Below are 56,754 nucleotides of genomic sequence, written 5' to 3'. Positions count from 1 at the left end.
GGTCGCCCTTCCGCAGGTGCCGCGCGAGCCGGTACGCGGCTTCGCGGTGCCCCTGTTCCGCGGCGGCGCGGAACCACCGCTCGACGCCCTTGTCCCCCCGGTGTTCCAGCAGGTCGGCCAGCCCGTACGCGCCCAGGGCGTGGCCGGATTCCGCCGCCTGGCGGAGCCAGTACTCGGCGGCGGGCTCGTCCCCGCGCTCGCGGAAGTGGCGGCCCAGGGCGTGCGCGGCCGGCGCGGATCCGGCCACGGCGGCGACCCGCCACCAGCCGGCCGCCTCCTCGGGGTAGCCCCGCTGGTGGAGCAGTACGCCCAGGTTGTTCGCGGCGGCGCGGTCCCCTTCCCCGGTGGCGCCGCGCAGGTACGGCTCGGCGCCGGCGAGGTCGCCGCGGCGCAGCAGCAGCGCCCCGAGCACGCTCATGGCACCCGGGTCGCCCTTGTCGGCGGCCACCCGGTGCCGGGCTTCCAGCTCGGCGTCGCTCGCCGTATCGGTCTCGGCGAACACTTCCTCCGCGCTGTGCTTGTCCAAGAATTCCGCATCGGTCAGCGCGGTCTGCGCGTTGGCAACGGGAGCCGACTCACCGGCTCCCGTACCCGGCTCGGCCTCCGCCCTCACAAACCGCCCTGTCTCCAGCAGAGTTGACCTGTCCCCCATAAATCCCATCGTCGCATCACCTGCTACCCGCGTACACCTGGTATGTCGCAGCCAGTGAGGTCACTACAGCGTTTTGTCGACATGCCCATAGAGAGTCAAGTCAAACACGCTCCCGCCCCAACTCACCCTTGTTGGCTACCGCGTGTCCGTCCCTGGGCATGACGAAGGCCCGGATCCCATGGATCCGGGCCTTCATCTTCAGTAGCGGGGACAGGATTTGAACCTGCGACCTCTGGGTTATGAGCCCAGCGAGCTACCGAGCTGCTCCACCCCGCGTCGGTGAAACCACAGTATCACGACGCGGGACGGAACCATTACCGATTTATCGCTAGCTGCCCGGCTTGGGCGCGGTCAGCTTCGCCTCCGCGTCGATCGCCCGCTGCAGCGCCGCCTTGATCTCGTCCTGCGCCTTGCCGAAGGCCGCCCAGTCACCGGACTGCCTGGCCTTCTCGGCGTCCTCGATGGCCTTCTGGGCGTCGGTGAGCGCCGCCTTCACCGTCGGGTCCGTTGCGGCCGGCGGCGTCGTGCCGTCGCCCGGCGGCTGCGTCGGAGGCACCGGCGTGGTCGGGGCCTCGGCCCCGAAGACCACGTTCAGCGCCTTCTCCAGCGTGTCCTCGAACGCGGTCTGGCCGCCGTAGGTCACGAGCACCTTGCGCAGCAGCGGGTACTTCAGGCCCGAACTGCGCACGTACACCGGCTCCACGTAGAGCATTCCGCCGTCGAGCGGGACCGTGAGCAGGTTTCCGTACTCGACCTCCGAGTCGCCACCGCGCAGCAGGCGGATCGACTCGGCGATCTTCGGTTCGGACTGGAACTTGCTCTGGACCTGCTTGGGGCCGTCGACCGGCTTGCTCGTCGGCAGCTTCAGGACGCTGATCTTGCCGTAGTCCGGGGTGCCCGGATCGGCGTTGACCGCCATGAAGGCGCTCAGGTTGTCCCGCTCGTTCGGCGTGAACGTCGTCGTGAGCGAGAAGACCTGGTCCTTCTCCGTCTGGCCCGGCAGCTTCATCGACAGGTAGTACGGCGGGACCGCCGTGCCGGCCTTGGTCGTCGGGTCGTCCGGGACGGCCCAGGCCTCACTGCCGCTGAGGAAGGTCTGCGGGTCGGTGACGTGGTAGCGGGTCAGCAGCTCGCGCTGGACCTTGAACAGGTCCTGCGGGTAGCGCAGGTGGTCCATGAGCGGCTTGGAGATCTCGCTCTTGGGCTTCACCGTGCCCGGGAACGCCTTCATCCAGGTCTTCAGGACCGGGTCCTGGGTGTCCCACTGGTACAGGCTGACCGTGCCGTCGTACGCGTCGACGGTGGCCTTCACCGAGTTGCGGATGTAGTTGACCTGGTTCTCCTGCGCCACCACCGCGCGCTGGCTGTTGGTCAGCGAGTCCGCGGTGCTCTGGCCCAGCGTGGTGCGCGAGGCGTAGGGGTAGCCGTTGGTCGTCGTGTAGGCGTCGACGATCCACTTGATCCGGCCGTCCACGACCGCCGGGTACGGGGCGCCGTCGATGGTCAGCCACGGCGCGACGGCCTCGACGCGCTCCTTGGGCGTGCGGTTGTACAGGATCCGCGAGCCGTCGCCGATGGCCCCGGAGTACAGGATCTGCGGCTCGCTGAAGGTCAGCGCGTAGGCCGCCCGGTTGATCGGGTTGTCGAGGCTGACGCCGGACTTCCCGGTGTAGCTCGTCTCCTTCTCGCCCTTGTCGTCCGAGTAGTCGAGCTCCTTCTGCGGTCCGCCGACGATCGAGTACTGCTTCGTCTGCTCGCCGTAGTAGACGCGCTGCTCGAAGTCCGTGCCGAACATCCCCTTGGAGGGCAGGTCGGACTGGGTGAAGTCGGGCGCGCCCTGGTCGCCGACCGTGGTGCCCTTGGCCGCGACCACTCCGTAGCCGTGCGTGTACTTGAAGTGGTCGTTGATCCAGTTGTTCTTCGGGATGCCGCCGATGTTCAGCTCGCGCAGCCCGATGACGGTGTCCTGGCCGCTGTACCGGTCCACGGCGAGGGTGGACGGGAAGGCGTAGTAGCCCTTGACCTGCTGGAGTTGCTGGAAGGCCGGCGAGACGATGTTCGGGTCGAGGAGGCGGACGCTGGCGGTCGTGTCGGCCGCCTTGCGCAGCTGGCCCTTGTCCGTCCCCGCGGCGGGAACGCCCGGGTAGTCCTTGACCTGGGAGCCTGCGATCCCGTAGGCGTCGCGCGTCGCCTTGATGTTCTTCTCGACGTACGGGGATTCCTTGGCCTGCTCGTTGGGCTGGACCTGGAACTTCTGCACGATCGCCGGATACAGGCCGCCGATCAGGATCGCCGAGAGCACCATCAGACCGAAGCCGATGACCGGCAGCTGCCAGGTGCGTCGCCAGAGCGTCGCGAAGAACAGCGCGGCGCAGATCGCGGCGATGGCCACGAGGATCGTCTTCGCCGGGAGGTACGCGTTCGCGTCGACGTAGCGCAGACCGGTCCAGTTGTCGGCGGCCTTGAAGTCACTGGACTTCACGGCGAGGCCGTACCGGTCGAGCCAGTACGCGACCGCCTTCAGCGTGACGAAGAGGCCGAGCAGCACCGACAGGTGGCCGGTCGCCGCCGCGGTGGCCCGGGCGCCGGGGCTGGTTACGCGCAGTCCGCCGTACAGGTAGTGCACGACGGCCGCGGCGATCACGGACAGCACGACCGCGGCGAAGCCGAAGCCGAGCAGGAAGCGGTACCAGGGCAGGTCGAAGGTGTAGAACGACACGTCGAGGTGGAACTCGGGGTCCTTCTGCCCGAAGGGCACCCCGTTCACGTACATCAGCCAGGTCTTCCACTGGCCGGCCGCCGAGGCGCCGGCGATGAGGCCGACGATCACGGCGATGCCCAGGAGCAGCCACTTCTTGTACGGGGCGATGCTCATCCGGTAGCGGTCGAGGCTCTGCTGCTCCATCGACATCGCGCTGAGCGGCGGCCGCAGCCGGTGCGCCAGCCAGATGTTGAACCCGACGGCACCCGCCATCAGCAGACCGAAGACGGAGAAGAGGCCGATCTTCGTCCAGAGCGTGGTGGTGAAGACCGTGGAGTACTTCACCGAGCGGAACCAGAGCCAGTCCGTCCAGAAGCCCGCGAACATGATGAAGAGCATGGCCAGGACGGCCAGTACGCCCAAGGTCATGAGGAGAGTGCGGGCTCGCCGGGACGGGCGGCCGACTCTCATCCGTGGCCCCGAAGGGCCTCCGCCGCGGTCCGGCATCTGGAAAGCCAAGGTGCGCACCTCGAAAGTCGCTGAGTCTGGTATTGAACGGGCACCCGATCCTAGAGCCCTACTCATCCAACTTTCCGAGGCCTTGGTCAGTTCCCGGTATCCGGTGGAAAGGAGGCAGGATGTTGTCCATGTCCAACCTTTCCCCTTCCCCCGGCACGCCCATGGCGGCCAGCCCGCTGACCCGTGCCTGCCTCGAAATCGACGAGTACGCGGCCGGCCTCGGCTGGGACAAGCCCGCCCGCCTGTTCGCACTCGTCGACACCGCCCGGCTCAAGAAGCAGGAGCCGCGCCTCGCGAGCCAGCTCGGTCTCGACCAGGACGACGCCGGCAAGTCCTCCCTCACCCCGGTCGAGCAGGACGAGGTCCCGGCGGGGACCCCGCTCGACAAGTTCCTGGGCACCATCGCCTGGCCCGATTCCGTCGTCGGCTGCGCGCTGACGGTGGAGCGGCTGATGCTGCCGCCGTCCGCGGAGGCCTCCGTACCGGAGGGGCTGAGCGACAAGCAGCTGGCGAAGTGGGTCGCCGGACACCCGGAGCGGCAGGAGGTCCGCCTGACGGTGGCCGTGCTGCGCGACGGCTCGCGCGAATCGGCCGTACGGCTGCGCGAGAAGGACTCCTCGACCGAGGTCCTCACCGGTGGGAACCTGGTGCCCGGACTGGCCGAGGCACTGGCGGCGACCTTCTCGTAGCAGGGGCCCGGGGCCGGTCAGGGCTTGGCGCTGCACTGCGGCAGCCCGGCCGTGTCCCCCTTGCTGATCTTCTCCAGCGACTGCGTGGCGTCGCCGATGGTGGAGACCTTGACCAGGGTCAGCCCGTCGGGCACGTGGGCGGCGGCGGTGGCGCAGTTCTCGGCCGGGGTCAGGAAGTACTCGGCGCCGGCCTGGCGGGCGCCGATGGTCTTCATCTGGATGCCGCCGATGGGCCCGACCTTGCCCGCGTCGTCGATGGTGCCGGTGCCCGCGACGAACTTGCCGCCGGTCAGGTCCTCCGGGGTGAGCTTGTCGACGATGCCGAGGGCGAACATCAGCCCGGCGCTGGGGCCGCCGACGTCGGCGAGCTTGATGTCGATCGTGAACGGGAAGGTGTGGTCGGTCCCGGCGCGGATGCCGACGATGGCGTGCCCGTCGCCCTCCGCCTTGCCCGCGGTGATGGTGACCTTGGTGGTGCCGACGGGTTCGCGGTTCGCCTTCGCCGCCTCGGCCGCCTCCGCGGCGGGCACGATGGTGAACTCGACCGGCTCCCCGGGCTTGTGCTTGGTGACGAGCTTGGCCACGTCCTCCGGGGCGTTGACGGGGGCGCCGTCCACGGCCTTGATGACGTCACCGGCGTGCAGCGTGCCGTCGGCGGGGCTGGCCTTGACCACGGAGGCGACGATGACGCGGGCGGAGACCGGGACGCCGAGCTGCTTGAGAGCGGCCACCTTGGCGCTCTGCTGCGACTGGCTGAACTCCTCGGCGTTCTCCTGGGTGGACTCCGCGTCCGTCTTGCCGTTCGGGTAGAGGTTCTCGTGCGGCACGACGATGTTGTCGCCGGCCAGCCACCCGTACACCGCTTCCACCAGGTTCATGTCGTAGTCCGCGCCGGTGACGCGGACCGTCGTCATGTTGAGGTGCCCGCTCGTCGGGTACGTCTTGCGCCCCGAGATGTTGAGGACGGGCTCGCCGTGCGAGTCCCCGAGCGTGTTCACGGTCGGACCGGGGCTCATCTCGGAGTACGGGACCTTGATGAACACCCCTGCGCAGAGCAGCGCGAACAGCATGAGGGTGGAGGCGAGCATCGTCGCAGTGCGGCGTGGCATGCATCCGACAGTACGGGACGGCCATGGCGAGCGGCCCGTGGGGCCGGTCCGTACGGGGCCGTGCGCGGAGCCCTCAGGCTCTCGGTGATCTCGGGGCCCCTCACGGGACGCGTCAGACGGCGTCGGAACCGGAGTGAGCCTCTGCCTTTTGCCTGGCCTGTTCGGCCTTTCCCATGGCTTCGCGGAAGCGTGCGTAGCCGGCGAGCTCGGATATGTCGCCTTGCGTGCGGTCGCGTGCCGCCCAGCTGCCCCATATCGCCGCTCCGATCGCGGCGAACAGCGGAATCAGCAACCACGCCAGTGACGCCATGGGCGTGCCTCCCTACCCCGAAGTACGTGTCGTTGGTGGCTTCAACGCTGCTGCCCGGGAAGGGGTTACGCAAATCGAGGGCGTGTTGCGCGGCCGAACGGGTGCGAGGCTACCCCCTTCGGGAGGCAGCTCCACGACCGGGGGGTTCACAGCATGCGCCGATCCACCCCTCGGTGCCGTCAGCAGGCGCCGACCCGCTCCTCCGTGCCGTCGGCGAAGGCCCCTTCCTCCCCGGCCGCCCTCGCACTGCTCGGCGCCAGGGCGCCTCACAGGCTTCGGCCGCCTGCGCCGGACTCCGTCCGTCGGCTCGCCCGGGCCGGCTTCAGCAGGCGCCGACCCACTCCTCCGTACCGTCGGCGAAGGTCTGGTGCTTCCAGATCGGGACCTCGTGCTTGAGGTCGTCGATCAGCATCCGGCAGGCTTCGAAGGCCTCGCCGCGGTGCGGGCAGGACACGGCGACGACGACCGCCAGGTCACCCACGGCCAGGTCGCCCACGCGGTGCACGGCGGCCAGGGCGCGGACCGGGTACTTGGCCACGACGCGCTCGGCGACCCGGCGCATCTCGGCCTCGGCCGTCGGGTGGCAGGAGTAGCCGAGCGAGTCGACGTCCGCCCCGCTGTCGTGGTTGCGCACCGTACCGACGAAGAGCGTCGTACCGCCCGTCGCGTCGTCGCCGACGGCCTGGAAGACCTCGTCGATCGAGAGCGGGGTGTCACGGATCGCGAGCAGCCGGATCGGGTCCTGCGCGGCCTGCTCGCCGGGGTGATCGAAGTGCGGTGCCATGCCTTCATCGTGCCCTAGCCGCTGACAAGGCGAAATAGCTGATTCGCCCGGGCCGCGCCCGCCTGCTTGGGAGCCTCCTACAGAAACCCACTGGTGGCGGCCGCATCCGCCCCCGGCGCGAAGCCATCTCCAGCCCCGCCGGCGTTTGAGGCGCGGGGCCCAGCCATCTCCAGCCCCGCCGACGCTTGAGGCACGGGGCCCAGCCATCTCCAGCCCCGCCGACGCTTGAGCCGCGGAGCCCAGCCATCTCCAGCCCCGCCGACGCTTGAAGCACGGGGCCCAGCCATCTCCAGCCCCGCCGACGCTTGAGGCACGGGGCCCAGCCATCTCCAGCCCCGCCGGCGTTTGAGGCGCGGGGTCCGGGGCGGAGCCCCGGAAAGCCCGGGCGCAGCCCGGGGCCGCTTGCGCGGCGGCGCCGCAGGGGCCCGGACCCGGCCCGGCCGGGCAGCGGGCCGGGCAGCGGGCCGGGTCAGAGCCCCCGGCGCCGACGGGCCGCACGGACCACCGCGGCGGCACCCAGCAGCGCGACCGTCGCACCCGCCGCACCCGCGGCGGTGGCGTCCTTGCGCCCCAGCCGCCGCCCCGCGACCGTGTGCCGCCCCGCGACCTCCTGGAGCAGCTCGGCCAGCACCTCCTCGTTGGTCCACCGCGGCCGCCAGCCCGCCGCGTGCAGCCCGCTGACGCTGACCACCCACGGGTGCATGGTGTACGCCAGGTCCCCGGCCGGGGAGGGCGTCAGCCCGATCCGGTGCAGCCGGGCCGCGGCGCCCAGGGCGACCGCCGAGGGCAGCTCCATGCGGCGGATCCCGCTCAGCTCCTCGACCTCCTCCTGCTCCAGCCAGCCCTCGCAGCCCACCGCGAGCTCGCCCTCGACCTTCTCCAGCGCCGCGTACTCCAGCGCACTGACCAGGTCCTCGACGTGGCAGAACTGCCAGGTGGGACGGGATCCGGCGACCACGAGCAGGCGCGGGGACTCGAAGTACCGGGTCAGGGCGGTGTCCGTGCCGCCGACCAGGACCGCGGGGCGGATCACCGTGACGTTCAGGCCGGGGTGCGCCCGCGGTGCCCGGCGGCCCAGCCGTTCGATCTCCAGCAGGTCCCCGACCCCGGTCGCCTCCGCCGTGGCCCGCAGCTCGGAGTCCTCGGAGAGCGGGATGTCGTTGTCGGGCAGGGCCCCGTAGACCATCGCGGAGGTGCACAGCACGACCCGGTGCACCCCGGCCGCCGCGGCGGCCGTGAGCACGGTCTGGGTCCCGCGCACGTTGTACGCCGTACGGGCCGCCGGGTCCGTCTCCAGATCCAGGTCCAGCGCCAGGTGCACGACGACGTCGGCGCCGCGCAGCTTCTCGGCGATCGCGGGGTCCCGTACGTCCAGGACGTGCCACTGCGCGGCCGCGCAGTCCCCGCGCCGCTCGTCGATCGCCACGACCTGCTTGACCTCGTCGGAGGCGGCCAGGCGGCTCACCAGGGCCGCGCCGACGCCCGACGCGGCGCCGGTCACGGCGATCACGGGGCCTCGCACGGCCGGGTTTCGCGGCTGGCGAACGTCGTGCGCGTTGTCACGCTCTGGGCGGTTTTCGGGGTCGGGCGTCACGCGGCTGTCCTTATCCGAGCTGTGCTTGTCCAAAGGGTGCGGATCTGGGGAACTCACCGGGCGTCTCCAGCGGTTGTCTTCAGTAGGGACGCGCCGTGACGCGTACCCACCAGGTGATGTCCATCCTGCCGCAGCCCAGGAGTCGGCGGAGCACCGAGCCCGTAAGCGGCTCTGGTGTCTACGCTGGGTGGTGTTGTCGGACCATTGCCCGTCGGCACCCGCCGGCGGCCCTACGAGCCGAGGAAACCCGTGAGCGACACCCCATTCGGATTCGGCCTTCCGCCGGAGGAGCCGGAGGACGGCGACGAGGGCAAGAAGAAGGGCAATCAGGGCGGCCAGGGCGGCCCGGCGAATCCGTTCGGGTTCCCCGGCATGGGCCTGCCGGGCCCGGGCGGCGCGGGCGGTCCCGGCGGCGCGGACAATCCGTTCGCGGCGATGTTCGGCTCGATGAACCCGAACGACCTCGGCGCGGCCTTCCAGCAGCTCGGCCAGATGCTCAGCTACGAGGGCGGTCCCGTGAACTGGGACATGGCCAAGGACATCGCCCGCCAGACGGTCGCGCAGGGCACGGCGGACGGCGTGAAGGACGCCAGCGTCGGCGTCGCCGAGAAATCCGCCGTCGAGGAGGCCATGCGCCTCGCCGACCACTGGCTGGACGGCGTGACCTCGCTGCCCGCGGGCGCCGCCACGGCCGTCGCGTGGAGCCGCGCCGAGTGGGTCGAGGCGACCCTCCCGGTGTGGAAGGAACTCGTGGACCCGGTCGCCGAGCGGGTCGGCGCGGCCATGGGCAGCGTGCTGCCCGAGGAGATGCAGGCCATGGCGGGCCCGCTGCTCGGGATGATGCGCTCCATGGGCGGGGCCATGTTCGGCCAGCAGATCGGCCAGGCCGTGGGCGTGCTCGCGGGCGAGGTCGTCGGCTCGACCGACATCGGGCTGCCGCTGGGCCCGGCCGGCAAGGCCGCGCTGCTGCCGCTGAACATCGAGAGCTTCGGCAAGGACCTGGGCGTCCCGGCGGACGAGGTGCGGCTGTACCTGGCCCTGCGCGAGGCGGCCCACGCCCGGCTCTTCGCCCACGTGCCGTGGCTGCGCTCGCACCTGTTCGGCGCGATCGAGGGCTACGCCCGCGGTATCAAGGTCGACACCTCGAAGCTGGAGGACGTGGTCGGCCAGCTGGACCCGTCGAACCCGGAGCAGCTGCAGGAAGCGCTGCAGGGCGGCATGTTCCAGCCGCAGGACACCCCCGAGCAGAAGGCCGCGCTGGCCCGCCTGGAGACGGCGCTCGCGCTGGTCGAGGGCTGGGTCGACGCGGTGGTGCACGAGGCCGCGAAGCCGCGTCTGACCTCGGCGGACGCGATGCGCGAGACCATGCGTCGGCGGCGTGCCTCGGGCGGCCCGGCGGAGCAGACCTTCGCGACGCTGATCGGCCTGGAGCTGCGCCCGCGCCGGCTGCGCGACGCCTCGCGGCTGTGGGCCTCGCTCACCGACGCGCGGGGTGTGGACGGCCGCGACGGGCTGTGGGAGCACCCGGACATGCTGCCGACGGCCTCCGACCTGGACGACCCGGACGGCTTCGTGCACCGCGAGCAGCTCGACTTCTCCGAGATCGACAAGATGCTCGGCGAGGCCGCCCGCAAGCGCGACGAGGACGGCGACGAGAAGAAGTGAGCCTGCACGAAGACGCGGTCCTCGTCCTCAAGGGCTACGAGGACCAGCCCGAGCTGCGCGATGTCTACCTGGGGCACCTGGCCGCCCATCCGGACGGGGTCTACAAGCCCTGCGGGGCCGGGCACATCACCGGCAGCGCGCTGGTGATCGACCCGGAGCGGGAGCGCGTCCTGCTGACTCTGCACAAGAAGCTGGGCATGTGGCTGCAGATGGGCGGCCACTGCGAGCCCGGCGACGCCACCCTCGCCGAGGTGGCGCTGCGCGAGGCCCGCGAGGAGTCGGGCATCGCGTCCGGGCTGAGCCTGCTGCCCGGCGGGCCGGTGCGCCTCGACCGGCATCCGATCCCGGCGCCCTGCAACTGGCACCTGGACGTGCAGTACGCGGCGCTGGCGCCGGCCGGCGCGGAGGCGGAGATCAGCGAGGAGTCCCTGGACCTGCGCTGGTTCCAGTACGAGGAGGTGGCGGCGGTGGCCGACACCTCGGTCGTACGGCTGCTGGAGGCGACCTTGGCGCGGCTCGGCGCGTGACGTCACGCGCGACACCGTGACATGAGGAAGGGGCGGTCCCGGATGCCCGGGGCCGCCCCTTCCTCGTGCCTTCGCCGTATCGCTAGTTCCAGGCGTTGTTCTGGTTCTGCGCGTGCGAACCCTGCTGGCCCATGCCGAACTGCGCCGCGGCGCCCTGGCCGAGCTGGGCGTTCTGCGGCGGCAGCACCTCGCTGGGCTGCACGAGGGCGAAACCGGTGCCGAGGAAACTCAGCTCCCAGCCCTCGCCGGTGTTGCCGCGCCGGCGCCAGACTCCGGTGGAGTGCGTCTGGGCCTGCATCTGCACCCGCAGCGAGGTGGACCAGGCGACGATCGCGTCCGCGTCGGCGTTGACGTACTTGTCGGGCGTGACCTGCATCATCAGCGGCTGCCCGGAGGTCATCAGCGCGACCTTGCCGCGGCCGGTGATGTTGAGCTGGTACTTGCCGGACCCGGAGATTCCGTACTGGCTGTCCACCGCGATGACCTCGGTGTGCAGGGTGGAGTCCAGGGCCAGGACATAGCTGCTGTCGACGGTGAGGCCGTCCTGGTCCACGTCCACGACGTGCACGTACTGGGCCAGGTTGGCGAGGTAGACCGTGCCCTGCCCGGAGCAGCGCATGAGGTCCAGGCCCTCGCCGGTGCGACGGCGGGCGCCCCGCTGGTTGGCGCTCTGGTACTCGCCGTCGAAGTCGATGATCCCCTGGTAGGCGACCATCGCGCCCTTGCGGGCGAGCACGTCGTCGTGGCCGGTCAGCGAGACCCGTAGCAGCTGCGGGTTCTGGACGGCGTACCGCTCCTGGGACTGCGCCTCGGCGTGGGCGAAAAGTGCGCTCTGCATGATGTGTCCGCTCCCCCTCAGCCCCGGGCCCGGAGCCGGTCGGTGCTGTCCTCGCTGGGCTGTACGACGACGATTCCCTGGCCGGAGAAGGCCATCTGGTAGGCCTCCCCGCTGCCCCGGCCGATCATCGACGAGGCTTTGAAGCTGCGCTTCCCCTTGACCTTGAGATTCGGCGACCAGGCGACGAGCGCGTCCGGGTCGACGTAGGTCTCGTCCTCGCCGCGGCCGCAGTCGACCACGATCGGGGTGCCGCGGGAGGTGATCGCGACCCAGCCGGTGCCGGCGACCTGCACGTTGAAGAGGCCCTGACCGGCGAACTTCGCCATGCCCTTGACCCGCTCGACGCCCCACTGGAGGTGGGCGTCGAAGGCGAGCAGGTTGGTGCCGTTGACGGAGAGGGCGTCGTTGTTGAGGTTGATGACGACCACGTCGGCGCCGTAGTCGGCGAGGTAGAGCAGGCCGTCGCCGGTGCACTTCATCAGCGGGGCGCCCTCGCCGGTGAGCCACTGCGAGGCCATCTGGCGGACGGCCGGCGGGTTGGGCTCGTACTGCACGAAGCCTTCGTACGCGACCATCGAGCCGGTGCGGGCGAAGAGGTCCTGGCCGCTCTGCATGGCGACCTTGAGCATGGCCCGGCCGTGGTTCTCCATGCGGGCCGTGACGGGGGTCGGGGCGTAGCCCGCGAGCTGCTGGTTCATTGCGTTCATGTCGGGCTCCCTCAGACCTCGTACGGCTGGACGACGATGAAGTTGCCGGGAGCGCCGCGGAACTGGAGGTTCACGGTCTCCCCGCTGTGGCCGGGGTAGGCGTTGCGCCGGAGCCGGACCTGACTGGAGATGATCACCTGTGAGGCGGCCGACCACGCCACGATGGCGTTGCTGTCCGCGAAGGTGGTCGGGGTGACGGGGAGGACGACCGGGACGCCGTGCGTCTTGACGATCACGGTGCCGGTCCCCTGGAACTGCATGGTGAACAGGGCGCCGCCGGGGATGCCGTGGCCCTCGATGCGGCGGACCTCGTGCTGGAGCGACTCGTCGAAGGCGAGGACGCTCTCGGCGGAGACGCAGATTCCGTCGCCCTGGAGCTCGATGGCGTGCAGGTGCGCGCCGTTCTCGGCGAGGAAGACCTGGCCGCGGCCGGTGCAGCGCATCAGCTGCATCTCCTGGCCGGTGGCGTTGCCGACGATGCGGCCGGCGAAGCCCGCGCCCTTGTAGCTGAAGTCGACCTTGCCCTGGTAGAGGACCATGCTGCCCTGGCGGGCGAGGACGGCCTGGCCGCCCATCGACAGGTCGACGCGCATGAGCTGCTGGTTCTGCGGGGTCCAACGGGCGCCCGTGGGGGCTTCCTTGTACGGCTGGAGCGCGGCGGCGAGACCGGCTGCGACGGGGGCGGCGCCCTGCGGGGCGTAGCCGGGCTGCTGGCCGCCGGGCGGGTACTGGCCGGGAGCCTGCCCGGGGAACTGGCCCGGGACCTGGCCGTACGAGGGCTGCTGCCCGTAGGGGGCGGGGGCCGGAGCGGGCGGGGGGACCTGGCCGTACGAGGGCTGCTGCGGCGGCTGGCCGTACGGCGCGGGGGCGGGCGGCGCGATCGGCGCGGCCATGGTGGGCGCACTGTGCTGCGGGTAGGCCTGCGGCTGCGGGGCGGGCGCGGGAGCGGGCGGCGCACCGAAGGAGGGCGCGGGAGCCGGGGCCTGCGGTGCCGGTGCCTGGGCGGGGGCGCCGAAGGACGGTGCCTGAGCCTGCGGGGCGGGCGCGGCCGCCTGCGGCGGCGGGGCGAACCCGGGCGCGGCGCCCGTCTGCGCCGGGGCCTGCTGCGGCTGCTCCTCCTCGGCGACCTCGCCGCCGAAGTTCTTGAGCAGCGCGGCGAGTCCTCCGTCGAAGCCCTGGCCGACGGCGGCGAAGCGCCATACGTCCTTGAGGTAGAAGTCGCCGAGCATCACGGCCCGCTCGGTGGTGAACTCCGCACCGGTGAACGAATACCGGACGACTTCCTCGCCGCCCGCGACGATCCGGATGTAGCCCGGGCCGATCTGCGACATCTGGCCGGCGCCGTCGATGGTGGCGGTGAAGGACAGCTTGTGGATGGACGCCGGCACGCGGTCCAGCGTCACCCGGAAGGATTCGGTGTCTCCGGCCTGAGCGCCGAGCTGCTGGATGGACTCCTCGGGCGACTTCGGCTGGTTGAAGAAGACGAAGTAACGGTCGTCGGACAGCTGCTCGTTCACGTCGAGGCCGAAACAGCTGATGTCGAAGGTGAGTCCGGGCCCGGCGATCTGGACGCCCACGTACAGATCGGTGCCCGCCGTCAGATCACTGATCTTGGCCTTGTGGCCCCGTTGGAATTCCCTGCCCATACGTAACGACCGTCCCCCATCCCGACTGTGATTGCGTGCCGCTCAGGCTAACGGCAACTGCCGACATCCGGCCAAGTCGGTACCGACCCGGTACATATCACCGTGCGTGACAGTCCGGTGGGAGCCGGGCTATTCGTCGCGGGCGGCGGGGACCTTCGGGAGGCGCTCGGCGGCGACGATTCCCTCCAGATATCCGCGGGCGCGCTCGGTCCGGGGGTACGCCTCCAGCAGCTCCCAGAAGCGGGGACCGTGGCCGGGCACGAGCAGGTGGGCCAGTTCGTGCAGGAGTACGTAGTCGACGACGTACTCCGGCATCCCCTGGAGGCGGTGGGAGAGCCGGATGCTGCCTTCGGCCGGGGTGCAGGAACCCCAGCGGGTGTTCTGGTTGGTGACCCAGCGGACCGATCGGGGGCGGGCGCGGCTGCTGAAGTACTGCTCGGACAAACGCTCGGCACGCTCGGTCAGTTCCGCGTCGCCGAGGGTGCGCTTGCTCTCCTGCGCGGCCAGCTTGTCGAGCATGACGCCCACCCAGCGCTGCTCCTCGGCCTCGGACATCCGGGCAGGGATGAGGACGACCGTACGGTCACCCTCGCGATAGGCGGATACGGTCCTGCGGCGGCGCGCGCTCCGGCGGACTTCGACGGCGCGCTGCGGTGGGTCGGCGGACACGCCACGACGGTACCCGGTAGCCGTGGCGGAAGTCCCGCCCGTCCGGGGGTCGAACACGATCGATTCACAGCCGCTATCCGGAACACCCCATTTCTCCATCTCATATGCCTAATACGCCTCGCCTGTGGACAAATTCCTGCACGGAATGCGGCGGACGGGCAGTGTTGCGGGAGAGCGGAAATGAGGCGGCGCGGTTGCGCACGTGAAATCGAGGGGGGACGGCCGTGTATCCGAAGGTGAAGCCGGCACTGGCGCGGGCTTGGCGGGATCTGCAGACGGTTCAGTTCGGGGTGACGCCCGCCCACGCGGTGGTGCTCGGTCCCGTCGACACGGCGACGGGCGCGCTCATCGACCGGATCGACGGGACGCGGCGGATGGAGTTGTTGCGGGCCGAGGCCTCGGGGATGGGGCTGCCGGACGGCCAGGCCGACGAACTGGTCCGGCGGCTGGCGGGGGCCGGGCTGCTCGACGACGCCACGGCGGGCGGTCCGCGCGCGCAGGCCGTGCGCAAGCGGCCGGAGACCTTGGAGCGGCTGGCGCCCGACCTGGGCTCCCTCTCCCTGGTCCGCCGGGAGCCGGGCGGGGACTTGCGGGGGATCGCCGCACGCCGGGCGATACGGGTCCAGGTGCGCGGGAGCGGCCGGGTGGGGGCGTTGATCGCCTCGGTCCTGTCCGGAGCCGGCGTGGGCGGGGTCGAGGTGCTCGACGGTGGCCGGGTGGAGCTGGGGGACGTGGCACCGGGCGGGCTCGGGCCCGGGAGCGTGGGCAGGCTGCGGGCCGAGGCCGCGGGCAGGCTGGTGCGCGAGTCGGCTCCGGGCCGCGCGCCGCGGGCCGGGGAGAGCGAGGGCCCGGAGCCCGGGCTCGCCCTGGTGGTGGTCGCGCCCCGAGACGGACTGCAGGCCTGGGCCCCCGATCCGGACACCGCGGCCGGCTGGGTGGCGACGGGCATTCCGCACCTGTACGCGGGGGTGTTGGAGGGCACCGGGATGGTGGGGCCCCTGGTGCTGCCGGGTGCGACGGCGTGCGCGGGGTGCATGGAGCGCGAGCGCGTGGACCTGGATCCGGCCTGGCCGAGGATGCTGGTGCAGTGGCGGTCGGCCCACCGCCGCCGGGCGGGCGCCGCCTGTGATCTGGGCCTGTCCACGGCGGTGGCCGGCCTGGCCGCGGCGCACGCGCTGTCCTTCCTCGACGGCGAACTGCCCGCTTCCACCGCCTCCCGCTGGGAGGCCGCTCTCCCGGCCCTGCACTGGCAGCGCGACCCGGTCGGTCCGCACCCCGACTGCCCCTGCGGCGCGAGTGCCGGTCGTCCAGCTCTGCTCCAGCGAGCAGGAGGAGGATCGGGCGGGGATCCCCCGGAGGGGCCATGACAGGATGCGTGGAGTCGGAGGGGTCTTCCCGAACCGCCGCTTGCGGCGCAGCTGTCTGGGAAATGGAGGGGCGCATGTCTGATCTTCCCCGGAAGGCAGTCACCCGTACCGTCAAGCTGGCCGCGCTGCCGCTCGGCATAGCGGGTCGGGCAACCTGGGGTCTGGGCAAGCGGATCGGCGGCAAGTCGGCGGAGATAGTGGCGCGCGAGCTCCAGCAGCGCACCGCCGAGCAGCTGTTCCGGACGCTCGGGGAACTGAAGGGCGGTGCCATGAAGTTCGGGCAGGCCCTGTCGGTCTTCGAGTCGGCCCTGCCCGAGGAGGTCGCGGGCCCCTACCGGGCGGCGCTGACCAAGCTTCAGGAGGCGGCCCCGCCGCTGCCCGCGGCCACGGTGCACCAGGTGCTGGCGGACCGGCTGGGCGCGGACTGGCGGGACCTGTTCGAGGAGTTCGAGGACAAGCCGGCCGCGGCGGCCTCGATCGGGCAGGTGCACCGGGCGGTGTGGCACGACGGCCGGCAGGTGGCGGTCAAGGTCCAGTACCCGGGGGCCGGCGAGGCGCTGCTGTCGGACCTGAAGCAGCTGGGCCGGTTCGCTGGTCTGCTGGGCCCGCTGGTACCGGGCATGGACATCAAGCCGCTGATCAAGGAGTTGCGCGACCGGGTCTCGGAGGAGCTCGACTACGAGCTGGAGGCCGAGGCGCAGCGGACGCACGCGGACGCGTTCGAGGGCGACCCGGACGTCGTCGTCCCGGACGTCGTGCACCAGGGCGACCAGGTGCTGGTGACCGAGTGGATGGAGGGGACTCCGCTGTCGGAGGTGATAGCCGACGGCACTCAGGAGGAGCGCGACCGCGCCGGGCAGTTGCTGGCCCGGTTCCTCTTCTCCGGTCCCGCGCGCACCGGGCTGCTGCACGCGGATCCGCACCCGGGCAACTTCCGGCTGATATCGGGGCCGGAGGGCCGCATGCGGCTGGGCGTCCTGGACTTCGGCACGGTCGACCGGCTGCCCGGCGGCTGGCCCAAGCCCATCGGCAGGTCCCTGCGGATGACGCTGGACGGTGATGCCGAGGGGGTCTACGGGCACCTGTGTGCCGAGGGGTTCGTGAAGGAGTCCATCGAACTGGACCCCGACGCGGTACTGGACTACCTGAAGCCGATCATCGAGCCCGCGGAGGCCGAGGAGTTCACCTTCACGCGGGCGTGGCTGCGCGGCCAGGCGGCGCGGATCGCCGATCCGCGGTCTCCCGCACACCAGTTGGGACGGCAGATCAACCTGCCGCCCTCGTACCTGCTGATCCACCGGGTCACGCTGAGCACCATCGGGGTGCTGTGCCAGCTGGGCTCGACGGTGCGGCTGCGGGACGAACTGGACTCCTGGCTGCCGGGGTTCCCGTCCGCGGAGTGACGTAGGGGCGGGCGGGCCGGCTCCGGGTCACCACCAGGAGGAGTCGAGCCTGCCCTCGATCGCACGGATGTTGGCCCGGGCGCAGTCGTGGCAGAAGTAGTGCCTGCTGCCGTTTTCCATGGAGCAGGTCCAGGTGATCGGGGCGCCGTCCGGAGACCGGGCACCGCAGCGCGCGCAGACGACGGGCTGGGCCTCGGATCCCGGCTTGGCGGGGTGGGGGGTCGGCTGGTCCACCTCCAGACGATATCCCCGTACGGGGTGGACGCCCTGCGCAACGCACCGGGGGGACCGGTCCGTTCGGACCGGTCCCCCCGGGAGGCTCTGTCTCTGCTCTTCGGAGCTTCAGGGCTCTTAGTGCATGACGGCCATGGCCAGTGCGCGCCGGGCGCGCAGCGAGACGCGCTCGGCTCGCCGCTGCATGCGGCGGGCGGCGACCAGGCGCAGGGCGTGACGCTCGGCGTCCACCTCACGCATGCGGTCGTCCATATGGGCACGGGCCAGGGCTTCTGGGATGAGTTGCATTTCGCGGGTCCTGTTCTGACGCGAGGTGATCGCGCCGGCGGTGATGAAGTCTGCGGTGGCGGAGCCGTGCGGCTGCTCGCTCGTGGAGTGGGCGGTCATGAGGGCCTGCTTCAGGGGGTCGTGCGTGAGGGGGCGGTCGATGGTTCCGTGGGCGGTCATGCCGCGACAACCGGGTTCTTGCGCGGACGGCCACGCGGCCGCTTGCGGGCGACGACGACACCCTGGACGAAGAGCTCGCCACCCCAGACACCCCAGGGCTCGCGGCGCTCGGTCGCCCCGGCGAGGCAGGCCTCGACCAGCGGGCAGGTGCGGCAGAGGGACTTGGCGTACTCGACGTCCGCCGGGGACTCGGCGAAGAAGACCTCGGGGTCGAAGGTGCGGCACGGAACGGGTACGCCGAGGTTCTCGATGGCGTCGTCGAGCGCGGTCAGCGCGGTGAGCGGGGTCAAGGTGTGGTCCTCCGGGACTGCGGGCGGGGAGATCGTTTGGGTCTGCGGTACGGACGGGGCGTGCGCTTCGAGTTGCACGGTGGTTTCTTCCTCGTCTTGGTCGGCTAGTCGTTCCGGCCGGTCGGCCGGGTTCGGCTGGGCTGCGTTTCAGTCCCGAGGCCCCTTCGCTGCGTCGCCCCCGTTCGGGGACAAACAGAAGGGCCGCGGATCCCGGGTGGGGTTCCGCGGCCCTGAAGGCGCCGGCCTGATCATGCGATCAGACTGGATCACTCCAGGGTTCGAGCCCACGGAAGGCCCACATCAGGTGGTGCTGCTGCTTCGTCGTCTGCTTGGTCTGGCGCTTAAATCCGGCACTGGCGGCACCGGCTGCGGCGGCGAAGCCATAGGCGCCATGCGCCTGAGCTTCTGCTGCCAGTACTGCCACCGGTGCCTGGGTCGGTCGCTCATTGCGCTCGCGGACCGGACGGGTCGCCAGCAGGGCGGGGCTGTCAGCGGAAATCGCGGACACACCGGTACCCAGGAGGGAGACGGAACCGAGCAGGCAGGAAGCGTCGACCGAGCGATCGGTCATTTTGGTGAAGGTCATGAAGCTGGTCACTGGTCTCGCCTCCTCTCGGCGTCTCGGGGACGGGGCCGGGGGCCTGTCCCATGCGTATTCGGATAAGTACAGCACGGATCCAGGGCTTCGGAGAAGCCACCGTTTCCGTTGCTAAGAACCTATGGGGATTCGCTGGGCATGTGCAAACTATTTTTCCGACGAGTTTCTACGCGTCGTCAGAATCCTCGGACCCGGGCTCCTGACCAGCGCAGATGGCCAGGACGTCGGCTCCGTACCGCTCGAGCTTGCGTCCACCCACGCCGGAGATCATCGAGAGCTCGCCCTCCTCGGACGGCGCGGCCTCCGCGATCGCCATCAGCGTCTTGTCCGTGAAGACGCAGTAGGGGGGCAGGCCCTGCTCCTTCGACTGGGCCCGGCGCCACTCCCGCAGCCGCTCGTAGAGCCCTTCGTCCATGTCGGACGGGCAGTCCTCGCAGCGCATCAGTTTCAGCTCGCCGGCGTCGGTCAGGGTCTTGCCGCAGACCCGGCAGAGCACCGGTCCGCGGCGCCCGCGCTTGCGGGCCGCGCGCTCGGCCGCGCCGCCCGGCCCCGTTCCCGGGGCCGCGGAGCCCGGCCGCAGGCCGTTCAGGAAGCGGCTGGGGCGACGGGAGGCCCGGCCGCCCGGGGCCCGGGAGAGCGCCCAGGAGAGGTTCAGGTGCAACCGCGCCCGGGTGACGCCGACATAGAGCAGCCGGCGCTCCTCCTCGACCTGCTCGTCGGTCTTGGCATAGGTGATCGGCATCATGCCGTCGGTGAGGCCGACGAGGAACACGGCGTCCCACTCCAGGCCCTTGGCCGCGTGCAGCGAGGCCAGGGTGACGCCCTGCACGGTCGGGGCGTGCTGGGCGGCCTTGCGCTCGTCGAGCTCGATGGTGAGGTCCGCCAGGGTGACTCCGGGCCGGGTCCGGGCGAAGTCCTCGGCGAGCCGGACCAGGGCGGCCAGCGATTCCCACTGGTCGCGCACCGCGCCGGAGCCGGCGGGCGGCTCGCTGGTCCAGCCGGTGGAGCTGAGCACGGCGCGGACCTGGGAGCCGAGCTCGACGACGTCGTCGAGCAGCGGGTCGTTCCCGCCGGACCGGGCGGCTCCGCGCAGCGCGAGGATCGCCTTCTGGACCTCGTTCCGCTCGAAGAAGCGCTCGGCTCCGCGCAGCTGGTACGGGACCCCGGCGTCGGCGAGGGCCTGCTCGTACACCTCGGACTGGGCGTTGATGCGGTACAGGACGGCGATCTCTCCGGCCGGTACGCCCGCCGCGATCAGGTCCCGGATCCGCGCGGCGACGCCCTCGGCCTCGGCGGGCTCGTCCGAATACTCGGCGTAGACCGGGTCGGGGCCGGTCTCGCGCTGCGAGATCAGCTCCAGGCGGTGCTCGGCGGCCCGGCCCTTCGCCTGGTTCAGGAGGCCGTTGGCGAGGTGGACCACCTGGGGGGTGGAGCGGTAGTCGCGGACCAGCTTGACCACGGTGGCCTGCGGGTAGCGGGTGCGGAAGTTCAGCAGGTGGTCGGGGGTGGCGCCGGTGAAGGAGTAGATCGTCTGGCTGGCGTCGCCGACGACGCAGAGGCTGTCGCGCTCGCCGAGCCAGAGGTCGAGCAGCCGCTGCTGGAGGGGGCTGACGTCCTGGTACTCGTCCACGACGAAGTGCTGGTACTGGGCGCGGATCTGTTCGGCGATGTCGTGGCGGTCCTGGAGGATGCCGACGGTCAGGAGCAGCACGTCCTCGAAGTCGATCATGCCGCGGTCGCGCTTGAGCTGCTCGTACGTCCCGTAGATCTGGGCGATCTCCGCCAGGTCCCGGGGGGCTTCGCGGCCCGACTTGACGGCGGCCGCCGGATAGTCGGCGGGCACGGTCTGGGTGACCTTGGCCCACTCGATCTCACCGGTGACATCGCGCAGCTCATTGCGGTCGAGGCGGATGCGGCAGCGCGCGCCGGCCTCGGCGACGAACTGGATCTTGCGCTCCAGGAGTCGGGGGACGTCCCCGCCGACCGCCTTGGGCCAGAAGTACTGGAGCTGGCGCAGGGCGGCCGAGTGGAAGGTGCGGGCCTGGACCCCGCCCGCGCCGAGGCCGCGCAGGCGGCCGCGCATCTCTCCGGCGGCGCGGTTGGTGAAGGTGACGGCGAGCACACTGGCCGGCATGAGCTGGCCGGACTGGACCCCGTAGGCGATGCGGTGGGTGATGGCACGCGTCTTGCCGGTGCCGGCGCCCGCCAGTACGCACACCGGCCCGCGCAGGGTCGTCGCGACCTCGCGCTGCTCCGGGTCCAGGCCCAGGAGCACCGCGTCGGCCGAGTCGGCGGCCTCGGCGGCGGAGAAGGATGGGGAGTGCGTTGCTGCTGTCACCCCGCCATGCTGCCAGGTCCGGAGGGGCGGGCGGGAAAGTTGTCCACAGGTCGCCCATATCCGTAGTACTTGTCACACCGGTACGGGTCACACCGGCCGCCCGGGAATGGCGGCGCGGTGGCGTACGTTCGAGTACTCGGACCACCGAGACCCCACGAAGGAGCGCGCAGCATGCAGGACACGGGCACCGTCACGATGTACAGCACCACCTGGTGCGGCTACTGCCGCCGGCTGAAGACCCAGCTGGACCGGGAAGGCATCGCGTACAACGAGATCAACATCGAGCTCGACCCGGAGTCCGCGGCGTTCGTGGAGAAGGCGAACGGCGGCAACCAGACGGTTCCCACCGTGCTCGTGAAGTCCGCCGCCGGCAACGAGTCCGTCATGACGAACCCGAGCCTGGCCCAGGTCAAGCAGGCCCTCGCCGTCTGACCCCCGCGCACCCGGAAAGGCCCCCGCCCCGGCGGGGGCCTTCTGCGTCTCCGGGGCGCCCGCGCGCGCCCGCCCGCCCGCGGGCCGTCAGACGGTCGGGGGCTTCGGGAGGGGCTGGCCGTACCAGAGCTCGACCAGGCGGGCGGCGATGGAGATGCCGCCCGCCGGGGGCTGCACCGCGCCCGCCTCGATCGCCGCGCGCAGGTCCTCGCGGGAGAACCAGCGGGCCTCCTCGATCTCCTCGCCGTCCACCGTGATCTCGGAGCTGGTGGCGCGGGCCGTGAAGCCCAGCATCAGGCTGTACGGGAACGGCCACGGCTGGCTGGCCACGTACTCGACCTCGCCGACCTTGACGCCCGCCTCCTCCCACACCTCGCGGACGACGGACTGCTCGATCGACTCGCCCGGCTCCACGAACCCGGCGAGGGTGGAGAAGCGGCCCTCCGGCCAGTGCACCTGGCGGCCCAGCAGCGCGCGGTCCTGGTCGTCCGTGACCAGCATGATCACGGCCGGGTCGGTGCGCGGGTAGTGCTCGGCGCCGCAGCCCGGGCACCGGCGGATGTGTCCGGCGGCCGCGACCACGGTGCGCTCGCCGCAGCGGGAGCAGAAGCGGTGCATCCGCTGCCAGTTCTCCAGCGCCACCGCGTGCACCATCAGCCCGGCGTCGCGCGGGTTCAGCAGCAGTCCGGCCTCGCGCAGGCCGGCCGCGCGGGCCGACTGGTCCATGCGGCCGGGCAGCGCGTCCTTCTGGAGCGCGAAGTACCGTACGCCGTCCTCGTCGGTCCCCAGGAAGTAGCGGTGGGTCTCGGTGACCGGGGCCTCGAAGGCCGGGGTCATCACGATGCCGGTGCCCCCGTCGGGGGTGTCGTCGATCAGGACCTGGCCGCCGGAGACGACGAACACGCGGGTCGTCGGGTGGCTCCAGGCGGCGGCGAGCCAGGCCTCGTCGAGGCGGTGGTGCGCGGCGCGGTCGACCCCGCTGGGCGCGGTGAGCGAGATAGGGCGCTCGGTATGGATGCTCACAGGTACTTCCAACTCCCCCGGTGGTGGGACAGGCAGGCTCAGTGACTCAGGTGGCGTGCGGGTCGGGCGTGCGGGTCGGGCGTCGGCGTCGGGCGTCGGGCGTCAGGCAGGTGTGCGGTGGGACGCGGCCAGGTCGCCCCAGAGGTAGGCGGTCGTCTCGACGCCCTTGAGGAGCAGGTCCAGCTCGACCTTCTCGTTCGGCGAGTGCCAGCCGTCGGACGGGACGGAGATGCCGAGGAAGAGGACGGGCGCGCGCAGGACGTCCTGGAGGTCCGCCGCGGGCCCGGAACCGCCCTCGCGGGTGAAGCGGATCTTCTGGCCGAAGGCGCGGCCCATGGCCCGTACGACCGACTGCAGCGCCGGGTGGTCCAGCGGGGTCAGGCACGGGCGGGTCGGGGCGCCGAAGGTGATGGAGTGGCGGATTCCGGCCGGGACGCGGGCCGCGACCCACTCCGTGACGGCCACCTCGACCTCGTACGGGTCCTGTCCGGACACCAGGCGGAACGACAGCTTCAGGTGGGCGGAGGCGGGCACGATGGTCTTGCCGCCGGGGCCCTGGTAGCCGCCGCCGATGCCGTTGACCTCGGCCGTCGGGCGGGCCCAGACGCGCTCCAGGGTGGAGTACCCGGCCTCGCCTGAGGCCGCGTGGGACTTGGCCGTACGGAGCCACTCGGCCTCGTCGAAGGGCAGCTCGGCGATGAGCGCGCGCTCGGCCTCGGTGAGCTCGGCGATGCCGTCGTAGAAGCCGGGGATCGTCACCCGCCCGTCCTCGTCGTGCAGGGCGGCGACCACGCGGGCGGCGACGGTGGCCGGGTTGGGCACGGCCCCGCCGAAGGCGCCGGAGTGGATGTCCTGGTCCGGGCCCTGGAAGTCGATCTCGCAGTCGGCGACGCCGCGCATGCCGGTGCAGACGGTGGGGGTGGTCTCGGACCACATGCCGGTGTCGGAGACGATCACGACGTCGGCGGCGAGCTCGGCGGCGCGGGCCTCGACGAGGGCGCGGAAGTTCGGGGAGCCGGACTCCTCCTCGCCCTCGACGATGAGCTTGAGGTTCACGGCGGGGGCGGCGGCTCCGGTGGCCGCCAGGTGCGCGCGTACGCCCAGGGTGTGGAAGAACACCTGGCCCTTGTCGTCGGCGGCGCCGCGCCCGTACATCCGGCCGTCGCGGATCACCGGCTCGAAGGGGTCGGTGTGCCAGCCGTCGGCGAGGGCGGCGGGCTGCACGTCGTGGTGCCCGTAGACGAGGACGGTGGGCGCGGCCGGGTCCTCGCTCGGCCAGTGCGCGAAGACGGCCGGGGCGCCGGGGGTCTCCCAGACCTCGGCGACCGGGAAGCCGGTCTCCTTGAGCTTCGCCGCGAGCCATTCGGCGCTGCGGCGTACGTCGCCCGCGTGCTCGGGCTGCGCCGACACGGAGGGGATGCGCAGCCACTCGGCGAGGTCGTCGAGGAAGGCGGCGCGGTGGGTGTCGATGTACGTGCGGACGACGCTGTCCGGCTGGCTGTCGCTCATGCCCCGAGCCTAGCCGTCCACCTGAGGGTCACCGTCGGTGCCCGTTTTGCCTTGGAGGATCCGCTCAAGGCGGGCCCGGTCGGGCAGGTCGCGGGGGCGGATCACCCGGCCGCTGCGGACGTGCAGGAAGGCGGCGGTGACCCGGCTGAGGGGCGTGCCCGTGGCTTCCGCCCAGGCCAGGCGGTAGACGGCGAGCTGGAGGGGGTCGGCCTCCGTGGTGCGGCCGGTCTTCCAGTCGACGATCTCGTACGAGTCGCCGTCCTCGTCGGTGGTGGTCTTGTACACGGCGTCGATCCGGCCGCGGATCACGCGGCCGGCGAGGGTCAGCTGGACCGGGGCCTCCATGCGGTGGGGCGGCCGGTCGGCGTACGGACTGCGCTCGAAGGCGGCCTTGAGGGAGGCGAGGTCGGCCTCGTCGGCTACCTCCTGGTCGGAGCCGGGCAGCTCGGTAACGGGGTCGAGGACGTCGAGGAGCGGGAGCGGGAGCTCGTCGAAGCGGGACTCGACCCAGGCGTGGAAGCGCGTGCCCTGGCGCGCCGCGGGCTGCGGGGGTTTGGGCATGGGGCGGGCGAGGTCGCGGACGAAGCCCTGCTCGTCGGCGGCGAGCCGGAGCAGCTGGCTGGCGGAGAGCGCGGCGGGCAGCTCGACGTCGCGGACGGCTGCGCGGGCACGCCGGAGCTCGCCCTCCAGGGCATCGAGATCCCGGTCCCAGGAGGCCACGGCCCGCGCCTCCTCGGGCACCAGCCCGTCGCCGTCGCCCCACGCCTCCGTTCCGGCGGCGGCGCCGTCGCCGGCCCGGGCCGCGGGGACCCAGGAGGCGGCCTCCGGCCAGAGGTCGTCGTCGTGGGGGTCGGTGGGGGGCGCGCCTTCGGCTGCGCTGTGCGGTCCGGCGGGCGGCAGGGCCGCCGCAGGGGCAGGGGCCGCGTCTGCGGTCCTCCGCGCGGAGGAGGCGCCGAGCCCGGATGCGGGCACGGCTGCGGCCGGGGCCTCGGCCGCCCGGTCCGGGGCGTCCGGCCAGGGGGCGTCGTCCGGCCAAGGGGCGTCGTCCGGCCAGGGTTCGTCCTCGTAGGACGGGTCCTCGCAGTCCGGGGGCCAGAGGTAGGACTCGTCCTCGTCGCGGGCGGGCTCCGACCGCGCGGGGACGTCCCGGTCCGGGTCGGCCGGGGCGTCGTCCGGCGGACGGGTCGCCAGGTAGGACTCGACCAGGGCCGCCGCGGTACGGCGCAGGGCGAGGGAGGCCGGGTCCAGCGGGAGCGGCCAGGAGTGGTCCGGGGTGGAGTCCGCCGACAGGGCCGGGTTCTCCGCGTCCGCCTCCGGTTCCTCCGCCCAGGCCTCGATCTCGCCGAAGCCGGCCGCGCAGTGCTCGTACAGGGCGGACAGGAACGAGGACGGGCCGCGCCGCTTCTTCTGGGTCGGGCCCCACCAGTGGCCCGAGGCGAGCAGGAGCGAGCGCGGGCGGGTGAAGGTCACGTAGCCCAGGCGGAGCTCCTCCACCGACTTGTGGTCCTTCAGCGCGGTCTTGAACGACTTCAGGCCGGCCGAGGTCCAGGCGGGGTCCGCCGGCAGGGTGGGGGCGTCGCCGCGCAGGGCGTACGGGAGCACCTTCGCGTACGAGGTCCAGGCCTCCGGCGCCTTCTCCTTCGGGAAGGACCCCGTGCACAGGTCCGGGACGACGACCACGTCCCACTCCAGGCCCTTGGACTTGTGGGCGGTCAGGACCTTGACCGTGTTCTCCCCGCCGGGCAGGGCGTGGTCCAGCCCCTTCTCGTACTGGGCGGCCGTGCGCAGGAAGGCCAGGAAGGCCAGGAGGGTCGCCTCGCCGTCCAGCGCGGCGAAGCCCGCGGCGACGTCCATGAAGTTCGACAGCGTCTCGCGGCGGCGGGCCGCCAGCGCGTGCGGCGACGCGGACAGCTCCACTTCCAGGCCGGTCGCGGACAGGACGCGGTGCAGTACGTCCATCAGCGGGTCGGCCAGGGAGCGGCGCAGGTCGCGCAGCTCCTGGGCGAGGTGCGCGAAGCGGATCCGGGCCTCCGCCGAGAAGGGGAGGTCGTCGGGGGCCTGTCCGGCGCCGTCGAGGAAGGTCTCCAGGGCGTCGGCCAGCGACACGATCTCCGCCGGGTCCACGCCTTCCACGGCTGCCGCGAGCCGTCCGTCCGGGTCCGCCTCGGACGGGGCCCGGCCCACCAGCAGCCGGGCACGGCGCCCCAGCAGGGCGAGGTCGCGCGCGCCGATCCGCCAGCGCGGGCCGATGAGCAGCCGGACGAGGGAGGCGTTGGCTCCCGGGTCCTGGAGGACCTCGCAGACGGCGACGAGGTCCGCGACCTCCGGCAGGTGCAGGAGCCCGGAGAGGCCCACGACCTCCACCGGCACGTCCCGCGCCACCAGGACGGCCTGGATCCGCGCGAAGTCCCCGGCGGAGCGGCACAGTACGGCGATCTCGCGCGGCTCCGTCCCGGTGCGGACCAGGTGCGCGACGGAGTCCGCGAGCCAGTCGAGCTCCTGGGCGTGGGTCTCCAGCAGGGCGCAGCGGACCTGGCCGGCATGCTCGGCTCCCGGCGCCGGGCGCAGCGCCTCCACCCCCTCGTGCAGGGCGCGCAGCGGGGCGGCGAGCCCGTTGGCCAGGTCGAGCAGGCGGCCGCCGCTGCGCCGGTTCTCGCTGAGCGAGAGGCGGGTGGCGGGCGTCCCGTCGGCGTGCGGGAAGTGCTCGGGGAAGTCGTCGAGGTTGGCGACGGAGGCGCCGCGCCAGCCGTAGATGGCCTGGCACGGGTCGCCGACGGCGGTCACGGCGTGGCCGCTGCCCGCGCCGAAGAGGCCGGACAGCAGCAGCCGCTGCGCGACGGAGGTGTCCTGGTACTCGTCGAGCAGGACCACCCGGAACTCCTCGCGCAGCAGGGCCCCCACCTCGGGCCGGGTGGTGGCGAGCTGCGCGGAGAGGGCTATCTGGTCGCTGAAGTCGAAGAGGTCGCGGGAGCGTTTGGCGACGCGGTAGCGGCTGACGAGTTCCAGCAGTTCGAGGCGGCCGCGCACGGCTTCCGGGACCTTGCGCAGGTCCTCGTTGGTCAGCTTGGCGTCGGCCAGCTCGCCGAGCAGCCCGGTGTCGTGGGCGCGCAGCCGCTCCGGTTCGACCAGGTGCTCGGAGAGCTCCGCGTCGAGCGCGAGCAGGTCGCTGACCAGGTCGGGGAGGGACTTGGTGAGCGAGGGGTAGGGGCCGGGGGCCTCGCGCAGCACCTTGGCGGCGAGCTGGAAGCGGGTGGCGTCGGCGAGGAGGCGGGAGCTGGGCTCCAGGCCGATGCGCAGGCCGTGGTCCTTCAGGAGCTGGCCGGCGAAGGAGTGGTACGTGGAGATGCGCGGCTCGCCGCCGGCCGCGTCGGCCTCGGCCGGCGAAGGGTCCGGGTCGGTGATGCCGGCCCGCGCGAGGGCCTTGCGCACGCGCTCGGAGAGCTCCCCGGCGGCCTTGTTGGTGAAGGTCAGGCCGAGGACCTGTTCGGGCGCGACCGCGCCCGTACCCACCAGCCAGACCACGCGGGCGGCCATGACGGTGGTCTTGCCGGAGCCGGCGCCGGCGACGATGACCTGCGGGGCGGGCGGGGCGGTGACGCAGGCGAGCTGTTCGGGCGTGAACGGGATCCCGAGGAGCTCTTTGAGCTGCTCGGGGTCGGTGAGGAGGGGCGCACGCGCGGACACGTAAAGAGGCTAGCCGCCCCCGCCGACACTCCCGGACGCGTTCCGGCGTCGCCCGGGTCACTCGACGGTCTGGCGGCCTTCGGGGCGGGCGCTGCACGAGCTGCGGAAGGAGCAGTGGTCGCAGTGCTTGCCGACGGCGGGCGCGAAGCGTTCGTCCAGGACGCGGCCGGCGGCGGTGGCGAGCAGGTCGCCGACCCACTCGCCGGAGGAGCCGCCCGACAGGGGCTCCTGGGCCTGGATCTTCGGGACCGCGTCGCCGCCCTCCTTCTTGGGCGCCGGCTGGCGGAGCTGGACGAGCTCGGCGCCACCGGGTGCGGGGCGCAGGCCGTCGAAGACCTCGTCGACGGCGCCTTCGCGCACCGCGAGCTGGTAGACGGCGAGCTGGGGGTGGCGGTCGACCTCGGCCTTGGTGGGCGACGACTTGCCGGTCTTGAAGTCGACGACGTACGCGCGCCCCTGCGGGTCCGATTCGACCCGGTCCATGGAGCCGCGGATCCGGACGGCGTACTCGCCCGCGTCGAGCGTGACGTCGAACTCGTGCTCGGTGGCCACGGCGGCCCTGCCTCCGCGGTCGGTGGTGTGCCAGCGCAGGAAGCGTTCCAGGGCGGCGCGGGCGTTCTCCTTCTCCTGGGCCGATTTCCAGGGCGCGTCGAAGGCGAGGGCGTCCCAGACGGAGTCGAGGCGTTCCATCAGGACGGCCAGGTCGGCGGGGGTGCGGCCGGAGGCGACCTCGTCGGCGAGGACGTGGACGACGTTGCCGAAGCCCTGGGCGGCGGTGGAGGGGGCGTCGGCCTTGACCTCGCGGCCGAGGAACCACTGGAGGGAGCAGGTGTTGGCGAGCTGGTCCAGGGCGCTGCCGGAGAGGGCGACGGGCCGGTCCCGGTCGCGCAGCGGGACGCTGCTGCGGGTGGGTTCGTACAGGCCCCACCAGCGCTGCGGGTGCGCGGCGGGGACCAGCGGGCGGTCCTCGTCGTCGGTGAGCGCGGCGAGGCGGGCGAGGCGGCGGGCGGCCGCGTCGCGCAGGGCGGGCGAGGCGTCCGGGTCGACGGTGGTGGCGCGCAGTTCGGCGACGAGGGCCGGGACGGCGAGGGGGCGGCGGGGGCGGCCGGTGACGTCGCGCGGGGGCACGCCGAGTTCGGTGAGGAAGCGGGACGGCTGGTCGCCGTCGTCGGCGGGGGCCTTGACGGCGGTGACGACGAGGCGGTCGCGGGCGCGGGTGGCGGCGACGTAGAAGAGCCGCCGTTCCTCGGCCAGGAGCGCGCCGGGGGTGAGGGGCTCGGCGAGGCCGTCGCGGCCGATGCGGTCGGCCTCCAGGAGGGAGCCGCGGCGGCGGAGGTCGGGCCACAGGCCCTCCTGGACGCCGGCGACGACGACGAGGGACCACTCCAGGCCCTTGGAGCGGTGGGCGGTCATGAGGCGGACCGCGTCGGGGCGGGTGGCGCGCGTCGTCAACGTGTCGGCGGCGATGTCCTCCGCCTCCAGTTGTTCGAGGAAGTTGAGGGCGCCGCGGCCACCGGTGCGTTCCTCGGCGCGGGCGGCGGTGTCGAAGAGGGCGCAGACGGCGTCGAGGTCGCGGTCGGCGTTGCGGCCGGCGGTGCCGCCGCGGCGGGCGGAGCGCTCCAGGCGCTGGGGCCAGGGGGTGCCGTCCCAGAGGGTCCACAGGGCCTCTTCGGCGGTGCCGCCGCCCTGGAGCAGTTCGCGGGCCTTGCGCAGGAGCAGGCCGAGGCGCTGCGCGCCGCGGGCGTAGGCGGGGTCGTGGGCGGTGAGCCGTTCCGGCTCGGCGAGGGCGCGGGCGAGCAGCACGTCGGAAGGTGCGGGCACCTTGACGCCGGCGGCGCGCTCCTCGTCGCGCAGGGCGCGGCCGAGGCGGCGCAGGTCGGCGGCGTCCATCCCGCCGAGCGGGGAGGCGAGCAGCTCGAGGGCGGCCTCGACGCCGATCCACCCGGCGTCGGACTCGTCGTGCCCGGGGGCTGCCTCGAACGCGCGAGCAGGCTCGCCCACGTCACCGCCCACGTCGGCCCGGTCACCCACCCCGGCGCCCGCGGCACCGTCGGCCGACGGCTCGGGCGCCGCCGTGCCGGCCGGGTCGGCGATGACCGGGGTCGGCGGGTCCGCCGGGGCGGCGGCAGCCGCGGCCGGCGGGTCCGCCGGGGCGGCGGAGGCCGCGGTCGGCAGGTCCGCCGGATCGGCGGCAGCCGCGGCCGGCAGGTCCACCGGGGCGGACGCGGAGTCGGCGGGGGAAGGGGTGGGGAGGCCGGCGGCGGAGGTGGCTGTGGTGCGGAGGGCCGTGAGGAGGGGGGAGACGGCCGGTTCGTGGCGGATCGGGGTGTCCGCGCCGTCCGTTTCGACCGGGACGCCCGCCGTGATCAGGGCGCGGCGCATCGCCGGGAGGGTGCGGCCGCCCGCGCGAACCAGGACGGCCATGTCCTGCCAGGGCACGCCGTCCTCCAGGTGGGCCCGGCGCAGGATGTCGGCGATGTTGTCGAGCTCGGCCCCGGCCGTGGGGTACGTGTACACCTCCACCCCGCCGCCGTCCCGCACCGGTTCGAGATTCCGGTGGGCGCGGACCGCCGCGGCCGGGAGGCGGGGAACCGGCATGCGGGTCGTCAGGAGGCGGGTGGCGGCCAGCAGGGCCGCGCCCGAGCGGCGGCCCACCGTCAGGGCCTTGACCGCCGCGCCGGGGAAGGAGGACTCGAAGTCCAGGATGTTGTTGATGTCGGCGCCGCGGAAGGCGTAGATCGACTGGTCCGGGTCACCGAAGGCGACCAGCGTGCCGCCGGTGCCGGAGGCACCACCCGGGCCGCCGGGCCCGGGGGGAGTCAGCGCCCGCAGCAGCCGCAGCTGCGAGGCGTCCGTGTCCTGGTACTCGTCCACGTAGATCACGTCGTAGGCGGAGGCGAGGGACGGGGTGCGTTCCGCCAGGAGGACGGCACGGTGGAGGAGTTCCGCGTAGTCCAGGGTGCCCTGCATGTCCAGGACGTCCAGGTACTCGGAGAGGAAGGCCGCGGCCGCCTTCCAGTCCGGGCGGCCGATCCGCCCGGCGAAATCGGAGAGTGCCCCGGGGCCCAGGCCCAGTTCGCGGGCGCGGGCCAGGACGGCGCGGACCTCGTCCGCGAACCCTCGCGTGGTCAGCGCGGCCCGCAGGTCGTCCGGCCAGCGGATGGAGCGGATCCGGCGCTGGCCCTCCAGGAGGGTACGGACCATCACGTCCTGCTCCGGGCCGGACAGCAGCCGCAGCGGATCGGCGAAGAGGTCGGTGTCCTGGTGGGCGCGGACGAGGCCGTAGCAGAAGGAGTGGAAGGTGGTCGCCTGCGGAGCCCGCGCGCCGCCGAGCCGCAGGGCGGCCCGGTCGCGCAGTTCCACGGCCGCCTTGCGGCTGAAGGTGAGGATGAGGATGCGGCCGGGGTCCGTACCCGCTTCGACCCGCGCGGCCACCGCCTCGACCAGCGTGGTCGTCTTCCCGGTGCCCGGTCCGGCGAGGACCAGCAGTGGTCCGGTGGTGTGGTCAACCACCGCGCGCTGCGCTGCGTCCAGGACAGGGGGATCCACCCGTTCCGGCCCGGTGCGCACGAGGCGGTACGCGTCAGGGGTCCGCGTACGCCGCCGTTCGGTGCGGTCGGAGGAAGAGGTGATCACGTGAGCTGCCGGTCCTGGTGGGTCTGCGGGTGTTGCTGGGGTTTCGGTGGGTCCGGGTACCGCCGCGACGGCTTCGGCCCGAGCCGAAGAGGCAACGCTACGGCAACCGGCCGACGCGGCGCAGTTCCTCTCCGTCCCTCGGACGGGCCTTCGCACGGGCGCTCGACCGCCCACGCGGGCCGCGCATGGCCGAAGCTGTCAGATGTGAGCCTCGTCGCGGTCCCCGTCAGCGTCACCGTCCCCGTCGGCTCCGTCCCAGCGCGCCCGGCGCATGTCCAGCCGCGGCTCGCCGCCCGCCGTCAGGCGCAGCGGCGTGGCCTCGGCCCGGTAGTGCTCCAGGGCGCGCAGCTCGCTGCCGGGCAGCGGTACGCCGTCCGCCCGCACCACCCGCCACCAGGGCACGGCGCCTCCGTACAGGGCCATGACGCGCCCGACTTGGCGCGGCCCGCCCTCGTCGAGCCACTCGGCCACGTCCCCGTACGTCATCACCCGGCCGGGCGGAATACGCTCGGCCAGCTCCAGCACGCGCTCCGCGTACGCGGGCAGCTCCTCGCTCATTCGGCCCATGGTGCAGCACGTCGGCCCTCCGGCGGCGGAAGACGAGGTTCCGCACCGGCGCGCACCCTGATGCCCCGCTCGACCGTCGGTCCGTGCCACCATCTTCCGGGCGGTGACTGGTGATACGTGATCAAGAAGAGACGGATGTGACGACGAAGGAGCAGGGTGTGAGCCCTCCGGACGGCGCGGCGGCGGACGACGACGCGCGCCCAGACGACGGCGCCGCCCCACGCCCGCAAGCCCGCCCGCAAGCCCGCCCGGAACCCCGGCCGGAAGCCATCCCGGAACGCCGAAGCCCCGACGTCGCGAGCGGCGGTGCCGGCAGCGGCGCCGACAACGGCTCCGGCAACGGCGACGGCCCCGAAGGCCCCCACGGACACGCCCCCACGGCCGCCGACCGGGTCGAGGTCGACGAACCGCTGCTCGCCGCCCGCGTGCACCGCCCGTCCGACCTCGTACGCCTCCTCGTCGGCCTCCTCGGCATCGCCGTCGTCCTCGCCATCGCCGCCTTCGCCCACGGCACCACCGTCGGCCTGGAGGAGGACATCAACAAGGGCACCGGCCAGGCGCCTGACCTGCTGGTCAAGGTCGCCGCGCTGGTGTCGAGCATCGCCGTGCTCCTGCTGCCGGTCGCGTTCGCCATCGAGCGGCTGATCAAGCGCGACGGGCTGCGCATCGCCGACGGCGTGCTCGCCGCCGTCCTCGCGCACGGGGTCACCCTCGCCACCGACCTGTGGGTGTCCCAGGCCGCCCCCGACACCATCCAGGAAGCCCTCACCCGGTCCGCCGGCGCCGACGGGGCGCTCACCGATCCGGTGCACGGCTACCTCGCGCCCGTGATCGCGTACATGACGGCCGTCGGGATGACCCGGCGGCCGCACTGGCGCGTCGCGCTGTGGGTGGTCCTGCTGCTCGACGCGTTCACGATGCTGGTCAGCGGCTACACCACCCCCTTCTCGATCATCCTGACCGTGCTGATCGGCTGGAGCGTCGCGTACGGGACCCTCTACGCCGTCGGCTCGCCCAACGTGCGCCCCACCGGGCAGAACCTGCTGGCCGGACTGCGCCGGGTCGGCTTCCAGCCGGTCAGCGCGATGCGCGCGGAGGGGCCCGACGGCCCCGAGGCCTCCGAGGTGAGCGACCGGGGCCGGCGCTACCACGTCACCCTGGAGGACGGCCCGCCGCTCGACGTCACCGTCGTGGACCGGGAGCAGCAGGCCCAGGGATTCTTCTACCGGGTCTGGCGCCGGCTCACGCTGCGCGGCATCACCACCCGGCGCAGCCTCCAGTCGCTGCGCCAGGCGCTGGAGCAGGAGGCGCTCCTCGCGTACGCCGCCATCGCGGCCGGGGCGAACGCGCCGAAGCTGATCGCCACCTCCGAGCTCGGACCGGACGCCGTGATGCTCGTGTACGAGCACCTGGGCGGCCGGACCCTGGACTCCCTCTCCGACGAGGAGATCACCGACGAGCTGTGCCGCAACGCGTGGGAGCAGGTACGGGCCCTGCAGTCGCGGCGGATCGCGCACCGGCGGCTGACCGGGGACGCCCTGGTGGTGGATCGTTCCGGCAACGTCATCCTCACCGACCTGCGGGGCGGCGAGATCGCCGCGGGCGACCTGGTGCTCCGGATGGACATCGCGCAGCTGCTGACCACGCTCGGCCTGCGGGTCGGCGCGGAGCGGGCGGTGTCCTCGGCGGTGTCGGTGCTCGGCCCGGACGCGGTGGCGGACTGCCTGCCGCTGCTCCAGCCGATCGCGCTGAGCCGCTCGACGCGGGCGACGCTGCGCAAGCTGGCCCGGGAGCGGGCGGACCGCCAGCGGGAGGCCGTACTGGAGTCCTCGCGGGCGGCGAAGGCGGCGCGCGAGGCGGACGCCGCGGCCAGCCCCGCCGCCGACCGCAAGGCGGAGAAGAAGGCACTGGACGACGCGCTCGAAGGGGCGCGGGAGGAGGATCTGCTGAGCCAGATCCGCCAGCAGGTGCTGCTGATCCGCCCGCAGGCGCCGGTGGAGCCGGCCCGGCTGGAGCGGATCCGGCCGCGCACGCTGGTGTCGTTCATCGCGGGCGCGTTCGGCGCGTACTTCCTGCTGACGCAGCTCGCGCACGTGGACTTCGCGACCATCGTCGGCGAGGCGCAGTGGGGCTGGGTCGGGGCGGCGCTGGCCTTCTCGGCGCTGAGCTACTTCGCGGCCGCGATGAGCCTGCTCGGCTTCGTGCCCGAGCGGGTGCCGTTCCTGCGGACCGTGCTCGCGCAGGTGGCCGGGTCGTTCGTGAAGCTGGTGGCTCCGGCGGCGGTGGGCGGTGTCGCGCTGAACACGCGGTTCCTCCAGCGCGCGGGGATCCGGCCGGGGCTCGCGGTCGCGAGCGTGGGCGCCTCGCAGCTGTTCGGACTGGCCAGCCACATCCTGCTGCTGCTGTCCTTCGGCTACCTGACCGGGACCGAGAAGACCCCGGAGATGACCCCGTCCCGGACCGTCATCGCCGGTCTGCTGACGGTGGCGGTGCTGGTGCTGGTGGTGACGGCGGTCCCGTTCATGCGGAAGTTCGTGGCGACGCGGGTACGGGCGCTGTTCGCGGGCGTGGTGCCGCGGATGCTGGACGTGCTGCAGCGGCCGCAGAAGCTGATGACGGGCATCGGCGGGATGCTGCTGCTGACGGGCTGCTTCGTGATGTGCCTGGACGCGTCGATCCGCGCGTTCGGGGGCGGCCAGGCCATCAGCTACGCGAGCATCGCGGTGGTGTTCCTGGCGGGCAACGCGCTGGGGTCGGCGGCGCCGACGCCGGGCGGCATCGGCGCGGTGGAGACCACGCTGACGCTGGGCCTGATCGCGGCGGGGCTGGAGAAGGAGGTCGCCATCTCGGCGGTGCTGCTGTTCCGGCTCATGACGTTCTGGCTGCCGGTGCTGCCGGGGTGGATCTCGTTCAACTTCTTGACCCGCAAGGAAGCCATCTAGCCTCCGGCCCGGTGGACGGGGGCTGCGGGGCTCGGCTGCCCCGCTGCCCGGTGGGGCGCTGCCCCGTACCCCCTACGGCGCTCCGCGCCCGCGCCTCAAACGCCGGCGGGGCTGAGTTTGGCTCCGGCCGGGGCGGAGCAGGGACCCCCGGATGGGTCAGCGCGGGGGCGGGGCACACAGGGGAACCGCAGGATGGAGGCATGCCGAGAAACGTCCTGCGGGTCACCGCCACCGCCGCGCTCGCCGCCGCGCTGCTCACCACCAGCGCCTGCTCCGACGACGGAGACGGCGACGGGAATCAGCCGAAGGCCGACGGCACCAAGGGCGCGCGGCCCCTCAAGTGGGGGGAGTGCCCGGCTCCCACCCCCCTGGAGGGCGGCGGCCAGGCCCCGCCCAAGGACTGGCAGTGCGCCACCCTCGACGTCCCCCTCGACTACGCGAAGCCCGAGGGCGAGACCATCCCGATCGCCCTGATCCGCGCGAAGGCCCGCGACAAGGACAAGCGCATCGGATCGCTCGTCTTCAACTTCGGCGGCCCCGGCGGCTCCGGCATCACCACCCTCCCCGGCGCCGCCAAGGAGTACGAGGCCCTGCGCGCCCGGTACGACCTGGTCAGCTTCGACCCGCGCGGGGTGGGCCGCAGCGTCCCCGTCCGCTGCGAGGACGACAAGCAGCTGGACGCGTACTACGCCCAGGACTCCTCCCCCGACACCCCGCAGGAGGAGAAGGCCTACGTCGACAACATCCGGACGTACCAGCAGGCCTGCCGGAAGAACTCCGCGAAGGTCCTCCCCTACGTCGGCACCTCCAACACCGCCCGCGACATGGACCGCATCCGCCAGGCCCTCGGCGACGACAAGCTGCACTACTTCGGGATCTCCTACGGAACCGAACTCGGCGGGGTCTACGCCCACCTGTTCCCGAAGAACGTCGGCCGGGCGGTCTTCGACGCCGTGGTGGACCCGACCAAGACCTCCGAGGAGGGGGCGCTGGGCCAGGCGAAGGGCTTCCAGCTCGCCCTCGGCAACTTCGCCCAGGACTGCGTGGACCGGGGCGACGAATGCCGGCTCCCGGGCAGCACCGCCAAGGAGATCGAGGAGGGCGTCATCAAGCTCCAGAAGGAGCTGGCCGCGAAGCCCATCGCGGGCATCGGCGACCGGCAGCTCACCGAGAGCGCCGCGACCAACGGCATCGCGCAGGCCCTGTACTCGCCGGAGCTGTGGCCGCTGCTGGAGCAGGGGCTCGACGAGGCGGACGGCGGGCAGGGGCAGTTGCTGCTCGCGCTCTCCGACACGCTCAACGGGCGTGACCAGCAAGGGCATTACAGCAACATCGGTGCGGCGAACACCGCGATCAACTGCGCCGACTCCAAGGACCGTTACTCGCTGGAGCAGACCAAGGCGAAGCTGCCGGCGTTCCGTTCGGCCTCGCCCGTCTTCGGGGACTTCCTCGGCTGGGCGATGATGGCCTGCACCGACTGGCCCGTCGCGGGTGCCTGGGAGACCCCGGACGTCTCCGCCCCGGGAGCCGCCCCGATCCTGGTGATCGGCAACACCGGCGACCCGGCCACCCCGTACGAGGGCGCCCGCAAGATGGTCGAGCGGCTCGGACCCGGCGTCGGCGTGGAGCTCACCTACAAGGGCGAGGGGCACGGCGCCTACAACAGCGGCGACATGTGCGTGCAGGACGCGGTGAACGCGTACCTGCTGGAGGGGAAGACCCCCGCGGCCGGCGCCGTCTGCACGGCGGGCGCGGCCCCGACCGGGACCCCGGCCGAGACTCCGGCCGGTGCCCCCGTCTGACCCGCCGGCCGACGAGCCGTGTGCCCGGACGTGCCGAAGGGGCCGCACCCCCGACCTCGCGGGTGCGGCCCCTTCGGGCGTGCCTGGGTACGACCTGGCGTGACTAGTAGACCGGCTTGTCGGGCTCGATCTGGTGGACCCAGCCGATCACGCCGCCGCCGACGTGGACCGCGTCCGAGAAACCGGCGGACTTCAGGACCGCGAGGACTTCCGCACTGCGGACACCCGTCTTGCAGTGCAAGACGATGCGCTTGTCCTGCGGCAGGTCCTGGAGGGCGGTGCCCATCAGGAACTCGCCCTTGGGGATCAGCTTCGCGCCGGGGATCGAGACGATCTCGTACTCGTTCTTCTCACGGACGTCGATGATCTCGATCTTCTCGTCCGCGTCGATCCACTCCTTGAGCTGCTTGGGAGTGATCGTCGAGCCGGCGGCCGCCTCCTGGGCCTCCTCCGACACGACGCCGCAGAAGGCTTCGTAGTCGATGAGCTCGGTGACGGTCGCGTTCGGACCGCAGACCGCGCAGTCGGGGTCCTTGCGGACCTTGACCTGGCGGTACTGCATCTCCAGGGCGTCGTAGATCATCAGGCGGCCGACCAGCGGCTCGCCCACGCCCGTGAGGACCTTGATGGCCTCGGTGACCTGGATGGACCCGATGGACGCGCAGAGCACGCCCAGTACGCCGCCCTCGGCGCAGCTCGGGACCATGCCCGGCGGCGGGGGCTCCGGGTACAGGCAGCGGTAGCACGGGCCGTGCTCGGACCAGAAGACCGAGGCCTGGCCGTCGAAGCGGTAGATCGAACCCCACACGTACGGCTTGTTCAGCAGTACGCAGGCGTCGTTGACCAGGTACCGCGTGGCGAAGTTGTCCGTGCCGTCGACGATGAGGTCGTACTGGCTGAAGATCTCCATCACGTTCTCGGCTTCGAGCCGCTCTTCGTGAAGGACCACGTTCACGTACGGGTTGATGCCCAGCACGCTGTCGCGGGCCGACTCGGCCTTGGAACGGCCGATGTCCGCCTGGCTGTGGATGATCTGGCGCTGCAGGTTCGACTCGTCGACCTCGTCGAACTCCACGATGCCCAGCGTGCCGACGCCGGCCGCGGCCAGGTACATGAGGGCGGGCGAGCCGAGGCCGCCCGCGCCCACGGCCAGCACCTTGGCGTTCTTGAGGCGCTTCTGGCCGTCCATCCCGACATCCGGGATGATCAGGTGGCGGGAGTACCGACGGACCTCGTCAACGGTGAGCTCAGCGGCTGGCTCTACCAGGGGTGGCAGCGACACGGGGACTCCGTAGATGGTTACGTCTTAACGGTGGTTCTCCCCGTAACACTGCCACGCCCGTCTTCATTCCAAGACACCTGTCCCGATCCGTGAGACGATTTCGTCCCAGTACGCGGGCATCGAGGCCCATGGATCCCGGTCCCCCGCCCCGCGCCGGTCCGTGAACCAGATCGTGCCCGCGCCCTGCCAGCAGGCGATCCGCATCGCCTCCTCCAGGTGCGTGCGCGGCACCCCGTGGACGAGGTGGCAGAACCGCTCCGCCGGGTGGTCGGCCGTCCACTCCGCCACCTGCGACCAGCGGTAGTCGGCCCAGGTTCCGGAGAAGGTGACCAGCTGGTCGGCCGCCTCCACGTAGCCCTCGTACGGGTGCGTGCCGTGCCCGAGCACGATACGGATGTCCTCGCCCAGGCCGCGCAGGGTGTCCGCGACCCGGCGCACCGAGGCGAGTTCCGCCTTGTCCGCCGGGGCGCCGGCGAGGTAGAAACCGCCGACCCCGTACCAGTCGCGGAAGCGGTGGGCATCGGAGATCAGCTCCCCGAAGGACCGTTCGCCGTCCCGCATGGCGAGGTGCCCGAGGACGGTGCCGCCCGCGCCGCGCAGCTTCGCGGCCGCCTCCGTGCAGTGCGGGTCGGGCCGCCCGCCCGGGCCGTCCGTGACATTGAGCACGGCCCAGTGCAGCGGGGTCCCGGGGCGGGTCAGTTCGGCCCACTCGACGGGGGCGAGCAGCGGGTGCGCGTAGCCGGGGATGCCGAGGCCGAGCCGGCCGGCCTCGGTCGCGGCGGCCGCCGGGGCCCCGGGCGGGGTGGTCAGATACGGCACGCCGCCTCCATCCAGATGTCCGCGAGGGACTCCTCCAGGTTGATCCGGGGCCGCCAGCCGAGCCGGTCGCGGGCGGTGCGGACGTCGGCCTGCTGCCAGGCCCCGCAGCCGTCGGGGTACGGGTACGGCTGCGGGGCCGCGGCCGCGAGCTGCTCGGCCGTCGCCTCGGACCGGGGGGACCCGATGGCGGCGAGCCCGACCGGGCGGCCGGGGTGCGCGTGCGACTGCTGCGGCCCCCCGTGCGGTACGTCCAGCTCGTGCAGGGCGCCCCCGTACCCGGCGACCCGGGCCAGGACGGCGGCCGCGTCGCGCAGCCGGACCGCACGGCCGGTGCCGATGTTGACGACGCCCTGGGCTGCCGAGAGGGAGGCGGCGTGCACGGCCCGCGCCACGTCCCGTACGTCCACGAAGTCGCGCTGGACGCCGAGCCCGCTGAGCTTGAGCTCGCCGTCCCCGGACTGCATCGCGCGGCGCATGGCCTCGGCGAGGCGGCCGAGGGGGGATCCGGCGGGGGTGCCGGGGCCGACGGGCGAGAAGACCCGCAGCACGACGGCGTCCAGCCCGGAGCCCAGCACCAGCTCGGTGGCGGCCAGTTTGCTGACTCCGTACGGTCCGCCGGGTCTCGGCACGGCGTCCTCGGCCGTGGACGATCCGGGCTGGCTGGGCCCGTACTCGGCGGCGCAGCCGAGCTGGACGAGGCGGGCCCCGCAGCCGCTGCGGCGCAGCGACTCGCAGACGGTGGCCACGGCGACCGTGTTGTGCCGGGTGAGCTCCCGGGCTCCGCCGCGGGTGGCGCCGGCGCAGTTGATGACGACGCCGGGGTGGACGGCGTCGAGGAAGCGGGTGAGCGCGCCGGGGCTGCCGGTGGCGAGGTCGAAGCGGACGTCGGCGTCGTCGCCGCGGCCGAGCGCGGTGAGCTGGACGGCGGGGTCGGCGAGCAGTCGGTCGGCGACGTAGCGGCCGAGGTATCCGTTGGCTCCGATCAGCAGCACCCTCATCGCGTGGCCCCTTGGTCGGTTGGCTGGCCGGTCATCTTCTGTTTCTCCTTGCGAGTGGATGGACGGGGTCGCGCATGGGCGGATGCGCGGGACAGCGCGAGGACGGCGTGTACGAGGAGTCCCGCCGCGGCGGCGGCCGCCGCCGCGGGGACCGGGACCAGGGCGAGCGCCAGGGCGGCGGCGACCGGTCCGCGGTGGGCTCCGTGCCGGAGCAGGAGCCGCGTCAGGAACAGCAGTACGGCGAGCGGCAGAGCCACCGTGAGCGGTGCTCCGGCGAGCGCGGCGGCCCCGGCGGCGGCCGCGGTGAACACGGCGACGGCCGCGAGCAGCAGCGGACGGGCCCGGTCGGCGAAGTCCTCCAGGGCGTGGCTCCCGGCGAGCCGGGAGCGGGCCGCCGCGGCGAACGCCGCGGCGGTCAGGTGGCCGGGGGCGACGGCCAGCGCGAGGCCGACGGCGAGGGCGGCGCCGTGCCGGTGCGCGGCCCAGCCGACGGCGGCCGCGGCCAGCAGGTGCGCGGCGCAGGGGAACCGGCCTCCGGCGGCCCGCCCGGGCCACACCAGGGCGGCGACGACCGCGGATACGGCGGCGGGACCGGCCCAGGGCTGCCCGGCGGCGGCCGCCGCGAAGGCGACGGCGCCGGGCAGCAGGGCGTACCCGAACCCCCGGAACGCCGGGGCCCGGGCCGGGATCCGCGCGGCCGCGGCGGCGGGAGCCTCTCCGTGCGGGGTCCGGGCGTACAGCTCCTCGGCGAGCGAGAAGACGTCCCGGTGGCGGAAGCGCCCGGCGGTCCGGTCGGTGATCCCGTGGGCTTCCAGCCCGGCGGCGATCTCCAGCGGATCCACGGCCCGCTCGCACAGCGCGCGATGCCGGTGCAGCAGCGCCTTGACGGGATCCCCACCCCGCCGGGGGGCGTGTCCCGCGCCGTCGGCCGGCTCGGCCCCGCCCGGGGGTGCCGGGCGGGCCGACATGCCGGGGTCCACGGTGGTCATACGGTCGCCTCCGGAACGGTGGCCCAGGTGGGGCTGGTCCAGTGCCCCGGCACACGCGCCTCCGCGGGCTGCGCGAAGGGGACCTCCCCGTCCGGCCGGGCGGATCCGCGGGCCAGCAACCGCAGGTAGATCTCCTGGAAGGCGGTCACGTTCTGCTCGACCGTGAAGAGTTCCAGGGCCCGCGCCCGGGCGGCGGCCCCGAGCCGCTGCGCCCGCTCGGGATCCCCTAACAGCGAGAGGCACGCGTCGGCCAGGGCCCGCGGATTGCGCGGCGGGACGACGAGCCCGGTGCCGCCGATGACCTCGCGGACCGCGCCGACGTCGGTGGACACGGTGGCCCGGCCGCAGAACATCGCCTCGGCCAGGGTGATCGGGAAGCCCTCGATCACGGAGGACAGGACGACCACGCGCCCCGCGCCGTAGGCCTCGGCCGGGGAGGGCGCCTCGGGCCCGCCGATCTCCTCGAAGGTGACGGGGTTCTCCCCGACGGTCACGGCGTCGACGGCCTCGTCGGGGAACAACTGGGCGGCCAGGGACCGGCAGTCGGCCAGGTAGCCGGGGGCCACGGCCGTGGCGAAGATCCGCAGCCGGGTCCGCGGCACGGCCCGGCGGACCTCCGCGAAGGCGTGCAGCAGCGCGATGAGGTCCTTGGCGGGCTCGATCCGGCCGACCCACACCAGGGTCTCGGGGTCCCCGCAGTCCACGGCCTCCCCGACGGTGGCGAATCGGTCCGCCTCCATCCCGGGATAGACCGTCCGCAGCCGGTCCCGGGTGGCCCCGCACCGCTCCTGCCAGCGCCGGGCGTGCGCGTTCCCGGGAGTCAGGAGGTCGGCCTGGGCGTAGATCTCGCCGGCCAGCCGGATGTGGAAGGCCGCGAGCAGGGCCCGTACGGCGGGCCGGGCCTCCTGGCTCTGGTCGAGGTAGTGGGCCCGCAGCTGGACGCCGTACTCGGTGACCAGCAGCGGGACCCCGAAGAAGCGTTTGGCCAGCAGTCCGGGGAGCGCCGCCACTCCGCCCGCGGCGGCGTGGCAGATGTCGACCGCGCCGAGATTGCCGGGCTCCTCGTACCAGTCGAGGGACAACGGCCGGAGCATGCGCTCCAGTTCGTCCACGAACTCCAGCAGGTCCGGTACCTGCGCCGCCTGCACCGTGCGCCCCGCGCCCGGTGCCCGGCAGGCGGACTCCACCGCCCGCACCGCGGACTCGGAGCGCAGCGCCGCGTACAGGCCGCCCTGGTCGCGGGCGAGTCCGGCGAGCCCGTAGAGCCCGGCCGCGAAGGCGGGTGCCTCGCCGGCGCAGACCCCGTGGACCAGCTCCCGGAAACAGTCGGCGAAGCGCCGGCGCTCACGCCGGCTGTACGTCCGCCCGTCGTCGGCCGGGGCCCACAGGGGGGCGGTCCGGACGCGGGTGACGTGCTCGGGCAGGAGGACCCTGGTGCGTTCCTGCTCGGCGCTGCGACTCAGTGCGTAGAGCTCGAACTCGTGCTGCGGGAGCCCGCGCACGAGCCGGTCGCACCACAGCCTCGCCTCTCCGGTGGCATACGGATAACCACCTTCCGTGAGCAGTCCGATCCGCACGAGTGGCACCCCCGATCTCCCGTTCAGGCGGTCGTCGTCGGTCCGGCGACCCGCCGCGGAAGAACTCAAGCGGATATACCGGAGACGCGACGGACGGTTGTCCATCGCGCCACCGGAAGGGGTGAAGAGTCGTAACTTTCCCGTACGGTTCGCGTTCGAGCACGCTAGATAGGGGTGCCCTGCACGGAGATCGGGGCGGACCCGATCAACTACCGGGGAAAACCCACGGGTTGGGCTTGCACTGGATGCCGTCGATGTCGAGGGACTTGGTCTGCTGCTGCATGATCGGGGCGAGCGCGCCCGGCGTGCGGCAGTTCACGTGACCGTGTCCGAGCCGGTGGCCGACCTCGTGGTTGATGAGCATCTGGCGGTAGGCGAACATCTGGTCCGGGCCGTACGTGGGCGAGCCCTGGGCCCAGCGGAACGCGTTGATCATCACCCGGTCGGTGGACGCGGAGTCGCAGGAGACGTTGTCGATGGTGGTGTCCAGACCGGACTTGGCGCACCACGTCCCGGTGGTCCCGGGGCTGGCCAGGGTGATCACGAAGTCGGCCTCGCCGCCCGGCACCCGCTCGAAGGTCTTCGTGCCGCCGTGGCCCCAGCTGCGGTCGTCGTTGAGGGTGCGGTGGACGGCCTCGGCGAACAGCTGCGGGTCCAGGCCCAGGCCCTGCTCCACGTCGACCCGGTAGCGCACGAGTTTGCCCTTGCCGGGGGCCTTGGCCACACCGGGCACGGTGTCGAAGGCGCCGGACCCGGCGAGCTTCTCGTCGATCGGCAGCTGCTGGGCCATCTTCTGCTCGTACGTCGGCTCCGGCGCGGCCGCGGCCGACTGCGAGGCCGCGGGGGCGTCCGGCGTCGGGCGGCCGTCGGAGCGGGAGGTGGGGGCGTCGGCCCGGGAGTCGTCCCCGGCGGCGAGCGTGCCGTGCTGGGCGATCTCGCCGTGGTGGAGCACCTGGCTCGCGACGACGACGGCGACGACGGCGGTGACGGCCACGGCGGCGGTGACGGTGTAGGTGCGGACCTTGCGGCCGCGTCCGGAGCCGGGCTGCTCCACCGGGGCGTCGGCGGGCTTGCGCGGGCCGGGTACGCGGCGGTGCGAGCCGGTGGAGGTGACGGGGTCGGGGGCGGGCGTCGGTACCGGCGCGGGCATCGGCGCCGGCGCGGGCATCGGCGCCGGCGCGGGCTCCGGCAGGGTGACCTGCGGGAAGCCCACCGCGGGGGTGCCGTACGCCGGGGTGTCGGTGTCCAGCAGGGCGGTCGCGGTCCGGGCCCGCGGAACCCCGCGCCAGTCCCCGTACACGGAGTCGGGCGAGGCGCCCCAGGCGCCGCCCGGTTCGTGCTGCTCGGGGTGGCCGCCGGGAACGGGCCGCTCCTGGGGCACGTAACCCTGGTGGGTGACGGTGGGTTCGGGCCACGGCCGGGTGCGCGGCTCCTCGTACGGGAAAGGCTCCTCGTACGAGGAGGGCCGCTCGTACGGGAAGGAGTCCTCGTACGGGAAGGACTGCTCGTACGCCACCGGTTCCTCGTACACCGGCGCCGGACGCGCCGGGGCAGGGGCAGGGGCGGGGTCCCTGCGACTATGTCGTCCCACGGTCCTCAGCCTCTGCCGTCTTCGGTGTCCAGGAGCAGCTCCCGGAAGGCGGCGGCCACCACCTCGGGGTACTCCATCATTGCCACGTGCCCGGCCTCCGGCAGGCACAGCAGCCGCGAACCCCGGAAGGCGGCGGCGGCCTTGTGCGCCATACGGTACGAGACCAGCTGGTCCCTGCCACCGTAGACCAGCAGCGTCGGCGCGAGCACCCGCTGCGCCTGCCGCCACAGCCCGTGCTGCCCGCCGAGGGTGTAGGCGTCGACGATGCCGCGCGAGGAGCGGGTCAGGGACTCCCAGAAGTACGGCAGGGCCATCCGCCGCTCCATCTCCTCCACGGCGTTGCGGAAGCCCTCGGGTGTCACCCGCGCGGGGTCCCCGTAGCAGAGCTCCGTCACCCCCTGGGTGCGCTGTTCGGCGGTCAGCCCCTGCGCCAGCCGGCCCAGCAGCGCGCCCATCCCGGGTACGGCGAGCAGCGCGGTCGGTACGGCCGCCCGCTGCACGCGCAGTTCGGGCAGGGCGGGCGAGACCAGCGTGAGCGTGCGCACGAGGTCGGGCCGGACGGCCGCGACCCGGGTGGAGACGGCGCCGCCGAGGGAGTTCCCGATCAGGTGGACCGGCCCGCGCCCGGCGGCGTCGAGGTGCCGGATGACCACGCGGGCGAACGCGGTGACGGAGTAGTCCCGGTCGGCGGGTGGCGGGGACCAGCCGAAGCCGGGCAGGTCGAGGGCCTCGCCGTCGACGGTGCCCGCCAGCTGGGCCATGAGGTCCGACCAGTTCTGCGAGGAACCGCCCAGTCCGTGGACGAACAGCGCGGGCGGCAGGTCCGCGCGCACGGGCGGACGCACACGGACGGCCAGTTCCAGCCCGGGCAGCGCGACGGTGCGCAGCTGCTCCCCGTCGGCCACGCGGACGGCTCCCGCCAGGGAGGTCGGCTCGGCGGTGGACCGTACGCCCGGCAGCTCGGTCGAAGACATGCGGGCAATGTTACGAGACGATCACGCTCCACTTCTTGTGTTCGCCGTCACAGAGGCATGGGGATCCGCATAGCGGGGTATCCGCGATCCTCCTAGGCTCATAGGTGAAGAAGGAAGCGAGGGGAGTGGTATGACTGTCGACCCTGCGGAACCGGACACTTTCCGGGAGCCGTTTCCCGAATCCATCGACCCCGAGGCGCCGGAGGCGGACCTGGCGGAGCAGCAGACCGAGGTGGGGCCGTCGGAGGACGACGACCGGGTCACCGGTGTGGAGCGCGGCGAGGCCAACGACGGGGACGCGGTCGAGCAGGCGAGGGTGGTGCCACTGGACGAGGACGACTACCGCTGACCAGCGCATCCGACCGGTCCGTACCGCGAGAAAACTCGGCTTGAACCCACCAGATTCGGTTACCGAAAAGTACGATGGCGGCGCGGCGCAGAGCGCACTGTGTTCTTAGAGAAAGTGGGAGGCGGCGTGACAGCCATCGAGCAGACCGAGGCAGCGCGTCCGCGGGGCACGCGACTGCCGCGCCGGGCCCGGCGCAATCAGCTCCTGGGCGCGGCGCAGGAGGTTTTCGTCGCGCAGGGTTACCACGCCGCGGCCATGGACGACATCGCCGAGCGGGCCGGGGTGAGCAAGCCGGTCCTGTACCAGCACTTCCCCGGCAAGCTCGACCTCTACCTGGCGCTGCTGGACCAGCACTGCGAGTCCCTGCTGCTCGCCGTCCGCACCGCGCTCGCGTCGACGACCGACAACAAGCTGCGTGTGGCCGCCACGATGGACGCGTACTTCGCGTACGTGGAGGACGAGGGCGGCGCCTTCCGGCTGGTCTTCGAGTCCGACCTGACGAACGAGCCCGCGGTGCGCGAGCGCGTCGACCGGGTCTCGCTCCAGTGCGCGGAGGCCATCTCCGACGTCATCGCGGAGGACACCGGCCTGTCCAAGGACGAGTCGATGCTGCTGGCCGTGGGACTGGGCGGGGTCTCGCAGGTGGTGGCCCGGTACTGGCTGTCGAGCGAGAGCCCGGTCGCCCGGGACACCGCGGTCGGCCTGCTGACCTCGCTCGCGTGGCGCGGTATCGCCGGATTCCCGCTGCACGGCTCCGAGGGCTGAGCAGCTGTTCGTGGCTGTTCGCTGCGAGCGTGTCCGCTCCGCGCGGTCCGCGTCCCCTCTCCGGGCTAATGTGGACCGCGTACGGCGCGGCTGATCGCGCGAACCGGATCGTCGGAGGGACAAAGCCGTGGAGGTCAAGATCGGCGTGCAGCACGCACCCCGGGAGATCGTGCTGGAGAGCGACCTGAGCGCCGAGGAGCTGGAGACCATCGTCGCCGCCGCGCTGTCCGGTACGGCGCCGCTGCTCAGCCTCACCGACACCAAGGGCCGCAAGGTCCTGGTGCCGTCCGACCGCCTGTCGTACGTCGACCTGGGCGAGCCGAGCGCGCGCAAGGTCGGTTTCGGCGCGCTCTGACGCGGCGGCACGTGACGTGCCGAGAACTGCGAGAAACGGCCTGGTGGTTGAATCCACCGGGCCGTTTCCGTTTCCTCCGCTTCGGGTAGGACCGCAGTGACTCGGTTTACCCCGACGTGTGGGAGGGACCCCATGCTGCTGATGGAGACGTTCGGCTCGGCTCTGCTGGGGCTCGCCCTGTCCGCGACAGCCGCGCGCGTGCTTGCCGACCGCCTGCCGGATCCGAGAGTGGTACTGGTCAGCGGGGTGTTCGGGGCGCTGTTCGGGGCGTATCTGACGCACTTCGCGCTCGGTCCCGGGCACAACACCCTGACCGCGACCTTCATCGGGGCGGTGCTGGTGTCGGCCGTGGTCCTGTCCCTGCTGCTCCGGCCGGCCGCCGGGCCCCGCAGGCCCTCGCACAGGACTCCGTTTTCGCTCCCGTCGCGGGGCTGACCCCTGATCCTGGGCCCTGACCCCGAGCCCTGACCCTGAGCCCCGACCCTTGACGTACGTCGGCCCCGGCGCGGAATCCTCCGCACCGGGGCCGATCCGCGTACGGACGCTTACGCGGCGAGGCCGAGGGCCGCCATCCGCTTGGTGTGCGCCTTGGTGATCCGGGTGAACATCTCGCCGACGGCCGCGAGGTCGAAGCCCGCGGCCATGCCGTCGACGCCGCCGACCAGCATGGTGGACAGCGCGTCGCGCTCGGCGACCACGCGCTGGGCCTGCGAGAGGGCCTCGCCCATCAGCCGGCGCGCCCACAGCGCGAGGCGGCCGCCGCAGCGCGGGTCCGCCTCGATGGCGGCGCGCACCTTCTCGACGGCGAAGTTGCCGTGGCCGGTGTCGTCGAGCACGCCGAGCACGAGGGCGCGGGTGTCGGTGTCCAGGTGGGAGGCGACCTCGCGGTAGAAGTCACTGGCGATCGAGTCGCCCACGTACGCCTTGACCAGGCCCTCCAGCCAGTCCGACGGCGCGGTCTGGCGGTGGAAGTCGTCCACGCCCTTGGCGAAGGGCTGCATGGCGGCGGTGGGTTCGGCGTCGATCGCGGCGAGCCGGTCGCGCAGCCGCTCGAAGTGGTGGAACTCGGCGGAGGCCATGGCGGCGAGCTCGGCCTTGTCGTCGAGGGTGGGCGCGAGCTTCGCGTCCTCCGCGAGGCGCTCGAAGGCCGCGAGCTCGCCGTACGCGAGCGCGCCGAGCAGGTCCACGACGGCGGCCGCGTACTGCGGCGAGGCAGAGGCGGTCGCCCAGTCCTGGGCGGCGATGCCCGTGGCTTCGGCGGGGGCGCCGTCGTCGGCGGGCGAGGCGTTTTCAACGGTCGACATGCTCCGCACAATAGCCGTCCGCACGGCGGCCCACGCCACCACACATCCACACGGTCCGTCCACGTAAACGCGCCGGGCCAGTGAATTCGCCCGACACAGCTGCGCGATTCCGGGGTACAGTGGTAATGCGCCTGCCGGATACTCGGCGGGCCATCCGAATGAGGATGCCCGGTCGGTGGCCCGATCGGCTCCAACCGACCCGCCCTCTGCGTGGTGCGTGCGTTCATGTGCCGCCACCCTTGAGGGGCCCCCTCAGCGGCACAAGCGCTTGAGCGAAGGCTTAGTGGTCCCGCGCAGCTTCGTATGTACGCCGCAGTACAGCAAGCCCGGCACGGTACGACCCCCCTCGCCGCCTCGCGCCGCGTCTCACAGAAGAGGCAGCACCCTGACTACGTTCCGAGACCTCGGGATTCTCCCCGAGACCGCCGAAGCCCTTGAGGCCGTCGGCATCGTGTCCCCCTTCCCGATCCAGGAGATGACCCTCCCCGTCGCCCTTTCCGGCACGGACGTCATCGGCCAGGCCAAGACCGGAACCGGCAAGACGCTCGGTTTCGGCCTTCCGCTGCTGGAGCGGGTCACCGTCCCCGCGGACGTCGAGGCGGGCCGGGCCAAGCCCGAGCAGCTGACCGACGCCCCGCAGGCGCTCGTGGTGGTTCCGACCCGCGAGCTGTGCACCCAGGTCACCAACGACCTCCTGACCGCGGGCAAGGTCCGCAACGTCCGCGTGCTCGCCATATACGGCGGCCGCGCGTACGAGCCCCAGGTCGAGGCGCTCAAGAAGGGCGTCGACATCATCGTCGGCACCCCGGGCCGCCTCCTCGACCTGGCCGGTCAGAAGAAGCTCGACCTGTCGCACGTCCGGGCCCTGGTCCTGGACGAGGCCGACGAGATGCTCGACCTGGGCTTCCTGCCCGACGTCGAGAAGATCATCAACTACCTGCCGCCGAAGCGTCAGACCATGCTGTTCTCGGCGACCATGCCGGGCGCGGTCATCGGCCTGGCCCGCCGGTACATGACGCAGCCGACGCATATCCGCGCCACCTCGCCCGAGGGCGAGGGCGTGACCGTGGCCAACATCAAGCAGCACGTCTTCCGTGCGCACAACATGGACAAGCCGGAGCTGGTCTCCCGCATCCTGCAGGCCGAGGGCCGTGGCCTGGCCATGATCTTCTGCCGTACCAAGCGCACGGCGGCCGACATCGCCGAGCAGCTGGAGAAGCGCGGTTTCGCGTCCGGCGCCGTCCACGGCGACCTGGGCCAGGGCGCGCGTGAGCAGGCGCTGCGCGCGTTCCGCAACGGCAAGGTCGACGTGCTGGTGTGCACCGACGTCGCCGCGCGCGGCATCGATGTCGAGGGTGTCACCCACGTCATCAACTACCAGACGCCGGAGGACGAGAAGACCTTCCTGCACCGTGTGGGCCGCACCGGCCGCGCGGGCAACAAGGGCATCGCCGTCACCCTGGTCGACTGGGACGACATCCCGCGCTGGCAGCTGATCAACAAGGCGCTGGAGCTGGACTTCCACGACCCGGTCGAGACGTACTCCACGTCCCCGCACCTGTTCGAGGAGATGAACATCCCGGCCGGCACCAAGGGCGTCCTGCCGCGCGCCGAGCGCACGCGGGCCGGCCTGAAGGCCGAGGACCTCGAGGACCTGGGCGAGACTGGCGGCCGTGGTGGCCGTGGCGGCCGCTCCGGCCCGGCCGCGGCCGCCGTGGTGGCCGAGGAGCGTCCGGCCCCTACCCGTACGCCGCGGCAGCGCCGCCGTACGCGGGGCGGGTCCGAACTGGGCGCCGAGTCCGCCGCCGTCACCCCCGTGGCCGAGGCTCCGGAGGCTCCGGCCGCCGACGAGCCGCGCAGGCCGCGCCGTCGCCGGACCCGCGTGTCCGCCGGTGCCGCGGTCGTCCCGGCCCCCGCGGTTGCGGTGGCCGAGGCCGCTCCGGTGACTCCGGTCGCCGTGGTCGAGGCTCCGGTGGCCGTCGCGGTCGCCGAGGCCGTCGCGGTCGTCGAGGAGGCTCCGGTCAAGCCGAAGCGCACCCGCACCCGCAAGGCCGTCGCCGAGGTCGCCGAGGCGGCCGTGATCGAGGCCCCGGTCGCCGTGGCCGAGGAGGCCCCGGTCAAGCCGAAGCGCACCCCGACCCGCAAGGTCGCGGAAGCCGCTCCGGTGACCCCGGTCGCCGTGGTCGAAGAGGCCCCGGAGAAGCCCCGCCGGGCCCGCGTCCGCAAGGTCGCCCCGGCCGCGCCGGAGCCGGACTTCCAGATGGCCCCGCCCGTGGAGCCGGTCAAGGCCCGCCGTACCACCCGGACCCGCAAGGTCGCCGAGGCCGCCCCGGAGGCTCCGGCCGCCGCAGCGGCCGAGGACGCTCCGGCCAAGCCGAAGCGCACCCGCACCCGCAAGGTCGCGGCCGCGCCCGAGGCGTAGGCACCGAGGCGCCGGCGCGTCGACGTCAGCACGGCCCGATGGCCCGGCCCCCTGTCGCAGGGGGCCGGGCCATCGGCCTATCCCCTCCGCACCGCTCCGTACGGGCCGGTAACCTCGGGCCCATGAGCAAGCCGCCGCGCCTCACCCTGCCGTCCGTCGCCCGCGCCCGCCGCCTCTCGACCGCCCGCGGCGACTTCGCCGTGCACGAGGCGGGCGGGGCCGCCCGCGGCACCGCCCTGCTGGTCCCCGGTTTCACGGGCAGCAAGGAGGACTTCATCGCCCTCCTGGAGCCGCTGGCCGCCGCCGGCTACCGGGTGGTCGCCGTGGACGGGCGCGGCCAGTACGAGACCCCCGGCCCGCGCGAGGAGTCGGCGTACGCCCTGGAGGAGCTGGCACTGGACGTCCTCGCGCAGGTCCACGCGCTGAGCTCGGGGCCCGTGCACCTGCTCGGCCACTCGCTCGGCGGGCTGATCTCGCGCGCGGCCGTGCTGCGCGATCCCGCGCCCTTCGCCTCGCTGACCCTCATGAGCAGCGGACCCGCCGCGATCTCCGAGGAGCAGCAGGCGCGCACCAAACTGCTGGTGGCCGCCCTGGAGGCACTGCGGGAAGACATGCCGGCGGTGTGGGCGGCGATGCGCGCGCAGGACCCGGAGGACGCCGTCCCGGACTCCCCCGAGCTGGCGGACTTCCTGCGCGAGCGGTGGCTGGCCACCGTCCCCGAGCAGCTGATCACCACGGGCCGGGCGCTGATCTCGGAGCCGGACCGGGTCGCGGAGCTGGCTGCCGTCCCGCTCCCCAAGCTGGTGCTGTCCGGAGCGGTGGACTACGCCTGGCCGGTGCCGCTGATGGATGAGATGGCGGACCGCTTGGGCGCGTCGCGGGTGGTCGTCGAAGGCGCCGAGCACTCCCCCAACGCGGAGAATCCCCAGGTCACAGCCAGTGCACTGGCCGCGTTCTGGGACTCCTGCGCCTCGTAGCGCCCGGCCAATCGTTAGCGAGTGAAAAAATTTCCTTAGCGTAGGGAATGTTTGCCTCCTACACTTCGTTGAACCCTCTGCAAGGAGAAACACCGACGAAGGGAGAAGCCCCATGCGCTTCGAGATTCTGCGCCTGGACGACGTCGACGGGTCCGCCGTGGACAGCACCGTCGTGGACGCGGCCTCCGTCAACCGGATCGTGCAGCAGGCCGCCGCTGTCGGCCAGCGCATTCTGATCCGACCGGCCGAGACGGCGTCCTGCTGACGCCTCACCCACCGCACACACGTCGACGCCCCCGACACCGATACCGGTGCGGGGGCGTTCTCGCGTCCTGTGCCGTGCGGTCAGGAGCCCTGGACGACCTGGAGCACGCCGTTGATGATCTGCTGGACGGCGATCGCGGACAGCATCATGCCGGCGAGCCGCGTCACGAGCACCACGCCGCCGTCCTTGATGACCCGGATGATCACCAGCGAGTAGCGCATCGTGATCCACAGGACCACGTGCATGGCGATGATCGCGGACCAGACGGACAGCTGCCCGCTGACCCCGTCGGCCTTCTGCACCGCCAGGATCACGGACACGATCGCACCGGGCCCGGCCAGCAGCGGCATGCCCAGCGGGACGAGGGCGACGTTCACGTCCTTGGTCTGCTTCGGCTCGTCGGTCTTGCCGGTGAGCAGGTCGAGCGCGATGAGCAGGAGCAGCAGACCACCGGCGATCATCAGCGCCGGTACGGAGACGTGCAGGTAGTCCAGGATCTGCTGGCCGCAGAGCCCGAAGACGGCGATGACGCCGAAGGCCACGCAGACGGCCTGCCAGGCCATCCGGCGCTGCACCTTGGCAGGGCGGCCGGAGGTCAGGGCGAGGAAGATCGGCGTGATCCCCGGAGGGTCCATAATCACAAAAAGGGTGAGAAAAAGGGATCCGAAGACGGCGAAGTCGAACACAGAGATGCCTTGCAGGTGAGGGGTGTGAAGAAAAGCGGGAAGGGCGGAGCGGCGCTTACGCGCGGACGCCTCCGCCGGCGCCGGGCACGGGGAAGGCTCCGGTCGCGCGGCGCGTGATCTCGCCGTAGATCTCGGGATCGGTCGTGAAGTCCCCGAGGCGACAGGTCTTGCGGCTGCCGTGGTAGTCGCTGGATCCGGTGGTCAGCAGTCCGAGGTCCGCCGCCAGGCCGCGCAGACGCGCGCGGGTGGCGGTGTCGTGGTCCATGTGGTCCACCTCGATGCCGTCCAGACCCGCCGCCGCCAGCTCGGCTATCGCGGACTCGGGCACGCACTCGCCGCGCTTGACGGCCGCGGGGTGGGCGAAGACGGTGACGCCGCCGGCCGCCTTGACCAGGCGGATGGCGTCGAAGGGGTCGAGTTCGTGCTTCTCCGCGTACGCGCGGCCGCCGTCGGCGAGCCAGTCGGGCGTGAAGGCGTCCGAGACGGTGGGTACGACACCCAGCTCGACGAGCGCGGTCGCGATGTGCGGCCGCCCCACGGAACCCTCGCCGGCGATCCGGGCCACCTGCTCCCAGGTGACGTCCACGCCGAGTGACCGGAGCTTGCCGACCATGGTCTGGGCGCGGGGGGTGCGGTCGTCCCGTACGAGCTCGCGCTCACGGGCGAGCTCGGGCTCCTCGGGGTCGAAGAGGTAGGCGAGCATGTGCATCCCGACCCCGTCGAGCCGGCAGGACAGCTCGGCTCCGGTCACCAGCGTCAGCCCGGCGGGCAGCGCGGCGAGGGCCTCGGCGTACCCGCCCACGGTGTCGTGATCGGTCAGCGCGACCACGTCCAGCCCCGCGGCGGCGGCGCCCAGCACCAGCTCGGCGGGGGTGTCCGTACCGTCGGAGGCCGTGGAGTGGGCGTGCAGGTCGATGCGCACAGCCGGGCTCCATGGTTCGTACGTACGGACGGTGGGGGCGCCTCCCAGCGGTACTGGGGGAGACACTCCAGGATAACCGGGCCGAAGGTCCCCCCTGATCGGCGGTGCCTACGAGGGGCCGAGGATGCGCGGGCTCAGGGCCCCGCACGGAAGGAGCTCGACCTCGGCTCCCGCGTCGCGGAGGTCGGTGAGGACGAGCTCGTCGTACATCAGGAGGCCGGACTGCTCCGGCCAGACGATCGCCCAGAGCCACAGGCCCCGCGCCTCGCCCGCGAAGACGGCCCGGTCGTCGGGGCTTCCGTTGACGTGCCACAGCGGTGTCGGGCGGCCGGCCGCGACCACCTTGGCGTGCGGCGACGCCGATACGTCGATGTACGAGCCGGGGTCCGGGCCGTCGATGCCCGCGAACCGCGCGCCGAGCCCCACGCCCAGCTCCTCGGCGACCAGCAGCAGCTCGCCGATGCCGCCCAGCGGACCGGGACCCGAGCAGGCCACCGCCGTCGCCCGCCCCCCGCTGCGGTCGTCACCGGCCGACGCCACCCCGGTGAACAGCCACCCCACCGGCAGGGGCCACGGCATCCACACCGGCACCTGCGTCCGGTGGACGACCACGCCCAAGCCCTCGACGCTGGGCGGGATCACGGGTTGCAGGGGGTGGACAGTGCCGTGCACGGCGCACTGCCAGGAGTCGGAGAAGAGACCGGGCGCCCTGACCCGGCCACCGCACTTCGGGCAACTTGGTTCGCCCCTCATAAGAAGCCACGCTCCTCCCCGCCCGGCGCGCCGTCAAGACGCGATCACCCGTCCGGGCTCAGTCCAGTGCGACTGCGGTACGCAGAGGATCCCGCAGATCCGTGCCGCGCGCGAGCCAGCGTTCCTGGAGGGCGGCCGCGCCGTGCACCCGTTTCCAGGCGGCCTCGTTCGCCGTCATGGGGAGGAGCGGCAGGAACCGCACCGGGTCCATGGGCTCGTCCAGCTCCAGGTCCTCCACCAGACCCCCGGGCTCCGCCACCAGGACGGAGCTGAAGGCGGCCCCGTCCCAGAGCGGTTCACCCACGTCGAGCGAGGCCCCGGGGGCCACGATCAGTCCCTCCACCTGCGGGGAGGCGGCCAGGACCGCGAGCGGCCTGAGGAGTTTGTCGGTGGGCGCGAGTCCGCCCCGTACGGTCAGGACCAGCTCGGCGCGCGGCCCGCGTACGGGGTCCGCGACCACGGCGGTCGGGTCGGTCATCGGGTGCGCGGACATTCCGAGGGTCGCGTACCGCACGAGGTCGCCCTCGGTGAAGCGGAGTACCTCGATGCGGTCGGTGCCCAGGAAGGTGACGGCGGCGCGTGCGTCGGGTACGCCGAACGCGGTGCGCAGCCGAGCCTCCACGAGGGCCAGAATTTCTGCCATGGAGCGAGCATAGAACTCGTATCAGCCGGGTAAAGGGCGGGTCTTGACCATCCGTCGGCTGATAGTGTTGACAGCTGGACCGGGCCGCATGCAGAAGCATTGTTTCAAGGCTCTGGGCGACAGGACGTCTCTCACGGGGGACCGGCCGGAGGAGGTGGGGCTGCGGTGGATCGAAGTCGATCGTGCAGTACCAATCGCTCTTCCACTTCTGTGACGGGCGCTTCCCGCCCCCTGTGATCTTCTGATCAGTAGAAGAGCGACGGCAGAACTTTGTCCTCCCGTCCTGCTTCCTTCCGTCCGCCGGGCCTGCCCGCCCGCGCTCCGGAAGGTCTCCCACCCGTACGGTCCGCAGCCGTGCGCGCGAAGGAGCCTGCCATGTCGATGCTGCCCTACATCCGTGCCGCCGTCCGTCCGGCACTGCGCAAGTCCAGCCCGGCCCAGCCCGGATACGACACCACCCGCGACCCGTCGGCGAGCAGCGCCGTGGTCGACTGCGCCGTGTACCGCGACGGCCGACGCGTGCTGGGGCCGGCCTGTCTGACGCCCCGTGAGGCGACCCGCCGGGTCCGCGAGGACGGCGGCTTCGTCTGGATCGGCCTGCACGAGCCGACCGAGGCGGAGTTCGCGGGGATCGCGGCGACCTTCGGCCTGCACCCGCTGGCCGTCGAGGACGCGGTGCACGCGCACCAGCGGCCGAAGCTGGAGCGCTACGACGACACGCTGTTCACCGTCTTCAAGACGATCCACTACGTCGACCACGCCCAACTGACCGCCACCAGCGAGGTGGTGGAGACCGGCGAGGTGATGTGCTTCACGGGCCCCGACTTCGTCATCACCGTCCGGCACGGCGGTCAGGGCTCCCTCAAGGGGCTGCGCCACCGCCTCCAGGACGACCCGGACCTCCTCTCCAAGGGCCCGTCGTCCGTGCTGCACTCCATCGCCGACCACGTCGTCGACGGGTACATCGCGGTCGCCGCGGCCGTGCAGGACGACATCGACGAGGTGGAGAGCGAGGTCTTCGCCGCGCCCGCGAAGGGCGGTACGCGCGGCGGTGACGCGGGCCGCATCTACCAGCTCAAGCGCGAGGTGCTGGAGTTCAAGCGGGCGGTCTCGCCGCTGCTGCGTCCGATGGAGCTGCTGAGCGAGCGCCCGATGCGGCTGGTGGACCCCGACATCCAGAAGTACTTCCGGGACGTCGCCGACCACCTGGCGCGGGTGCACGAGCAGGTCGTGGGCTTCGACGAGCTCCTGAACTCGATCCTCCAGGCGAACCTCGCGCAGGCGACGGTCGCCCAGAACGAGGACATGCGCAAGATCACCTCCTGGGCGGCGATCATCGCCGTCCCCACGATGATCTGCGGGGTGTACGGGATGAACTTCGAGCACATGCCCGAGCTCCAGTGGAAGTACGGCTACCCGATGGTGATGGCCTCGATCGTCGGGATCTGCTTCACCATCCACCGCGCCCTGCGCCGCCACGGCTGGCTGTAGCGCTGGGGAGCCACCGCCTACCCTGTCAGCATGACTCTCAGCACGCTCGACCTGGCCCTCGTCGAGGAGGCCACCAAGAAGTCCGGCCTGATCTGGGTCCGCGGCGCCGGGGCCGACCGCGCCCTCTGGCACGCCTGGGTGGACGGCGCGGCCCACGTACTGGGCGACGGGCCCGGCGAGCAGCCGTTCCCGGGGCTGGCCGACGGCTCGACCGCCGAGGTGACCGTGCGGAGCAAGGACAAGGGCGGCCGGCTGGTGGCCTGGACGGCGACGGTACGCGAGCTCCCGCCGCGCGGCGAGGAGTGGGCGGCGGCCGTCGCCGAGCTCAAGGGGAAGCGGCTGAACGCGCCCGACTCGGAGGAGATGACCGAGCGGTGGGCGCGGGAGTGCCGGCTGCTGCGGCTGGAGCCGGAGGCGGTGTCGACCCTGCCGGGCGGCTCCCTGGCCGCGGCCCCGCTCGCCTCGCCGGCGATCACCCGCCGGCCGATCCCGGCGCACCTGCCGAAGCTGCTGCTGAAGCGGAAGAAGGCCGCCCGCTAGGGCCGCCCGCCAGGGGCGTGGCAGGGCTCAGGGCTTGGTCGGGTTGGAGCCCTGGCCGGAGCCCTTGGTCTCGCCTTCCTTGTTCTCGCCTTCCTTGGTCGTCGGCAGCTGGGACCCGTAGTCGACGGTCTGGTCCTGCGCGGGCGCGACGAGCGGGAAGGGCTTGCCCCACTCCGCGAGTTCCACCCGGCCGGCGCCCCCCGCGCGCTCCATGAGGAGCGGGTACGGGGTCCCCTCCAGGGAGACCGAGAGCTTGCCGCCCTTGCCCGCGTCCGCCGTGACCTGGACCGCGCGGGTGTGCCCGACCTTCGTGTAGGAGCCCTTGGCGAGCTTGCCCTGGAGGCCCAGCAGCCCGTCCAGCAGCACGTCC

50 protein-coding genes and 1 tRNA gene (2 of these 51 only partly in view) are annotated in these 56,754 nt (G+C 72.7%); 17 read left to right on the top strand and 34 right to left on the bottom strand.

Annotated features, from left to right (window positions below; genetic code table 11):
- From ACGFYQ_RS04940 to ACGFYQ_RS04930, 3 genes are all read right to left on the bottom strand, one after another.
- Nucleotides 1-652 carry the 5' end (the start) of a tetratricopeptide repeat protein gene (locus ACGFYQ_RS04940; protein WP_393740041.1) on the bottom strand. 1,211 nt of this gene lie to the left of the window's left edge, so 652 of the gene's 1,863 nt are visible here — the first part of the coding sequence; it begins with the start codon at nt 650-652; its stop codon lies beyond the left edge, outside the window.
- 202 nt (nt 653-854) lie between these two features.
- Nucleotides 855-928: transfer RNA gene (locus tag ACGFYQ_RS04935), tRNA-Met, on the bottom strand.
- Between the two features lie 52 nt (nt 929-980).
- Nucleotides 981-3,860: a UPF0182 family protein gene (locus tag ACGFYQ_RS04930; RefSeq protein ID WP_393740894.1), complete on the bottom strand. Its 2,880-nt coding sequence runs from the start codon at nt 3,858-3,860 to the stop codon at nt 981-983.
- A 131-nt stretch (nt 3,861-3,991) separates the two neighbouring features.
- Here ACGFYQ_RS04930 and ACGFYQ_RS04925 point away from each other — a divergent pair, with 131 nt between their 5' ends.
- Nucleotides 3,992-4,561, top strand: coding sequence for a PPA1309 family protein (locus ACGFYQ_RS04925; protein WP_393740039.1), 570 nt, complete (start codon nt 3,992-3,994; stop codon nt 4,559-4,561).
- A 17-nt stretch (nt 4,562-4,578) separates the two neighbouring features.
- Here the strand turns inward: ACGFYQ_RS04925 and ACGFYQ_RS04920 are convergent, their stop codons facing one another.
- From ACGFYQ_RS04920 to ACGFYQ_RS04905, 4 genes are all read right to left on the bottom strand, one after another.
- A complete protein-coding gene (locus tag ACGFYQ_RS04920; RefSeq protein WP_393740037.1) occupies nt 4,579-5,670 on the bottom strand; it encodes a PDZ domain-containing protein in 1,092 nt (363 codons plus the stop codon).
- Between the two features lie 112 nt (nt 5,671-5,782).
- On the bottom strand, nt 5,783-5,980 hold the full coding sequence (locus ACGFYQ_RS04915) for a hypothetical protein (protein ID WP_393740035.1): 198 nt from the start codon (nt 5,978-5,980) through the stop codon (nt 5,783-5,785).
- Between the two features lie 322 nt (nt 5,981-6,302).
- Nucleotides 6,303-6,764 carry a molybdenum cofactor biosynthesis protein MoaE gene (locus tag ACGFYQ_RS04910; protein ID WP_328927537.1) on the bottom strand — a complete coding sequence of 154 codons (462 nt, stop codon included), beginning with the start codon at nt 6,762-6,764 and terminating at the stop codon, nt 6,303-6,305.
- A gap of 469 nt (nt 6,765-7,233) precedes the next feature.
- The gene (locus ACGFYQ_RS04905) at nt 7,234-8,415 is read right to left on the bottom strand and encodes an SDR family oxidoreductase (protein ID WP_393740032.1); all 1,182 of its coding nucleotides are present in this window, start codon (nt 8,413-8,415) and stop codon (nt 7,234-7,236) included.
- A gap of 192 nt (nt 8,416-8,607) precedes the next feature.
- Between ACGFYQ_RS04905 and ACGFYQ_RS04900 the strand changes: the two genes are divergently transcribed.
- Both ACGFYQ_RS04900 and ACGFYQ_RS04895 read left to right on the top strand, forming a co-directional pair.
- On the top strand, nt 8,608-10,023 hold the full coding sequence (locus ACGFYQ_RS04900) for a zinc-dependent metalloprotease (RefSeq protein WP_393740030.1): 1,416 nt from the start codon (nt 8,608-8,610) through the stop codon (nt 10,021-10,023).
- Nucleotides 10,020-10,550, top strand: coding sequence for an NUDIX hydrolase (locus tag ACGFYQ_RS04895; protein WP_393740028.1), 531 nt, complete (start codon nt 10,020-10,022; stop codon nt 10,548-10,550). The genes ACGFYQ_RS04900 and ACGFYQ_RS04895 overlap by 4 nt, the downstream gene beginning before the upstream one ends.
- An 82-nt stretch (nt 10,551-10,632) precedes the next feature.
- On the opposite strand, the gene ACGFYQ_RS04890 is transcribed toward ACGFYQ_RS04895, so the two are convergent.
- From ACGFYQ_RS04890 to ACGFYQ_RS04875, 4 genes are all read right to left on the bottom strand, one after another.
- On the bottom strand, nt 10,633-11,388 hold the full coding sequence (locus tag ACGFYQ_RS04890) for an AIM24 family protein (RefSeq protein WP_393740026.1): 756 nt from the start codon (nt 11,386-11,388) through the stop codon (nt 10,633-10,635).
- A gap of 17 nt (nt 11,389-11,405) precedes the next feature.
- Nucleotides 11,406-12,086, bottom strand: coding sequence for an AIM24 family protein (locus ACGFYQ_RS04885; RefSeq protein ID WP_215149254.1), 681 nt, complete (start codon nt 12,084-12,086; stop codon nt 11,406-11,408).
- A gap of 20 nt (nt 12,087-12,106) precedes the next feature.
- Complete coding sequence (locus ACGFYQ_RS04880) at nt 12,107-13,741, bottom strand: TerD family protein (RefSeq protein ID WP_393740024.1); 1,635 nt, start codon at nt 13,739-13,741, stop codon at nt 12,107-12,109.
- Nucleotides 13,742-13,870: 129 nt separating this feature from the next.
- On the bottom strand, nt 13,871-14,470 hold the full coding sequence (locus ACGFYQ_RS04875) for a M48 family metallopeptidase (RefSeq protein WP_393740891.1): 600 nt from the start codon (nt 14,468-14,470) through the stop codon (nt 13,871-13,873).
- A 164-nt stretch (nt 14,471-14,634) separates the two neighbouring features.
- On the opposite strand from ACGFYQ_RS04875, the gene ACGFYQ_RS04870 reads away from it, so the two are divergent.
- Both ACGFYQ_RS04870 and ACGFYQ_RS04865 read left to right on the top strand, forming a co-directional pair.
- A complete protein-coding gene (locus tag ACGFYQ_RS04870; protein WP_393740022.1) occupies nt 14,635-15,777 on the top strand; it encodes a ThiF family adenylyltransferase in 1,143 nt (380 codons plus the stop codon).
- Nucleotides 15,778-15,851: 74 nt separating this feature from the next.
- Nucleotides 15,852-17,180, top strand: a complete 1,329-nt coding sequence (locus ACGFYQ_RS04865) for an ABC1 kinase family protein (protein WP_393740020.1) — start codon at nt 15,852-15,854, stop codon at nt 17,178-17,180.
- Between the two features lie 27 nt (nt 17,181-17,207).
- Here ACGFYQ_RS04865 and ACGFYQ_RS04860 read toward each other — a convergent pair whose 3' ends face one another.
- The 5 genes from ACGFYQ_RS04860 to ACGFYQ_RS04840 all read right to left on the bottom strand — a co-directional run bounded on the left by ACGFYQ_RS04860 (nt 17,208) and on the right by ACGFYQ_RS04840 (nt 21,087).
- Nucleotides 17,208-17,414 carry a hypothetical protein gene (locus ACGFYQ_RS04860; RefSeq protein ID WP_328927529.1) on the bottom strand — a complete coding sequence of 69 codons (207 nt, stop codon included), beginning with the start codon at nt 17,412-17,414 and terminating at the stop codon, nt 17,208-17,210.
- 117 nt (nt 17,415-17,531) lie between these two features.
- Nucleotides 17,532-17,861: a hypothetical protein gene (locus tag ACGFYQ_RS04855; protein WP_393740017.1), complete on the bottom strand. Its 330-nt coding sequence runs from the start codon at nt 17,859-17,861 to the stop codon at nt 17,532-17,534.
- Complete coding sequence (locus tag ACGFYQ_RS04850) at nt 17,858-18,229, bottom strand: WhiB family transcriptional regulator (protein WP_328927527.1); 372 nt, start codon at nt 18,227-18,229, stop codon at nt 17,858-17,860. The genes ACGFYQ_RS04855 and ACGFYQ_RS04850 overlap by 4 nt, the downstream gene beginning before the upstream one ends.
- A gap of 178 nt (nt 18,230-18,407) precedes the next feature.
- Entirely contained in the window at nt 18,408-18,749 is a 342-nt protein-coding gene (locus tag ACGFYQ_RS04845; RefSeq protein WP_393740015.1) for a hypothetical protein, read from the bottom strand.
- Nucleotides 18,750-18,915: 166 nt separating this feature from the next.
- Nucleotides 18,916-21,087 (bottom strand): ATP-dependent DNA helicase UvrD2, encoded by a 2,172-nt coding sequence (locus tag ACGFYQ_RS04840; RefSeq protein ID WP_393740013.1) that lies wholly within the window; start codon nt 21,085-21,087, stop codon nt 18,916-18,918.
- 171 nt (nt 21,088-21,258) lie between these two features.
- Between ACGFYQ_RS04840 and ACGFYQ_RS04835 the strand changes: the two genes are divergently transcribed.
- The gene (locus tag ACGFYQ_RS04835) at nt 21,259-21,519 is read left to right on the top strand and encodes a mycoredoxin (protein ID WP_030772737.1); all 261 of its coding nucleotides are present in this window, start codon (nt 21,259-21,261) and stop codon (nt 21,517-21,519) included.
- 87 nt (nt 21,520-21,606) lie between these two features.
- Here the strand turns inward: ACGFYQ_RS04835 and nudC are convergent, their stop codons facing one another.
- The 5 genes from nudC to ACGFYQ_RS04810 form a co-directional block, all read right to left on the bottom strand.
- A complete protein-coding gene (nudC, locus tag ACGFYQ_RS04830; RefSeq protein ID WP_393740010.1) occupies nt 21,607-22,554 on the bottom strand; it encodes an NAD(+) diphosphatase in 948 nt (315 codons plus the stop codon).
- A 90-nt stretch (nt 22,555-22,644) separates the two neighbouring features.
- Nucleotides 22,645-24,051, bottom strand: a complete 1,407-nt coding sequence (locus ACGFYQ_RS04825) for a dipeptidase (protein ID WP_393740008.1) — start codon at nt 24,049-24,051, stop codon at nt 22,645-22,647.
- Between the two features lie 9 nt (nt 24,052-24,060).
- Nucleotides 24,061-27,735 carry a UvrD-helicase domain-containing protein gene (locus ACGFYQ_RS04820; protein ID WP_393740006.1) on the bottom strand — a complete coding sequence of 1,225 codons (3,675 nt, stop codon included), beginning with the start codon at nt 27,733-27,735 and terminating at the stop codon, nt 24,061-24,063.
- 57 nt (nt 27,736-27,792) lie between these two features.
- Nucleotides 27,793-31,371: an ATP-dependent helicase gene (locus ACGFYQ_RS04815; protein WP_393740004.1), complete on the bottom strand. Its 3,579-nt coding sequence runs from the start codon at nt 31,369-31,371 to the stop codon at nt 27,793-27,795.
- Nucleotides 31,372-31,569: 198 nt separating this feature from the next.
- On the bottom strand, nt 31,570-31,929 hold the full coding sequence (locus tag ACGFYQ_RS04810) for an MGMT family protein (RefSeq protein ID WP_393740002.1): 360 nt from the start codon (nt 31,927-31,929) through the stop codon (nt 31,570-31,572).
- Between the two features lie 119 nt (nt 31,930-32,048).
- On the opposite strand from ACGFYQ_RS04810, the gene ACGFYQ_RS04805 reads away from it, so the two are divergent.
- Nucleotides 32,049-34,880 (top strand): flippase-like domain-containing protein, encoded by a 2,832-nt coding sequence (locus ACGFYQ_RS04805; RefSeq protein WP_393740000.1) that lies wholly within the window; start codon nt 32,049-32,051, stop codon nt 34,878-34,880.
- A gap of 200 nt (nt 34,881-35,080) precedes the next feature.
- Nucleotides 35,081-36,682 carry an alpha/beta hydrolase gene (locus ACGFYQ_RS04800; protein WP_393739998.1) on the top strand — a complete coding sequence of 534 codons (1,602 nt, stop codon included), beginning with the start codon at nt 35,081-35,083 and terminating at the stop codon, nt 36,680-36,682.
- Nucleotides 36,683-36,785: 103 nt separating this feature from the next.
- Here ACGFYQ_RS04800 and moeZ read toward each other — a convergent pair whose 3' ends face one another.
- The 7 genes from moeZ to ACGFYQ_RS04765 all read right to left on the bottom strand — a co-directional run bounded on the left by moeZ (nt 36,786) and on the right by ACGFYQ_RS04765 (nt 44,912).
- Nucleotides 36,786-37,964 (bottom strand): adenylyltransferase/sulfurtransferase MoeZ, encoded by a 1,179-nt coding sequence (moeZ, locus tag ACGFYQ_RS04795; protein ID WP_393739996.1) that lies wholly within the window; start codon nt 37,962-37,964, stop codon nt 36,786-36,788.
- 63 nt (nt 37,965-38,027) lie between these two features.
- Complete coding sequence (locus ACGFYQ_RS04790; RefSeq protein WP_393739994.1) at nt 38,028-38,783, bottom strand: spherulation-specific family 4 protein; 756 nt, start codon at nt 38,781-38,783, stop codon at nt 38,028-38,030.
- Nucleotides 38,771-39,781: an NAD-dependent epimerase/dehydratase gene (locus tag ACGFYQ_RS04785; protein WP_393739992.1), complete on the bottom strand. Its 1,011-nt coding sequence runs from the start codon at nt 39,779-39,781 to the stop codon at nt 38,771-38,773. Before ACGFYQ_RS04785 ends, ACGFYQ_RS04790 begins: the two co-directional genes overlap by 13 nt.
- The gene (locus ACGFYQ_RS04780; RefSeq protein WP_393739990.1) at nt 39,778-40,770 is read right to left on the bottom strand and encodes a hypothetical protein; all 993 of its coding nucleotides are present in this window, start codon (nt 40,768-40,770) and stop codon (nt 39,778-39,780) included. The genes ACGFYQ_RS04785 and ACGFYQ_RS04780 overlap by 4 nt, the downstream gene beginning before the upstream one ends.
- Nucleotides 40,767-42,347: a GT4 family glycosyltransferase PelF gene (gene pelF, locus ACGFYQ_RS04775; RefSeq protein ID WP_393739988.1), complete on the bottom strand. Its 1,581-nt coding sequence runs from the start codon at nt 42,345-42,347 to the stop codon at nt 40,767-40,769. The genes ACGFYQ_RS04780 and pelF overlap by 4 nt, the downstream gene beginning before the upstream one ends.
- Nucleotides 42,348-42,552: 205 nt before the next feature.
- On the bottom strand, nt 42,553-43,938 hold the full coding sequence (locus ACGFYQ_RS04770; RefSeq protein WP_393739986.1) for a DUF3152 domain-containing protein: 1,386 nt from the start codon (nt 43,936-43,938) through the stop codon (nt 42,553-42,555).
- A 5-nt stretch (nt 43,939-43,943) separates the two neighbouring features.
- The gene (locus ACGFYQ_RS04765) at nt 43,944-44,912 is read right to left on the bottom strand and encodes an alpha/beta fold hydrolase (RefSeq protein ID WP_393739984.1); all 969 of its coding nucleotides are present in this window, start codon (nt 44,910-44,912) and stop codon (nt 43,944-43,946) included.
- Nucleotides 44,913-45,042: 130 nt separating this feature from the next.
- Between ACGFYQ_RS04765 and ACGFYQ_RS04760 the strand changes: the two genes are divergently transcribed.
- From ACGFYQ_RS04760 to ACGFYQ_RS04745, 4 genes are all read left to right on the top strand, one after another.
- Nucleotides 45,043-45,261: a hypothetical protein gene (locus tag ACGFYQ_RS04760; protein ID WP_362392567.1), complete on the top strand. Its 219-nt coding sequence runs from the start codon at nt 45,043-45,045 to the stop codon at nt 45,259-45,261.
- A gap of 126 nt (nt 45,262-45,387) precedes the next feature.
- Nucleotides 45,388-46,026 carry a TetR/AcrR family transcriptional regulator gene (locus ACGFYQ_RS04755; RefSeq protein ID WP_382647025.1) on the top strand — a complete coding sequence of 213 codons (639 nt, stop codon included), beginning with the start codon at nt 45,388-45,390 and terminating at the stop codon, nt 46,024-46,026.
- Between the two features lie 127 nt (nt 46,027-46,153).
- On the top strand, nt 46,154-46,381 hold the full coding sequence (locus ACGFYQ_RS04750; protein ID WP_215149754.1) for a DUF3107 domain-containing protein: 228 nt from the start codon (nt 46,154-46,156) through the stop codon (nt 46,379-46,381).
- Nucleotides 46,382-46,516: 135 nt separating this feature from the next.
- A complete protein-coding gene (locus ACGFYQ_RS04745; protein ID WP_393740889.1) occupies nt 46,517-46,816 on the top strand; it encodes a hypothetical protein in 300 nt (99 codons plus the stop codon).
- A 110-nt stretch (nt 46,817-46,926) separates the two neighbouring features.
- Here ACGFYQ_RS04745 and ACGFYQ_RS04740 read toward each other — a convergent pair whose 3' ends face one another.
- The gene (locus tag ACGFYQ_RS04740) at nt 46,927-47,685 is read right to left on the bottom strand and encodes a ferritin-like fold-containing protein (protein WP_393739981.1); all 759 of its coding nucleotides are present in this window, start codon (nt 47,683-47,685) and stop codon (nt 46,927-46,929) included.
- Between the two features lie 451 nt (nt 47,686-48,136).
- On the opposite strand from ACGFYQ_RS04740, the gene ACGFYQ_RS04735 reads away from it, so the two are divergent.
- From ACGFYQ_RS04735 to ACGFYQ_RS04725, 3 genes are all read left to right on the top strand, one after another.
- On the top strand, nt 48,137-50,107 hold the full coding sequence (locus tag ACGFYQ_RS04735) for a DEAD/DEAH box helicase (protein WP_393739979.1): 1,971 nt from the start codon (nt 48,137-48,139) through the stop codon (nt 50,105-50,107).
- A gap of 122 nt (nt 50,108-50,229) precedes the next feature.
- Complete coding sequence (locus ACGFYQ_RS04730) at nt 50,230-51,084, top strand: alpha/beta fold hydrolase (RefSeq protein WP_393739977.1); 855 nt, start codon at nt 50,230-50,232, stop codon at nt 51,082-51,084.
- A gap of 112 nt (nt 51,085-51,196) precedes the next feature.
- Nucleotides 51,197-51,349: a hypothetical protein gene (locus tag ACGFYQ_RS04725; RefSeq protein ID WP_215149874.1), complete on the top strand. Its 153-nt coding sequence runs from the start codon at nt 51,197-51,199 to the stop codon at nt 51,347-51,349.
- 80 nt (nt 51,350-51,429) lie between these two features.
- Here the strand turns inward: ACGFYQ_RS04725 and ACGFYQ_RS04720 are convergent, their stop codons facing one another.
- From ACGFYQ_RS04720 to ACGFYQ_RS04705, 4 genes are all read right to left on the bottom strand, one after another.
- A complete protein-coding gene (locus tag ACGFYQ_RS04720; protein ID WP_393739974.1) occupies nt 51,430-52,035 on the bottom strand; it encodes a MarC family protein in 606 nt (201 codons plus the stop codon).
- A 55-nt stretch (nt 52,036-52,090) separates the two neighbouring features.
- Nucleotides 52,091-52,957 carry a PHP domain-containing protein gene (locus ACGFYQ_RS04715; RefSeq protein ID WP_393739972.1) on the bottom strand — a complete coding sequence of 289 codons (867 nt, stop codon included), beginning with the start codon at nt 52,955-52,957 and terminating at the stop codon, nt 52,091-52,093.
- 108 nt (nt 52,958-53,065) lie between these two features.
- Entirely contained in the window at nt 53,066-53,710 is a 645-nt protein-coding gene (locus tag ACGFYQ_RS04710; protein WP_393739970.1) for a DUF6758 family protein, read from the bottom strand.
- A gap of 58 nt (nt 53,711-53,768) precedes the next feature.
- Nucleotides 53,769-54,353, bottom strand: a complete 585-nt coding sequence (locus ACGFYQ_RS04705; protein ID WP_328927503.1) for a suppressor of fused domain protein — start codon at nt 54,351-54,353, stop codon at nt 53,769-53,771.
- Between the two features lie 375 nt (nt 54,354-54,728).
- On the opposite strand from ACGFYQ_RS04705, the gene ACGFYQ_RS04700 reads away from it, so the two are divergent.
- Nucleotides 54,729-55,844, top strand: a complete 1,116-nt coding sequence (locus ACGFYQ_RS04700; protein ID WP_393739968.1) for a magnesium and cobalt transport protein CorA — start codon at nt 54,729-54,731, stop codon at nt 55,842-55,844.
- A gap of 30 nt (nt 55,845-55,874) precedes the next feature.
- On the top strand, nt 55,875-56,384 hold the full coding sequence (locus ACGFYQ_RS04695; RefSeq protein WP_393739966.1) for a hypothetical protein: 510 nt from the start codon (nt 55,875-55,877) through the stop codon (nt 56,382-56,384).
- A 27-nt stretch (nt 56,385-56,411) separates the two neighbouring features.
- On the opposite strand, the gene ACGFYQ_RS04690 is transcribed toward ACGFYQ_RS04695, so the two are convergent.
- Nucleotides 56,412-56,754: the 3' portion of a hypothetical protein gene (locus ACGFYQ_RS04690; RefSeq protein WP_393739964.1), read on the bottom strand. Its footprint extends 443 nt past the window's final position; only the last 343 of its 786 coding nucleotides appear in the window; its start codon lies beyond the right edge, outside the window; its stop codon occupies nt 56,412-56,414.

The organism is Streptomyces sp. NPDC048258, assembly GCF_043201995.1.
Taxonomy (GTDB): domain Bacteria; phylum Actinomycetota; class Actinomycetes; order Streptomycetales; family Streptomycetaceae; genus Streptomyces.
Note: the sequence above shows the minus strand (reverse complement) of the source record. Positions and strands in the feature narration are given on the sequence as shown.

What these genes read in the sequence shown, in the direction of transcription:
- ACGFYQ_RS04930 (WP_393740894.1), bottom strand. Translation starts at nt 3,860, where the DNA reads ATGCCGGACCGCGGCGGAGGCCCTTCGGGGCCACGGATGAGAGTCGGC.
- ACGFYQ_RS04925 (WP_393740039.1), top strand. Translation starts at nt 3,992, where the DNA reads ATGTTGTCCATGTCCAACCTTTCCCCTTCCCCCGGCACGCCCATGGCG.
- ACGFYQ_RS04920 (WP_393740037.1), bottom strand. Translation starts at nt 5,670, where the DNA reads ATGCCACGCCGCACTGCGACGATGCTCGCCTCCACCCTCATGCTGTTC.
- ACGFYQ_RS04915 (WP_393740035.1), bottom strand. Translation starts at nt 5,980, where the DNA reads ATGGCGTCACTGGCGTGGTTGCTGATTCCGCTGTTCGCCGCGATCGGA.
- ACGFYQ_RS04910 (WP_328927537.1), bottom strand. Translation starts at nt 6,764, where the DNA reads ATGGCACCGCACTTCGATCACCCCGGCGAGCAGGCCGCGCAGGACCCG.
- ACGFYQ_RS04890 (WP_393740026.1), bottom strand. Translation starts at nt 11,388, where the DNA reads ATGCAGAGCGCACTTTTCGCCCACGCCGAGGCGCAGTCCCAGGAGCGG.
- ACGFYQ_RS04885 (WP_215149254.1), bottom strand. Translation starts at nt 12,086, where the DNA reads ATGAACCAGCAGCTCGCGGGCTACGCCCCGACCCCCGTCACGGCCCGC.
- ACGFYQ_RS04880 (WP_393740024.1), bottom strand. Translation starts at nt 13,741, where the DNA reads ATGGGCAGGGAATTCCAACGGGGCCACAAGGCCAAGATCAGTGATCTG.
- ACGFYQ_RS04865 (WP_393740020.1), top strand. Translation starts at nt 15,852, where the DNA reads ATGTCTGATCTTCCCCGGAAGGCAGTCACCCGTACCGTCAAGCTGGCC.
- ACGFYQ_RS04855 (WP_393740017.1), bottom strand. Translation starts at nt 17,861, where the DNA reads ATGACCGCCCACGGAACCATCGACCGCCCCCTCACGCACGACCCCCTG.
- ACGFYQ_RS04835 (WP_030772737.1), top strand. Translation starts at nt 21,259, where the DNA reads ATGCAGGACACGGGCACCGTCACGATGTACAGCACCACCTGGTGCGGC.
- ACGFYQ_RS04825 (WP_393740008.1), bottom strand. Translation starts at nt 24,051, where the DNA reads ATGAGCGACAGCCAGCCGGACAGCGTCGTCCGCACGTACATCGACACC.
- ACGFYQ_RS04810 (WP_393740002.1), bottom strand. Translation starts at nt 31,929, where the DNA reads ATGAGCGAGGAGCTGCCCGCGTACGCGGAGCGCGTGCTGGAGCTGGCC.
- ACGFYQ_RS04800 (WP_393739998.1), top strand. Translation starts at nt 35,081, where the DNA reads ATGCCGAGAAACGTCCTGCGGGTCACCGCCACCGCCGCGCTCGCCGCC.
- ACGFYQ_RS04785 (WP_393739992.1), bottom strand. Translation starts at nt 39,781, where the DNA reads ATGAGGGTGCTGCTGATCGGAGCCAACGGATACCTCGGCCGCTACGTC.
- ACGFYQ_RS04780 (WP_393739990.1), bottom strand. Translation starts at nt 40,770, where the DNA reads ATGACCACCGTGGACCCCGGCATGTCGGCCCGCCCGGCACCCCCGGGC.
- ACGFYQ_RS04765 (WP_393739984.1), bottom strand. Translation starts at nt 44,912, where the DNA reads ATGTCTTCGACCGAGCTGCCGGGCGTACGGTCCACCGCCGAGCCGACC.
- ACGFYQ_RS04760 (WP_362392567.1), top strand. Translation starts at nt 45,043, where the DNA reads ATGACTGTCGACCCTGCGGAACCGGACACTTTCCGGGAGCCGTTTCCC.
- ACGFYQ_RS04740 (WP_393739981.1), bottom strand. Translation starts at nt 47,685, where the DNA reads ATGTCGACCGTTGAAAACGCCTCGCCCGCCGACGACGGCGCCCCCGCC.
- ACGFYQ_RS04730 (WP_393739977.1), top strand. Translation starts at nt 50,230, where the DNA reads ATGAGCAAGCCGCCGCGCCTCACCCTGCCGTCCGTCGCCCGCGCCCGC.
- ACGFYQ_RS04725 (WP_215149874.1), top strand. Translation starts at nt 51,197, where the DNA reads ATGCGCTTCGAGATTCTGCGCCTGGACGACGTCGACGGGTCCGCCGTG.
- ACGFYQ_RS04710 (WP_393739970.1), bottom strand. Translation starts at nt 53,710, where the DNA reads ATGAGGGGCGAACCAAGTTGCCCGAAGTGCGGTGGCCGGGTCAGGGCG.
- ACGFYQ_RS04705 (WP_328927503.1), bottom strand. Translation starts at nt 54,353, where the DNA reads ATGGCAGAAATTCTGGCCCTCGTGGAGGCTCGGCTGCGCACCGCGTTC.
- ACGFYQ_RS04700 (WP_393739968.1), top strand. Translation starts at nt 54,729, where the DNA reads ATGTCGATGCTGCCCTACATCCGTGCCGCCGTCCGTCCGGCACTGCGC.
- ACGFYQ_RS04695 (WP_393739966.1), top strand. Translation starts at nt 55,875, where the DNA reads ATGACTCTCAGCACGCTCGACCTGGCCCTCGTCGAGGAGGCCACCAAG.